The organism is Acidobacteriota bacterium (assembly GCA_021161905.1).
Lineage (GTDB): Bacteria > Acidobacteriota > B3-B38 > Guanabaribacteriales > JAGGZT01 > JAGGZT01.
Genome location: JAGGZT010000004.1, coordinates 56,762 through 113,938, shown reverse-complemented (window position 1 = coordinate 113,938; position 57,177 = coordinate 56,762). Strand labels below are relative to the sequence as shown.

Genomic DNA, 57,177 nt, shown 5'->3' with positions numbered 1-57,177 from the left:
CTATAACTTCGCTCGGAGATATCAGGGGCTCTTCGTCGAGGTCGATGAACGACTTACCAAGGCTACGGTGGCGAAGATAGAGGCGTTTATCAAATTTAATGTGAGATGAAAAGGATCCTTTTAGACGGCGGCACCGCTTACACCAAGGTCTACTTCCTCGATGAGGGAGGTTATCAGATCATCCCTACCCGTCGGTTCAAGGAGTTGAGGGATGATTTTGAGGTCGAGCTTGCCACTGGATATAATGTCTCCTCTTATCCCAGGCGGGTGAACGAGCTGGTTGCTTTAGCGGAGGGAGGGCTTGCCCTCATCGATGAGCCAGATTTCACCCTTCTCGACTGTGGGGCGAGGGATGTAAAGTATGTACGGGTTGAGGGGGGGAAGATAGTCGAGATGGACTGGAATACCGAATGCGGTGCCTTCACTGGGCAGATAATCGAGCTTCTCACCAATTATTTTCACATCTCCCTTGATAAGGTGCCCCGGGAGGCGAAGAGGATTCCGGTGACCTGCGGTGTCCTTGGGATGACCAAGATGTTCGACCTGATAGCGGGAGGGGTGCCTTACGAGGAGGCGTTTTCCGGCTTTCTTAAGGGGATAGCCCATAACTGTTTTCTTCTGGTTAACCGTCCGAGAAAGCTCTATCTTTCCGGGGGGCTCTGTGAGAATAAAGCGTTTATAGAGAGCTTTGAGTGTTCTGTTATTCCTCTTGGCAGGTTTGTTCTCCTTGAGGGGTTGAAGCGATGCTATTTTAGAAAGGGCGGAGATTGACCATCTTTTGCCAAAGGTAGTATAATCAGTAGCCCCTTTTGAGCGAGGATGATATGCTTGGTATAAATGAGATAATAAAGGATGCTATTCGGTCCGCTATTTTAGATCGATACGGTATTGAACCACCTTCGGTCATCCTCGAGCATCCACCCTCCATTGAGATGGGCGATCTCGCCACCCCGATTGCCTTCTCTTTGGCAAAGAGCCTTAAAAAACCTCCCCGGAAGATCGCCGAGGAGCTCCTCTCCTTCTTTTCCTCGATCTCCGGTATATCGAAGGTGGAGGTAGCCGGTTCCGGTTATATCAACTTCTTCTTGGATCGAGCTGATTTTTTGAGGAAGCTCATCTCCTCGCTCGGCGAGAAGAGGAAGGGGAAGCTGGGGGTAAAGGTTATCGTAGAGCATTCGAGCATCAATCCAAACAAGGCAGCTCATATAGGCCATTTGAGGAACGCCTGCCTCGGTGATACCCTTGCCCGCCTGCTCCGCTTCCTTGGTGAGGAGGTTGAGGTTCAAAATTACATCGACGATACCGGGGTTCAGGTGGCGGATGTCGTTTTCGGCTTCAAGTATCTGGAAGGGAAATCCTTAGAGGAGGTAGAGAAGATTTCGGAAAGGTTCGACTATTACTGCTGGGACCTTTATTCTAAGGTAACGAGCTATTTAGCGGAAAATAAAGAGGAGGCGGAAAGGAGAGCAGAGGTGCTTAAGGAGATAGAGGAGGGGGAGGGGGAGATAGCTGAGATGGCGAGCTACATCGCCAAAAGGATCGTCCTCGCTCACCTTAAAACAATGGAACGGATAAACATTCACTACGATCTTCTGCCCTGGGAGGGGGATATTATCCGTCTCAAATTCTGGGAGCAGGCGTTTGAGCTATTAAAAGAAAGAGGTGCGGTTTATCTCGCCACCTCAGGAAAGAATAAGGGCTGCTTCGTAATGGATCTGAGCGGAAGCGATGAGTTCGCCCACCTCGAGGATAAGGAGAAGGTCCTCGTCCGTTCGAACGGTACGGTGACCTATGTGGGGAAGGATATTGCCTATCATATGTGGAAGTTCGGTCTCCTTGGACGGGATTTCTTCTATCGCAAGTTCTATACCTATCCCGATGGTAAGGTGGTCTTTAGGTCATCATCTCAGGATGGTGAAGAAAGACATCCCTCCTTTGGCAAGGGAGAGCGGGTCTACAATGTGATCGATGTCCGTCAATCATATCCCCAGATGGTGGTAAAGGAGGGGTTGAGATCAGCAGGTTATAAGAAGGAGGCGGAGGGGCTAATCCACTTCTCCTATGAGATGGTGGCACTCACCCCTTCCTGTGCCCGCGAGCTGGGACTTCCCATCTCGCCTGAAGAGGAGGAAAAGCCCTATATCGAGATGTCGGGGAGGAAGGGGCTTGGCGTTAAGGCGGACGATTTGATCGATAAGCTGGAGGAAAAGGCAAGGCTTGAGGTTCGTTCCCGGAATCCGGAACTTTCCCCTGATGAATTGGCTGAGACAGCGCGGGATATAGCGGTGGGGGCGCTCCGTTATTTTATGATCAAGTATGGGAGGAATAGGGTTATCTCCTTTGATTTTGATGAGGCACTCAACTTCGAGGGGGAATCCGGTCCCTACATCCAGTACGCTGCGGTTAGGGCGAAGAACATTTTGAGGAAGCTTGAGGAGAGGTTCGGGGTTAAGGAGGATGATTTAAGATCGGCGATTAGCTCTTTATCCTTCAGATCACTCGAAGAGAAGGAGGAAGGGAAAGAAAGCTGGCGCATCATCCTCGATATCGCCCGCCTGCCTGAGGTAGTTTCTCTTTCCGTTTCCTCGCTTGAGCCCTCACAGCTCGCCAAATATGCCTTCAATCTGGCGCAAGAGTTCAACAGCTATTATCATAAGTACCCGGTTATAAACGAAAAGGACGAAGAAAGACGCTTAGAGCGGGCGGTGCTTGTTTTTATCTTTAAGGAACAGCTTATCCGTACCCTTTCCCTTATGGGGATTTCGGTGCCTAAGAGGATGTGAACATATCATCAGAGGAGAGCGATGAGGAAGATAACGCTTTTTTTCTTAGCTGTTGCCATTTCCCTTCTCTCTTACGCGGAGGAGCCAATCCTCCCCCTATCTCAGGTAAAGGTGGGGATGAAAGGGGTAGGGAAAACCGTCTTTCAGGGAGAGAAGATAGAGGAGTTCAATGTGGAGATCCTCGGTGTGTTGAGAAATGCTCTTGGACCCAAGATGGACCTCATCTTAGCTCGCCTTTCCGGAGATAAGGTGAAGGCTGCGGGGGTTATGGCTGGGATGAGCGGGTCCCCGGTTTATATAGATGGGAAATTGGTGGGTGCCGTTTCCCTCCGCATTGGAACCTTTATTAAGGAACCGATAGTGGGGATCACCCCCATAGAATATATGTTGAAGATAGATGAGAAGGATAAAGAGGAAATAAAGGGTGGATTTCTTCAAAGTGATTTTTTAGGCTTTGTGAAACCGCTCCCCTTGCCTCTTAAGCCTGAGAAGAAGACGGTTCTTCCTTCCTTTAATTTCCTCCCCTTGAAGGGAGAGCTTGCTTCGGGGTTAAGTTTCAAGCCGATCGAGACACCCCTTGTTTTCTCTGGGTTCTCGCCAGCACTTATCCGTCGATATCAATCGGTATTTGCAAAATACGGTTTTATTGCCACTCAGTTCGGAGGCGGGCTGAGCGGGGAAGATGATGGGAGTGAGCTTGCCCCTGGCTCTGCGATTGGCGTCCAGCTCGTGTCCGGGGATGTAAACCTTACCGCTACCGGTACCCTCACCTATCGTCGAGGTGATAGGGTACTCGCCTTCGGACATCCATTTTTCCTCCTTGGAGCTACCTCGCTTCCTCTCACCAAGGCAAAAGTGGTTACCATTCTTCCTTCCCTCGCTGAATCCTCCAAGCTTGCTGTGCCTACTAAAGAGGTGGGAGCAGTGGTTCAGGATAGGAGCGCCGGTACTTTGGGCATACTCGGAAGGAAACCTCTCCTTCTCCCCATTGAGGTCAAACTCCGTTCAAAGAAGGGAGAGGAGGTTTTCCATTACAATGTTGCCCTTCATTCGGTCTTCGCTCCCTTCTTGGTCCAGCTTACCCTGGCGAACATCATCCAATCGGTGGAGAAGGGATCCGGTGATATGAGTATCCATCTATCGGGGAGGATCGAGCTTGGCGACCTTCCTTCGGTGAGGATAGATAACCTTTTTTCCGGAACTTCGGCATCTGAGGAGGCGAGCACCATCGTTGGAGCTATAGTCCATTATCTCTATAACAACGAGTTCAGAAAGGTAGATATAAGGGGGATAAGGCTCACCATCGATTACTCCGATGAGCTTAGGGAGGCGAGCCTCATCGATGCCTGGCTCGATAAGGCGAGGGCAAAACCGGGTGAGCCGTTAACCCTGTCGGTGAGGTTGAAGCCGAGGAGGGGGAAGCCTGTGGTGAGAAGGTTTCATCTGAGGGTTCCCCTGAAGATGAGCCCGGGCAAGGTCAAGATAGTGGTGGGCGATGCTTCCTCTGTCTCTGCCTTCGAGCGGGAGAAGTTGAAGGGAGGTATAAAGCCGCGGAGTGTCGAGGACCTGATCCGCTTGCTTAGCAATATGCGGCGGAATAACATCGTCTACGCCCTCTTTTCCCGCAAGGGGGAGAGCGGTTTGCTTAAGGGCAAGTATCTACCTGCTCTTCCCCCATCGATCCTCGCGGTGATGGGTGATGCCGGTGGGGAAGGCGGGTTCAAGAAGATCGATGCTGTCTTCCTCGACGAGGAGAGGTTGAAGACAGAATATAAGATCATAGGAAAAAGGGAATTGACCCTTAGAATAACGGAGTAGAGTGTCAAGGGAGGGGATATGAGACGGAGAATCTTATCGCTTGCTTTTTTCTTATTTCTGATTGTCCCTTTTCTTCTTTCTTCCACGGTCAAGGTGTGGCAGGTGAAGGGAAAGGGCTTTCTCTCTGGCGAGCCGAAGACGAGCTCGATAACCGGTGAGGGGGAGATAGTTATCGCCCCCCTTTCTTCCTCTTTGTTCAAGCCGGATGCCCCTCGTATCTGGGCGCTTGCTGTAGGCGCTGGTGGCGAGCTTTATTTGGGGACGGGTAGCGAAGGGAAGGTATTTCGGGTCTCTCCCCAGGGCAAGGGCTCCCTTTTCTTCAAGGCTCCTGAGATGGAGATCTATGCTCTCGCTTTTTCTAAATCGGGAAGCCTTTTCGTCGCTTCCTCCCCCAGGGGGAAGATATATCGGGTGAGCCCTTCGGGAAGTGCTGTTTCCTTCTTCAATCCGAGGAAGCGGTATATCTGGTCTCTTGCCTTTGATCCAGCGGGAAACCTATATGCGGGAACCGGTGATAGCGGTAGCATTTTCAAGGTAGACCCTGCGGGTAAAGGCGATCTCCATTATGAGACCAAGGAGGACCACATCACCGCTCTCTTCTGGCATCCTGCCGGCTTTCTCCTTGCTGGTACTGCGGGTAGCGGGCTGGTACTGAAGGTGGAGGGGAAGAATAAAGCCTCGGTTCTGTGGGATACCCCGTTTTATGAGGTGAAGGCTTTCGCCGTCGATGATAAAGGGATGATATATGCTGCCGCGGTAAAGGGAGGGAAAAAGGCTTCCCCGAGTTCCAGCGAAGGAGAGGAGAAGGGAACAAAGCAGGAGGTGAAGGACGAGTTTGCCTCGGTTGTTTACCGCATCTCACCAGATGGGAAAAAGGTGGAGGAGGTGTTGAAGCTCAAGAAGGAGCGGGTATTTTCCCTCGCCTATATAAAGGGGAGGGGGGTTTTTGTAGGAACGGGGAGTAAAGGGACTCTTCTTCTCATTGATGAGGAGGGGAAGAGCTCTCTTATAATGAAGGTTTCCCAGAAGGATATAACCGCGCTCGCTCCGACGGGGAACACCCTTTTTATAGGTACGAGCAATTCCTCTGAACTATTGAAGCTTGAGCCCAAGTTCCGGGCTAAGGGGATCTATCTTTCCCCTGTCAAGGATACGAAAACCATCTCCCGCTTCGGCAGGATATCCTTTTCCGGGAGGACTCCGACCGGTACCTATATCAGGCTCTTTACCAGGAGTGGAAATTCAGAGAAACCGGACGCTACCTGGAGCCCCTGGTCTCCGCCCTATTTGAATCCAGAAGGTTCAGAGGTGAAAAGTCCGCCCGCCCGGTTCATCCAGTTTCGGGCGGAGCTGGTTAGTGAAAACCCAAAGCTCACCCCGAGGTTGCATTCGGTGTCCCTCTTCTATCTCCCCCAGAACCTTCCCCCGAAAGTAAACAAGATAGTGGTTTATCCACCGGGTATCTATTTCAAGCGGGAAGCCCAGTACACCAATGAGCTCCTCGCTCTTCTTCCTCCGGGATACCAATCCCATCTGGAAAAACCGTTGAAACTTGGGAGGAAGCCATCAGCTGGGGAGGATTTAGGAAAGATGCTATATCGCAAGGGGATGCTCACCTTCCTCTTCAAGGGAGTGGATCCGAATGGTGATGAGCTTCGCTACAGTCTTTTCGTTCGAGGTGAAGGAGAGAGAAATTGGATGCCCCTAATAAAGGATCTTTCCCGGCCTTTTTATTCTTGGGATACGGAATCGGTTCCCGATGGAAGATACCAGCTAAAGGTGGTAGTTTCAGATGTGGTGACGAATCCGGCTCACCCCCTTTCTACGGAGAAGATATCCGATTTCTTCGTGGTCGATAATACCCCACCCAAGTTGTCTGTGCTTCAGGTGATCAGGGGAAAGGGGCGGGCAGTGGTGTCCTTTTCCGCCTCCGATGAGTTGAGCTTCATCAAGGACGCTTGGTATTCCATCGACGCGGGGAAATGGGAAAGATTATCCTCGGTGGATGGTATGCTTGATTCCAGAAAGGAGTCGTTCAAACTTCGGCTTCCCTCCCTTGCTCCAGGGGAGCATATAATAGTGGTTAAGGTGGAGGATTCCTCCTATAATATTGGTGTCAGGAAGGCAGTGATCAAATAAGTAAAGTTTGTGGGAGGTGTTCTAATATGCCTATAAAAAGTATAAAGGTCGATGAGGAGCGCTGTTGTGGGTGTCTCCTCTGTCAGACGGTTTGTTCCATATTTCATTTTAAGGAGACGAATCCCAAGAAGTCGGCGATCTGGGTGAAGGGTGAATTCCCTGCTCCGGGAAAGTACAAGATAGCCATCTGCATCCAGTGCGGGAAGTGCGCTGAAGCCTGCCCTGTCGATGCCATCTACAACGATAATGGAATCTATAAGGTCGATCCGGAAAAATGCATCCTCTGCTGGGCTTGTGCCGATGCCTGTCCTACGGGAGTGATCGTTCCCCATCAGGAGTATGAGTATATGTTCAAGTGCGACTACTGCGGCGAGTGCGTTGCCATCTGCCCCACTAAGGCGTTAACCGAAAGAAAATGAGGAGGAGAAAGATGAACGGATACGGTGGGACTATTTTAAGGATAAACCTCACCACGGGTAAGATAGAAAAAACCCCTACTGACCCTGAGGTGGCGAGGAGTTATCTTGGGGGGAGGGGTTTTGCTGCTTACTATCTCTTCCGGGAGGTGCCTAAGGGGGCAGATCCCCTTGGTCCGGAGAATAAACTCCTTATGGTCTCAGGGATCCTCTCCGGGATGTTTGCCCCCGGCGGTGGTAAGACCACCTTTGCTGCCAAATCGCCTGCTACCGGGAGTTATGGCGATTCCAATGTGGGCGGACATCTCTCTGCGGAGATGAAGTTCGCCGGTTACGATATGGTGATCCTCGAGGGGGTGGCGGATAAGCCGACCGTTGTGGTCATAACCGATGATGAGGTTGAGCTGATAGATGGAAGCAAGTATTGGGGTAAAGGGGCGATCACCGCGGAGAAGATGCTGAAGGACGATTTAGGGGAGGACTATCAGATAGCGGTGATCGGACCTGCCGGTGAGAACCTTATTCCCATCTCCTGTATCTCCCATGATTTCGGACGTCAGGCAGGAAGAACCGGTGTTGGTGCGGTGATGGGCTCGAAGAAGGTGAAGGCGATCGCGGTGAAGGGGACAAAGGGTGTTCCGGTTCACGATTTCGAAGGGTATGTCCGCCAGGCGAAGGAGATGTTCCGTATTATAGCGGAATCCCCTGCCACCGAGACCTGGATTAAATACGGCACCCCCGGTGTGGTGGAGTGGGTGAACGAGATCGGGGCGTTCCCGGTGCGGAACTTCTCAAGTGGTTGGCTTGCTGAGTATAAAAACCTCTCTGGTCCCGTTATGCGGGAGGAGATAGTGAAGATAGATAAGGGTTGTCATAGCTGTCCTTCTCCCTGTGGTAAGTATTCTCATTTTACTTATAAGGGTAAGGAATTTTATGTGGAGGGACCGGAGTACGAGACGATCGCCCTCATCGGGGGAAATGTCGGTTTCACCAATATAAAGGATGTGGCTTATGCTAACTACTTGGTTGATGAGCTTGGTCTGGACAGCATCTCAGCAGGGAATATCTGCGCCTTTGCCATCGAGTGCTTTGAGCGAGGGATAATCACCGAGAAGGATACCGATGGGATCAAACTTTCCTTTGGCGATCCAGAGGGAGTTTACGCCCTGATCGAGAAGATAGCGAAGAAGGAGGGTATCGGCGCCATTCTCGCTAAAGGGGTGAGGGAGGCGGCGAAGGAGTTCGGTGGTGGAAGTGAGAAGTTCGCTATCCAGGTGAAGGGGCTTGAGGTGTCGGGTTATGAGTTCCACCATGCGCCAGCGATGGCTCTTGCCTATATGACCACCGATATCGGTGCCCATCATAATCGTGCCTGGGCGATAACCTATGACATCGAGGTGGGAAGGGATAAGGTTGAAGGTAAGGCAGCTAAGGTTATCGAATTGCAGCACATCCGCCCCCTCTTTGATATGCTCGGTGCCTGCCGTCTCCAATGGGTGGAGGTGAATCTTCCGCTTGAGACCTATCCTCCACTCATAAACGCCATCACCGGTTTCGACTACGACCTTGAGGGCTACCTCAAGACCTCGGAGCGGGTGTGGAACCTTACCCGCTGCTTCTGGGTGCGGGAGTATCCTGACTTCGGGAGGAGCTGGGATTATCCTCCGGCGAGATTCATCGAGGATCCGATACCCGATGGTCCCACCAAGGGAGCCAAGTTGACCAAAGAGATGGTTGAGGCTCTTCTCGACGATTATTATAAACTCCGCGGCTGGGATAAGAACGGGATACCCACTGAAGCAAAGCTCTCCGAGTTGGGGCTCGATTTCGCCATCGAGGAGCTGAAAAAGGCGGGTAGGCTGTAGGGTTCGAGGTGAACGGATTAACGCCCCGAGGGCTTTCGCCCTCGGGGCGTTTTATCGTAGTTGGGCTAAATCCGAGGAAAAGCTTTTATCCTCCCGAGAATATGTTCATCAGGAAGACCTCATCGCCTTCCTTTGGCTTATAATCCTTTCCCACCACCCTTCCGTTTACTGTGACCATCGCCACCAGTTGTGGGTTCAGGTTTAGTTTTTTTATTAAGTCCAATATACTTGCCTCAGGAGGAAGGTTCACATAAGGGGTCTTTCTTCCCTCAATATACTTTTTGACTGCGCCTACCCCTTTTACCTTTACTCTCATCTCCTATCTCCCTTTACCAGATCCACCGTTTCGAATGTCCCGCTCTCCGTGTCTATTATGAGGAGCTTTTTCCGAAGAGGCTTTCCCCTTCCCGTAATGATCTTTATCACCTCTTGCACCTGGAAGGAGGCAACAGCGGCTACCGTTGCTGGCAGATTCCCCACCAGCTCTTCCTCTCCTCTATCTATGTCTTCTTCACCGTAGATGAGCTCGATCCCAGGATCCTCGGGGAAGATGGTGGTGACCTCTCCGATAAACCCTGCCACTGCTCCGTGAACGAGGGGAACGCCGAGACGGCGGGAAAGCCTCCCCAAGATGCGTCGGGAGGAAATGTTGTCTAAAGCATCGCAGATAACGGTGGCTGAGGAGAGGATCTCCCTTCCTTTCTCCTCGGTGAGAAAACCGAAGATCGCTTCCACCTCGACCGCCGAATTGATGGTAGCTATCCTCTCTTTGGCTGATTGAACCTTTTCTTTGCCGATGTTTTTTTCGATCGCAAGGAGCTGGCGATTGAGGTTGTTCTCCTCAAACAGGTCTCCGTCGATTACGGTGATCCTTCCCACCCCTGCCCGGGCGAGTAGTTCGATGATGAAACCACCGAGCCCTCCAGCACCGACCACCGCTACCAGAGAGGAAAGGAGTTTCTTCTGACCATCAATACCGATAGTTCCAATGTTTCTTAGGTATCTTTTGGGGATGATGTTCATCTCGAGGGCGGTCAGTTCAACCTCCCTTAGAGGGACCGAGAAAGCGGTACTGATCTTCTTTTCTTCACTCAAGGGGATAACCCCCCACTCCTCACCTTGGGGTAATTTCAGCGATAGGCTTCGAGCCTTTATCTCGTCAACAAGGCTGTTCTTTTTCATCGTCTCTTATTCTACTAACATCGTTCTGAATCCGCAAGAAAGGGAGGAGATGTCTTCTAAAATGGTATTGACAAGGGAAGAAGAGGGAATTATCATTTTAATCGGGTGGCAAGGAGCGGGTATAGCTCAGTTGGTAGAGCGCAAGCTTCCCAAGCTTGAGGTCGCGGGTTCGAGACCCGTTGCCCGCTCCATTTTTTTGTAATGGAGTAGGTTGGTTTTCCTAAATTCAAGGGGGAGTTAAAGTGGGAATCTTTGATAAGAAAAAGAAAGAGGGGTTTTCATCCGGAGCTACCAATCCCCTCACAACAGGAAGGAGCGAAACGATGTCCGATGAAACAGGATTTGGGGTTACCACGGTTATAGGCAAGATGATAAAGGTGGTGGGCGACCTCTCCGGCTCCGAGGATGTGAGGATAGAAGGTAACTTTGACGGAAAGATAAATATAGAGAAAAACCTTACCATAGGGAAGAACGCGTTTGTAAAGGCAGAGCTGTTCGCTAATCAAGTGAAGGTTGAGGGAAAGGTGGTAGGGAATATAACCGCTAAGTCTCGAGTGGAGATACTTTCTTCTGGTTCGGTAGAGGGGGATATTAAATCCCCCAAGGTGATGATCTCTGAAGGTGCCTTCTTCAGAGGAAAGGTGGATATGGGTAAGGTCGAGGAAACTCTGCCTCCTAAGGCAGCTTCTTCTTCCTTTAAGCTGTCTCCTGAAAGTAGTTCTCCATCTTCTAAGGAAACTAAGAAATAAAAGATACAGCCATCACCCGATGACTCGCTCCAAGTTTCGGCTCATTGTGGATGACGCCCTCGATAGTTATCTTAATATGGGGATCGATGAAGCCCTCCTTCTCTCTTGCGAGAGGAGGGAGGGCTTGTTTCCTTCCATCCGGTTTTACCGCTGGGAGATTCCGACTTTATCTTTCGGGTATAATCAACGATACTCCTCGGCAGTTGATGAGAATTATTGTCGAGAGAATGGGATCAACATCGTTCGTCGACCCACCGGAGGAAGGGCGGTTCTTCACGATATCGAGGTGACTTATTCGGTGGTGGGGAGAACCGATGATCCTCAGCTTGGAGATTCGGTGCTTGAGACCTATCGTTTGATCTCCCTTGCCTTGGCTAAAGGTTTCACCAAGTTGGGGATAGAGGCGGAATTGATTACCCCCCATAAGGCTTCTCCGGGAAGGAGAGGGAGAATCGGGACCAATCCTTGTTTCTTTTCTCCCTCGCGTTACGAATTAGCTGTTTCAGGGAACAAGATAGTTGGTTCGGCTCAGAAGAGGGGGCGGGGTGCTTTTCTTCAGCATGGCTCAATCCCTCTGGATATAGACATACCGAAGCTTCTCGGTGCTACAGGCCATTCCTCTCTTCCCTCGGGTTATTCCCTCACCTCGGTTAATGAAGCAGCGGGGAGAGATGTGTCGCCTGATGAGCTTATTGAGGCGCTTTCCGCTGGTTTTTCCGAGGCTTTCAATGCGGATCTCATTAGAGAGGAACTTACTGAAAAGGAAGCGGAAGAGGCAGGTCTTCTTCGAGAAAAGTATATAAGCCCTGAGTGGAATAGGAGGATTTAACCCGTCGTTTTTTCAGTTTAGGTTGTATCCCCATTTACAAAGGAAGTATAATTTAAATAAATGGATGATAAAGGGCGTCAAAGTAATTAGGGGGTATGATTGGCAGCGAGAAAGATATCTTTTAAATTAGAGAGGCCCTTTTCATTTCGAGAGGCGTTTCTACTTGCTCTTCTTCTCCATCTTATCCTCTTCGCAACCCTCTACTATCGCCCGTTTAAATTTCTCCGTCCAATAAGGATCGCAGCGAAATCACCGTCTAAGACCAAGGCAGAGAGAGAGCCGATCAAGTTCACCTTCGTTGATGTTCCCAATGACCGAGAGGCGAAAGTTCGCCCTAATACCCCGTATTTTTCCGACAAAAACAGGTTGGCGGGAGGTCCTGCTCCACCGAAGCCTGATCTTTCTGCCGAGAAGAAGCCCTATTTAAAAGGGAATAGTCCTGATTTTGTATTGAGACGGGGTGGAACTCAGAGCTTTTCGAAGGGGGTTCCTAAACCAGAATTACCCACAAAACAGGTGGAAAGGGGGAAGGGTTTGAAGGCAAGCGATTTAAAAGGAACGGTTCCCTTGGAGAAAGGGAGTTCTATTTCTCCTTCCCCCACCAAGCCTAAGGTTAAGATGGGTGTTCCCTCCTCTCGCTCCCTCAAGGAGAGTTTGAATAACCTGGATAAGTATATAGAAACGGAGGTCTTTGATAACCGCCGTTCCTCACTTAAGACGAATAGTGCCATTTCATTTGACACCCAGGATTTCGATTTCGGTCCCTATGCGGCGATACTCTACAGGATAGTGAAAAGCAATTGGTTTATCCCTTATGCAGCAAGGGAACTTGGTTTAAGAGGGGTGACGGTACTTCGATTTCGTATCACCAAGGATGGTCGGGTAGTGGGGCTTCATCTTGTACATTCTTCTGGAATTGATCCTTTTGATGCTGCTGCTTTGAACGCTATTCAGCTTTCCAATCCTCTCCCTGCCCTTCCCAAGGAATATCCAAAAGATTCGGTTGGAGTTACCTTCGCTTTTTACTATAATATGAGACCCCCTGATAGATGAGAAAGGAGGATTAAATGACAGTTGTCGAGTGGTTGAAGAGCGGTGGTCCGGTAATGATTCCGCTCATTTTTTGTTCTCTGCTTTCCCTCGCCATAATAATTGAGAAACTCATAAACCTGAGAACCAAAAAGATAATAAATGAAGATGACCTACGGACTATAAGGGCTTTTCTAAGTGAGGGGCTTTTTGAAAAGGCAGAGGAATTTTTGAGGAGAAAACCAGGGGCATTGAGCAACATAATTCTCACTGCCCTTGAGAACAGGGATCTCCCCCGGGAGGAGATCAGAGAGGCGGTTGCCGATGTTGGGCGTCATGAGGCAGCAAAGCTGGAAAAATATCTTGGTACATTGGGCACTATAGCTTCTATTTCTCCGCTTTTAGGGCTTTTGGGAACGGTTACCGGGATGATAAAGACCTTCCGCATCATCTCGGTGACCGGGGTAGGGCAAGCAGGAGCTCTTTCCGCAGGCATAGCCGAGGCGCTTATTACTACCGTTACCGGGCTGTCCATCGCTATCCCCACCTTGGTGATGTATAACTTCTTTCTTGACAGGGCAGAGCGCATAATCCGAGAGATAGAAAAGCATTCAATGGGCTTTTTAAAGATAATGATGAGTGTTAAGCTGAGGAAGAAGGAGTTTGAGAAAGCTGCGGGAAGCGAGTAGAGGAGGGGGTATGGAATTCAGGAAGAAGAAGCCTCGAGAGATAAAGATCGATATTCATCCTTTGATCGATGTTGTTTTTCTTCTCCTCATCTTTTTTATGGTGACCACCACCTTTGTGGAAAGACCTGGTTTGAAGCTCGAGCTCCCCAAGGCAAAAAGCGCTACCCAAGAGCGGATGAAGGAGTTGATAATTACCGTAAGCCGAAATAAGCGAGTGTTCTTTCAGGGACGTGAAGTGGCGGTCTCCAATCTCGAATCTTTACTTAAAAAAGCCCTTGCCCAAAGTGAGACCAAGCAGGTTATAATCAGAGCGGATAGAAAGGTGGAGTACGGATTTATTGTGGAGATTATGGATTTCGCCCGCCGTTCAGGAGCGCGGGGACTTACTATCGCTACCGAAGAGATAAAATAAATATATGAAAGATAGATTCCACCTCGTTTCCAAGCTCCTTTTAATCTTTTTTCTATTTTCCATCCTTTTTGCCTGTAAAGGACCTCCAACGCCTTATCCTCCTCCTAAGGGGAAGACCAACCTCGTAATCTATCGCCTTTTTGGTAAATCTCTTCGTGAGCCAACGATCCGGGTTTCCCTCTCCCAAGGGGCGAGGGAGGTTGATATTTCATCTGAGGGGATGTTCTATTTGGTGGATAAAGATGAGGGTGATTTTCTTTTGGGAAAAGCCCTCTTTCGAGAAGCGGAGGTGAAACTTCTTGGTGAAGGGGGAAGAAGAATATATCAGATCCAAGTTGGCTCTTTCTCGAAGAAAGAGAATGGAAGGAGAATAGTGGAGAGGTTAAGGGAAGATATCTCTCTTCCTGTTTCCCTTAACTATGATGAAAAAAAAGCGGTTTATCAGGTGAGGGTGGGGAGGTTTAAGGATCGTAAGGAAGCAACTAAGCTCCTTTCTGAACTCTCCCGGCTTGGTTTTTACGGGGCTTTCATCGTTTCGAACGAGTACCCCTCTCGAGCGAGTGAACTCCTCCTTACCCTCTTCCCTCAGGGTGAAGTAAAGCGAGTTAGGAAGAAGCTTCTTTTTGTACCCCGCGATTTTTCCCATCCCTTGAAGGTAAATGGTCATCCCTATCGAGGAGTGGTGGAGGTCTATATTTCCCCGAGCGGCGGTTTATTGGCGGTGAATGAGCTCTGGCTCGAGGATTATCTAAAGGGGGTGGTTCCTTGTGAGATGAGTCCCGATGTCTTCCCGGAGCTCGAAGCCCTCAAAGCCCAAGCGGTGGCGGCGAGGACCTATGCGGTGAGGAATCTCGGTAAATTCGCCTCATTGGGCTTTGATATCTGCTCCACCCCAAGCTGTCAGGTTTATCGCGGGTTATCTGCGGAGCGGGAACTTACCACTAAAGCCGTTCTTGCGACTATGGGCGAGGTAATTACTTACGAAGGAGAACCAATAAATGCCTTATATACCTCCACTTGCGGTGGGCATACCGAGAATGTGGAGAACATCTTTCCTGGTGAAAAGGAGCCCTATCTTCGGGGAGTAGAGTGTTATCCTGAGATGGACGGGGAGGAGTTGATCGAAGGAGGTATCTCCCCCCCCTCGATCCATTCCGAAGATGGAGAGGAGATAACGGAGAAGGTTGTCCTCTTGTTCCTTACTGGGGTGATCTCAGGGGAGAAGCTCTCATCTGCCTATCTTTCTCAGCCAATTGATGGAAAAGAGGTGGAGGATTTCTTCTCAAGGGCTCTCCGGATAATAGGGAAAAAGGGAGGAGAAGTAAGCATCCCCGATTATCCCTCTTTGCTCGATGTCCTCTCCTTTTTGGTTGATGGGCTGGGTTGGCGTCGTCGTGCCCAGCTGATGATAGAAGAGAAGGATGTCTCTTATCTCATACCTGACGCCCGGAAGATTCCTTTTTCTATAGAGAGTTTGAAGAAAGTCGCTCTATTGGTAAAAGAAGGGGTGATCAACCCTTTTCCCGACGGGAACTACCATCTCTCTTCTCCTCCTTCCCGGGGGTTGGTTTTGAAGCTCATCTACAACCTTCTCTCTCGTTTTGGCTACCCCTGGCTCGATAAGGGAACCTTCTTCAAGAAGGAAGGGGAGAAACTGGTTATCAAGTTGAAGAGCGAGGAAGTTTCCTATTCCTTATCCTCCAAGCTTTATCTTTTCTCCGCAGTTGGTGGTAAAGCGATCCGGATGAACCGATTACGGGTTTTCGTCGGTGATGAACTACTGTTCCATCATAATAACGGGAGCATAGATTTTATTAAGGTGGTCCCAAGCAAAGAAGGGATTGCTGATGATCGTCGTTCTCCTTATCATAGCTGGGAGGTTTCTTACAGTCGGGAAGAGCTTACCGAGAGGGTTCACCGTTATATCGATCTCGGGGAAGTTGTCGATCTCGTCCCGGAGAAGTTCGGTGTATCAGGAAGGGTTATTAGACTGAGGGTAATAGGGGAAAAGGGTGAGAAGGTTTTCTCTGGTCTTTCTATACGGAGTCTCCTTGGTTTGCGCGATACATTATTCGTGATTGAGCGTAATTACGATGCTCAAGGAAGGATCCAGAGGTTCACTTTCGTAGGCAAGGGATGGGGTCATGGAGTAGGACTTTGTCAGGTAGGAGCATTTGGTATGGCGCTTAGGGGGGCGAGCTATAGAGATATCTTGACTCACTACTATACCGGCGTTTCGATAAGCAGGATTTATTGATGGGGAAGTATATATTCTTCGAAATAACTTGATATCAGGCGGTGTTTTTCATACAATTAATTAGGTTCTTTGGTATCTCTTGCAAGGTGAAAGAGTGGGAGGTTCGATTCCTAAGTCTCAGCAGGTGGGGTTTCTCATTATCGCTTTTTTTGTCCTTCTCTTCGTGTTAGCGAGGTTTTTCCGTCTATGGTGATAGTTCCGTGCGGATGAGACCAAGGTTGGTGATAATCGTGGGTCCCACCGCGGTGGGGAAAAGTAGATTGGGGGTTCATCTCGCCAAGAAGTTCAAGGGAGAGGTGATAAGTGCGGATTCGATGCAGGTTTACCGGGGGTTGGATGTGGGGACAGGAAAGTTGAGCGAGGAAGAAAAAAGGGGGATACCTCACCATCTTATCGATATCGCCTCGCCTGAGGAGAGGTTTTCGGCGGGGAGGTTTGCTGGGCTTGCCGAGAGGAAGATAGCGGAGGTATGGGAGCGAGGGTGTCTTCCGATAATAGTAGGAGGGACGGGACTTTATTTAAGGGCGCTACTTCGTGGTCTATTCAATAGTCCTCCCCGAAACCAAGCTCTGGTAGCTCGGCTTAAGGATATTGAGAGGAAGAAGGGGTTGTCTTATCTCGCTCGAGTGTTAAGATGGGTAGATGAGGCTACCTACAGTCGGGTAGGACCTAACGATAGTCAGAGGATAATTCGGGCATTGGAGGTTTATTTTGCCACGGGGATGGCGATGTCGGAGCATATAAAGAGAGCTCCTTTTGGGGAGGAGCGATATCCCAATTTGAAGATAGGGCTTATCCTACCACGAAAACTACTTTATCAGCGAATAGAGGAACGAGTGGAGAAGATGTTCGAAAACGGCTGGGTAGATGAGGTAAGGAGACTAATCGAGAGAGGTATTCCTGAGGATGCCCACGCCTTTAATGCTTTAGGATATCGTGAAGTCGTCGCTCATATCAAAGGAGAGCTCTCACTTGAGGAGGCAAAAGAGAGGATAAAGAGGGAAACGCGTCATTATGCGAAAAGGCAACTTACCTGGTTTAGAAAGGAGGAGGGGATAAATTGGTTTGAGGTAACAAAGGAGGAGGAAGTTTATCCTAAAATAGAGATTTTGGTTAAGCAATTTTTAACCGAGAAAGGGAGAGAAGATGGCAGATTCTCCTAATAACATTCAGGATGAGTTCTTCAATCGCCTTCGGCGGGAGCGGGTTCCCGTTGTTCTTCATTTGATGAACGGATTTAAGATCAAGGGCAGGATCAAAGGTTTTGACAAGTTTGCTCTGGTGATCGAAGCTAATGGGCAGGAGCAGATTGTGTTTAAACATGCCATATCCACGGTGAGCTCGCCTAAGACATTTCGCAATAAGCTAAACCTTGAACCTTTGCTTGAAGAGCGGAATAAGGGGGAGAGTGATACCCGCGATAAGTAATTTAGGCGTATAAGGTGAAGGTGGCCGATACTAACGAGAGAGAACGGACATTAATAATAGGTGTTTATCTCGATTATCGAGAGAAGGGGGAGGCTGAAGATTCTCTTTGTGAGCTTGTCCATCTTGCTCGAGCAGCAGGGGCGGAGGTGGTTGGGTCTTATCTTCAGCATAGAAAGAGACTAGATCCTCGGTATTTAGTGGGAAAGGGGAAGATAGAGTATTTAGCAAGGGAGGCAGAGGAAAAAAAGGCAACTTTAATCGTTTTTGATGGAGAACTAACTCCGGCGCAGCAGAGGAATATTGAGCGGGCTACTTCCCTGAAGATAATCGATCGCACTGGTCTCATCCTTGATATATTCGCTAAAAGAGCCCACACGAAGGAAGGGCGTCTTCAGGTAGAGTTGGCACAGCTTACCTATCTTCTCCCCCGTTTGGTGGGGAGAGGGCAGTACCTTTCCCAATTGGGTGCTGGGATTGGCACCAGAGGACCTGGGGAGACAAAGCTGGAGATAGATAGGCGGAAGATAGAGAGAAGGATAACCCGGATAAGACGGGAGATAGAGAGGATCGCCCGGAGAAGAGAGGAACAGAGGAAGAGGAGGAAGAAGCGGGTAGGAATACCTCTGGTCGCCTTGGTCGGTTACACCAATGCGGGGAAGTCTCTCCTTTTCAATCGGCTCACTCGTGCCTCCGCTTCGGTGAGCTCTCGAGTTTTTGAGACCTTAGACCCCTTGATCAGGCGGGTTGTCCTTCCAAATAGAGATGTTTTCCTCCTTGCCGATACAGTGGGTTTTATCAGAAAGCTTCCCCATCAGTTGGTTGCCGCTTTTAAGGCCACTCTGGAAGAGGTGGCGCAGGCGGATCTTATATTGGATGTAGTTGATATCTCCAATCCGGAATATCTTAAACACAAGAGGACAGTAGAGCAGGTACTCTCCGAAATCCTAACCGAAGAGAAGCCTATAATAACGGTATTGAACAAGATAGACAAACTGGACGAAAGGGAACTGCTCAACCTGAGGCGTAGATGGGGCGAGGAGGCGATCTTTATTTCTGCTTTGACTGGAGAAGGGATAGCTCAGCTTTTAGATCGTATCTCCTTCGTGATATTGCCACCACGGGAGGTGGTAAGGTTTTCCTTCCCTCTTGCCGAAGGAGAGGCATTGGCGAGGCTTAGATCAGAGGGGAAAATAATTTCCCTTAAGGTATCAAAAGGGCGTATAATAGTGGAGGCAGAAGTTTCAGATTTTGTTTTCCATCGATTGAAAAGGTTTTCTTTAAGGGGTTTGAAGAAGGCAGAAAAGGCGGTTTAAATAGAATAGGAGGATCAGTTAATGTTAAGGAGAAGTATTATTCCTTTGATCCTTATCCTGATTATTTCTTCTCTCCTTTTTGCCCAGGGGAAGGCTAAGGTGAGGATTGCGGTGGTGAATTTTGAAAACAAGAGCCATTGGTATTGGTGGGGAGATAGGTTAGGCGAAGCGGCAGCTGATGTTTTTGTGACCGATTTGTTAGATACAGGTAAGTTCTCGGTTATCGAGCGGGAGAAGTTGGAGACGGTACTTAAGGAGCAGAACCTTGGCGCCTCTGGCTTGGTTACCCCGGAGACAGCGGCGAAGGTGGGAAGGCTCCTTGGAGTGCAATACATCCTTACCGGTTCCATTACCGAGTTCGCCATAAGCAGAACCGGTGGTGGCTTCAGGGGGTTTGGGGTAGGAGTAACCACGGGCAAGGTGGTGCTCAATGCTCGCCTAATCAATACGACCACCGGCGAGATCGAGCTTGCCGCCGAAGCTGCAAATAAGAAAAGATTGGTAGGAGCAAGGGTAAAAAGCGCCAGTTTCTATCAGAGTTATAATTATGGTCTTGCTAATGAGGTGATGCATCCGGCAGTTGAGAAGATAGTGGCGAAGATCGTGGAGAAAGTGGGAAATCTATCCCAATTGAGCGTGAAGGGGAAGGTGATAAAGGTCAGTGGCGCCAATCTATATATCAATATCGGAAGCAATTGGGGGGTCGAGGTGGGCGATGTCTTCGAGGTCTTCCGGAAAGGGGAGGAGTTGATTGACCCCGATACGGGACTTCCTCTTGGTGCAGAGGAGGAAAAGGTGGGAGAAATCGAAGTGGTGAAGGTGAAGGAGAAGTATGCTGTTTGCAGGGTTCTTTCTGGTAGCCCACAGGCTAAAGATACGATAAAGAAGAAAAAACAGTAGGAATTTGGGAGGCTTGGAGATGGCTATGGGGAAAGGAAGGGTGGTATTTGCTTGTTTTTTCGCCTGGCTTTTTCCCGGTGGAGGGCACCTCTTTCTCAAGAGATGGAGGAGGGGGGTAATCTTCTTCCTTCTCATCATCGGGATGTTCCTTCTCGGTATATTTCTCAAGGGGAAACTATACTCTATCTCTGAGGGTTCCTTCCTTTCCCTATTAGCTGCCTTGGGGGATCTCGGTGTTGGCCTTCCTTATTTCATTGCCAAGTATGGAGGGCTTACCTCTCCCGACATAACCAGTTTTGCCTTTAATTATGGGACTACATTTCTTATCGTGGCTGGTCTTTTGAATCTCCTCCTCATTCTCGATGCTTATGATATCGCCGTTGGCAGGAAGGAGTGATGATGATGTTGAGTCATTTCCTTTTGATGGTGGTCTATGCCGGGGTTGTCTCCACCGTTTTCTCTCTCATTATGAAGAATGAGAAGAAAGAGAGGTTGAGGTTTGGGATCATCTTTTTCCTTTCGTTTCTCGCCTTCGCTTTGGCCGTTGGTTGGATAATGTATCCCTTTCCGTGATAGTGAAGAAGATAAGCTCATTTTTATATTTCTGGTTCCCGGTTTTGGGATATATGGGAGTGATCTTCTACTTCTCTTCACTTTCTCAACCAGGTATTCCCTCCATATTCCCCGATTACCTTCTTCATATGGGGGAATATTCTTTGCTCTCGTTTCTTATCGTTAGAGCAGTAAGGAAGGGCTTGATGCAACGGAAAGTTTCTCTCGAGTGGCTTTGGGGGATCGGTATATCCCTCGTCTATGGTATTTCCGACGAATTTCACCAATCTTTTGTGCCCGGAAGGTCCCCTGAGCTTAGAGATATTTTATTCGACTTTATTGGAACTATTCTTGGTTATATTTTTCTTCTTGTCGTCCATCACTTGCTCTTCAAATTTAAGGGAAGGGTTCGTGTTTTGGCGAATAAATGATCTTTCTTTTGCATAATTATAATGAAGATTCTTTCCACAAAAATTGTGGAACAATTTGTGGAAAAGCGAGTGGATTTCAGATGTATCTCTCGGAAGAAAGGAGGATAAAAGCAAATTGCACAAGGCTTTGTTCAGTTTGCTAACATTCTGAAAAATAAAGGAATATCTAAGGAGGGGTAAATGAATAAAAACTTTAAGGATGTGGTGGACCTGAGGCGTCCCTTGGGTTCCGCCTTTTGGCGGAAAGGGTGGCTGTGGATTTTTTGGGTGATATTGGGGCTCTACATCGTTTTCTCCACCCTTTACGCGGTTAGGCCAGATGAAGTGGGGGTCATTCTTCGTTTTGGGAGGTATGTCCGCACCACTCAGCCTGGGCTTCATGTCAAGTTACCTTTCTCTATCGAGAAGTTATACCGAGTTAAGGTGAAGCACATCTTCAAGGAGGAGTTTGGTTTTCGCACCTTGGCACCCGGTGTTAAGACGCGATATGCGGAGAAGAAATTCCTTGATGAGTCCTTGATGTTGACCGGTGACCTGAACGCTGCCGAGGTGGAATGGATTGTCCAGTACAAGGTGAAGGATGCCCGCGCCTATCTCTTCAATGTGCGGAATGTGAGAAATACCATTAGGAATGTATCCGAAGCTGCTATGCGTCAGGTGGTGGGGGATAGGAGTATAAGCGATGTTTTGACCGTAGGTAGGGTGGAGATAGGCAATGAGGTTGAAAGGATAATGCAGCGCCTCCTCGATAAGTACAAAGTCGGAGTGAAAATAGTTACCGTGAAGCTCCAGGGGGTAGATCCTCCGGATCCGGTGAAACCGGCGTTTAACGAGGTGAACGAGGCGAGGCAGGAGATGGAGCGGATGATAAACCAAGCTTGGGCGGAGTACAACAGGGTGATCCCCAGGGCAAAGGGTGAGGCCGAAAAGACGATTCGCGCAGCAGAAGGGTATGCCATAAACCGAGTCAACCGAGCGAAGGGTGATGCAAATCGGTTTATTGCCTTATGGCAGGAGTACCAGAAAGCAAAGGATGTTACCAAGAGAAGGCTCTATATCGAGATGATGCGCGATGTTCTCCCCACTATTCAGAGAAAGTATATAATCGATGTTGATCAGAAGGGGCTCCTTCCCTTCCTCAACCTTAAGGAGGAGAAGAAATGAAAGGGCGTCACATCGCGTTGATCATTTTCGCCCTCTTGGGGCTGATTGTTCTCAGTTCCTCCATTTACACCGTAAATGAGATGGAGCAAGTAGTGATCACTCAATTTGGCCGTCCAGTAGGAGGGGCGATCACCGAACCGGGGCTCCACTTCAAGATCCCCTTTATCCAGCGGGCGAACTACTTTGAGAAAAGGCTACTCGAGTGGGATGGGGAGGCTAATCAGATCCCGACCAAGGATAAGAAGTATATCTGGGTCGATACCTTCGCCAGGTGGAAGATAGTGGATCCCCTTCGCTTTCTCCAGTCAGTGGGGGACGAGGATGGGGCTCAGGCGAGGCTCGACGATATAATCGATGCCGCGGTGCGGGATGCGGTGACCTCTCATCTCCTTATCGAGGTGGTGAGGAATAGCAATCGCCCCTTAATCACCGAGGAGGGAGAACTAAGAGAAGAAGTTGCGGTTAAGATCTTCGAGGGAAGAGAGAAGATCTGCGAAACTATACTTAAGAACGCCTCTCAGATTATGCCCCAGTATGGGATTAAGTTGGTCGATGTTCGTATCAAGCGGATAAACTACATCGAGGATGTACGGCGGAAGGTGTATGAGCGGATGATATCTGAAAGGAAGCGGATCGCCGAGCGGTATCGTTCTGAGGGGCAGGGGAAGGTTGCGGAGATCCAGGGTGAAAAGGAGAAGGAACTGAAGCGGATTACCTCTGAGGCTTACCGTAAAGCTCAGGAGATAATGGGTAAAGCGGATGCCGAGGCGACCAAGATATATGCCCAAGCCTACAATCGGGATCCTGAGTTCTACTCATTCTTGAGGACATTAGAGAGCTATCGGAAAACCTTGAAGGGAAAGACCATGATCATCCTCACCACCAAGAGCGATTACCTCAAGTACTTGAAGAACATTAAGAGGTAGATGAAGGAGAAGGTTGCACTTTCTCGGGTCTCCTCTTATGGAGAGGTAGAGGAAGGGATAGAAAAAGCCCTTTCCTTGATTGGAGGGATCGAGCGATTCATCCCCCGAGGAAGCAGGGTTCTTCTCAAACCGAACCTCCTTTCTCCAAATCCTAAGGAGAAGGCGATCACCACTCATCCTGCGGTGGTAGAAGCGGTAGCGCGAATGGTAATTCGAGCTGGAGGGGAGCCCTTGATAGGCGACAGTCCGGCGCTGAGCGATTTAGCGAAGGTAGCCGAGGTGGCAGGGATTACCGAAGTAGCGGATAAGACGGGGGCGGAGCTTGTTCCCTTTTCTCAATCGGTTTCCATTACTCCGCCCCCTTCCGCTACCTTCAAGAGGATAGAAATAGCAAAGGAGGTGGTAGAAGCCGATGTGATAATAAACCTTCCCAAGGTGAAGACCCACAACCTGATGGGTCTTACTTTGGCGGTGAAGAACCTCTTTGGCTGTATAGTGGGTAGGAGGAAGGCGCAGTGGCATCTGAGGGCAGGAAATAACCCCCATTTTTTCGCCTTGATGCTACTTGATCTCTACTTGGCGATAAAGCCTGCGCTTACTATTGTTGATGGCGTTGTTGGTTTAGAGGGGGATGGTCCAGGAAGTGGGGGAACTCCCCGGAAACTTGGCTTCGTGATGGTGGGGAAGGATCCGTTGGCAATAGATTTTGCCATCACCTCTCTCTTAGGGGTCTCCCCTGATACTCTACCTCACCTATTTGAAGCCAAGAGGAGGCATCTATTTGACCCAAAAGATTTGGAGCTTGTAGGGGATGATCCTTCTGGTTTCCTTCTCTCCGACTTTAAGATGCCTCGGGTCTCATCTGTAAGAAGCGGGCTCCTTTCGCTTTTTACCCGCCTTTTTAGAAAAAACCTCTCTCCTCGACCAGTAGTGAACGAGGAACAATGTGTGCTTTGCAGTCAGTGTGTCTCTGTTTGCCCCCCGAAGGCGGCACGAGAGGAGGAGGGAAGGATAGTCATTGATTACCGTAAATGCATCAGCTGTTTTTGCTGTCAGGAGGTATGCCCTGAAGGGGCGATAGAGGTGGTCGAGGGTTGGTTTGCTAAAAAACTCCTTAAGAATTAGCGAAGTTTAATCGGCACCGGGGTAAAGGTGAGGACAAAGATGGCGAGGGCGATAAAGCCAAGGATTAATCTGTTCCTTCCCAGTTCTATATCGTCATCCAGGGTTGGTGGATGGCGAAATCCGAGAATGAGGATGAGAACCGCCCAAAAGAACCAGCCGTAAAAACGATATACTATCCCCAAACTGAGAATAGCCAAGAAAACGAGACCGGATATCTTTGAATAAGCCTTGCGAAAGATGGAGTAGGCGATATGTCCTCCATCGAGCTGGCTCACCGGAAAAAGATTGTAAGCGGTAACCAAACACCCAAACCAGCCGGCAAAAGCCATCGGATGGAGTAGAAGGTCGAAACCGTCAGGAATAGGGGGAAGGAATAGATGTTCCATTATCTTGAAGAGCAATGGTTCACCGATCTCGAAGTACAGTCCCTGATGGGTAACAGCTATGGGGATCACTCGGGAGAGCCGAAGGCCATAGTATAGGGTAGGAAGGGCGAGGAGGAAGCCAGACAGGGGACCAGCTATCCCAATATCAAAAAGCGCTCGTCTGTTTACGATGGGGGATCGGATCTTTATAAAGGCGCCGAAGGTCCCGACGATAGTAGGAGCGGGGATGAAGTAGGGAAGGGTGGCATCTATCCCGTAATAACGACAGGCTAAGTAGTGTCCCGATTCATGGGCGAGGAGAATCGCCATAATAGTTCCCGCAAAATAAAGACCTTTAAGGATAACTTCTGGATGGCTGAGGAGGTTTCCTATCAACCCACTCCTTCCTAAGTCCACCTCCTCGAAGGCGAGATAGTTTAGTATTCCCACGAAGAGGGTTGTCCCCAAGGTGAGAAGAAATAGAAGGAGGTTCAACCATATCTTTTTTCTCCTTTTTCTGAGGAGTATTTTTTCCCCTTCTTCGGTTAGTTCGTGATAGAAATAAGGTTTTTCCTCCATCTTTTTCCTCTTCGGTTTAAGATATCCTCATTTTCCCTTGAGGTCAAGGAGGTTTCCTTGAATCCGTTTCTGGTATGTGGTATAAGGTAGGGGCAATTTCCGAGGAGGAAGATGTATCCGCAGGTAGTGATACTGGGAAGGCCCAATGTGGGTAAATCAACCCTATTTAACCGGATTACCCGGAGCAGGCGGGCTATTGTAGATCCCACCCCGGGTATCACCCGGGATTGTCTTATCTCGGAGGTGGAGTGGGAGGGTAAGAGGTTCAATCTCATCGATACCGGAGGCCTTGATCTTTTCACTGATGATTCTCTTTTCGAGAAGGTGCGGGAGCGGGTACTCTCAGTTGTAGAGGAGGCGGATGTCCTCCTTTTTGTGGTTGACGCCAAGACCGGGGTTTCCCCACTGGATGAGGAGTTGATCCAGCTTATTCGTCGCTACGATAAGCCCTTTATATTGGTGGTGAACAAGATCGATGAAGAAAAACATCTCGTCAATCTGTACCAGTTCTATGAACTTGGACTCTCCGAGGTAATCCCTATCTCCGCGGAGCATAATCGGGGAATAGGGAGGTTGCTCGATCGGGTGGTCTCTTTGATCCCCTCGGTTTCGAAAGAGGAGGAACCGGAGGAAGAGACGAAGCTGGTGGTGGTGGGAAGGCCCAATGTGGGCAAGTCAACCTTGGTCAACCGACTTATTGGAGAGGAGAAGGTACTCGTTCATGAAAAGCCGGGAACTACACGCGATGCGGTTGATTTGGTTTTCTCCTATAAGGGAAAGAGATATCGGATAATCGATACGGCGGGGATAAGGAGAAAAAGCAGGATCAAGGAGCGTTTCGAAGTGGTGAGTGTTCTTAAAGCACGAGGGAGTCTCGAGCGAGCGGAGGTGGCTATTCTTCTTCTTGATGCTGAGGAAGGAATCACCAGCCAAGATGTCGCTATCGCTCATTTCACTCATAGTGCTGGAGTGGGACTGGTGATAGCGATGAATAAGTGGGATCTCCTTCCGAAAAGGAAGGGGCTGGAAGAGGCATATCGGGCGAGGATCAAGGAAAGGCTTAAACCGATTGACTATTCGCCCATCCTCTTCATTTCAGCGAAAGAGGGAAGGGGCGTTTACCGAGCGGTTGAGGCAGCGGAGAAGGTGGCAGAAAATAGGAGAAGAAGGATACCCACCGGTGTTTTGAATCAGTTCTTAAGAGGGATTATTTCTCGATATCGTCCTCCGGCGTCCAGGAAGGGGTTTCCTAAGATCTATTATGGTACCCAGGTTTCGGTTAGCCCGCCTACTTTTGTCCTCTTCGTTAACGATCCGGATCGGATCTCCAAGAATTATCTTCGTTATCTGAAGAACAGGTTCCGCGAGGCGTTTGATTTCACCGGGACGCCGCTGGTGATAAAGCTTAGAAAGAGCGAGTAGGAAGCTAATTTGATTGACGCCTCCTCCTCTCTTGTGGTAAACTTTTAAAAAATACGGTAGTTTTAAGAGGAGAGAAAGAGTTGGTATTCTTCAATTATGCTACCAAGGAGATAACCGCTAAGATAGTCTATTATGGACCGGGCCTTAGTGGTAAGACTACCAATCTCCAGTACATCTACAACAGCCTTCCCCAGGGGAACAAGGGGAAGATGATATCCCTGACTACTGCCGATGATAGGACCCTCTTTTTTGACTTCCTTCCCATCGAGCTTGGAACAATAAAAGGGATGCACATCAGAATCCAGCTTTACACCGTTCCGGGGCAGGTCTTTTATAACAGCACCAGGAAGTTGGTACTTCAAGGTGTCGATGGATTGGTTTTCGTTGCCGATTCTCAGAAGGAGATGCTTGAGGCGAATCTGGAGAGCTGGGACAATTTGGAGAAGAACTTGAAGGAGCAGGGAAGGAGGCTCAGAGACATTCCCCATGTGGTTCAGTATAATAAACGGGACCTGCCGAACATTATGCCTGTCTCCGATATCAATACGATGTTGAACAAATACGGTGCCCCTTATTTCGAGGGGATAGCGATAAGGGGGGTGGGGGTTTATGAATCTCTTAGAGAGGTAGCGAGGTTGGTTCTCACCAGGATATCGCAGGAGTACGGAGGGGAGGAGATAGATACTTCTGCAATTAAGGAGTCGCACGAGGTGTTGGCTACCTCCCCACCGGAGGCTATTGCTACTACTCCTCCGAAGACACTTGAGGAAAGGGAGGGAGATCTTTCGGAGATTATTCAGGAGGTGAGTGTAAAAAGAGTAAAGGTTAGCGCGAATAAGGTCGATGAGGTGGAGGATTTTTACGAAATTCAGGCAGGAGATCTTGATATAGGTGATGAGATAATCACCGAGAGTGATTTTGTTTCTTCTGAAAGGAAGGCTTCCTCCATCGTTGCTGATAAGACTGAGAAGAGGGGGACACCGTCCCTGAAGAAGCCGAAAGCTGCCAAAATTGAAGAGAAGGAAATCTCCCTTCCCGTTTCTATCACCGTTGATAAGGATGTTGAACTCGTTCGCCTTAAATTGAACCTCGAGATAAAGATCACAAAAAAATAATAACCTGAGAAATAAAGGTGAAAGGTAAGACTTTCGCAATCTTCTTCCTTTTTCTTGGCTTTGAGTGTTTCCTCTTTGGGTTTCAGGGGCTTTCCAAGAAGGATCTGGAAAGGTTGAAGCCATCTGAGCAAATGGACCTCATTCCCGCCAAGAAGCTCAAGGGTATTTCCCTTATAGCCCATATCGATTGGTCTCCCGATGGCAAGTCGGTCGCCTTTGATAATGGGAAGGATATATTCATCTATGAACTGAAGGGTGATACCCTTCGCCGGCTTACCAACTCAAATGAGGAGAAGGTGGTCCTTTTCCGGAGAAGGAGAAAGGTAGAGGTTCCGGTCAGATATAGCTTCCCCAGGTTCTCGCCTGATGGTAAGTTTATCGTTTGCGTTCGTTTCTTAAATGAGGATAGCGATTTGGTTATCTTTTCCCTGCCTGATGGAGAGAGGTTTCCTCTTCCTAACACTAAAGGAGGAACCGAGCCAGCCTGGACCCCAGAAGGGAGGCGATTGGTATTTGTTAAGGATCGGCAGATTTTTATAGTGAACCGGGATGGAAGCGAGCTTAACCAGCTTACGGATTTAGTCTATGCCTCCTCACCGAGTTGTCCCAGGAGATTGGGTAGAATAGCTTTTATCTCTGGTCTTTACAACGACCTTGGGATCTACCAGATGAATTTTAACGGTAGTGACATCAGGCTGGTGAGAAAGATCCCGGGTCTTATCTCCTTCTCCTATTCTCCCGATGGTAATCTTATAGCCTATTGTGCCAAGAAGGAATGGGCGTTAGTGAGTTTATATGTTATGGATGCTGAGGGCAACATTGTGCGGGAGATATCGGAGGTAAGCAATACCAATCCGGGCTCTCCCTGTTGGGATGAGACGGGAAGGAAGATAGCTCTACCTGAGGAGGCGCTTAATGGGGGGTTCAAGGTAGTTGTCTTCGAGCTTAGGGTTAAGTCTCTGATATTTGGCAAGCTAATGGGTATCCTCTTAATCATAGGGTTGGCTGGTGCTGCTGGTCTTGCCACTTACTGGGTCTTAAGGTTTTACTCCGCAAGGAGAAAGCCGTTAGCGGTGCCTCAACCTATCGATTCTACTTCTTTAGAGGAAGCGGAAGAGGAAGAAGCCCTCTTAGGAGATGAAACTCCTACGGTAAAGCTTTCGCCGAGGTCTTCTGGTTCAAAGGGGAGAGGGGATATTACTGCTGAAACTGAGATAAAGGCTCCGGGTAAGGTCAAAGGAAGGGTTTTATCGGATTTTGGTGAGCCTCTTCCCGAGGTGCGAGTTGACATCCTCGATGGTGTGGGTTATGTGATAAAGGAGGTAAGGAGTACTCCTGATGGCTCTTTTTCTTTCGATGAGGTTCGCCCAGGGACATACACTATAGCCGCTCGCGCCTCAGGCTATCTTTCGGGAAGCGAGTCGAAGAAAATCCTGGCTATTAGTCCGGGAGAGGAAGTTTCGGTGGAGCTCATCCTGGAGAAGCCGGTATTTAAAGTGGTTGGGGAACTTTACGATACCACTAATCAATTCCCCCTTCCCGATGCCACCATCGAACTAATAGATGAGAGCACCAAGGAAGTGAGGACCACCAAGACGGGTGCTAACGGAGAATTTGAGTTTTCCGATTTGAAGCGGGGAAGAAATTATATACTTCAGGCGTCAAAAGAGGGCTATAAGCGGGTTTTCCGTTCGCGGGCGGTCTTCACTCCTGGTGCTTCCAAAATTATTTCGAAACAGCTCGAGCTCGCTCCCGGCTATGGGGTTTTGCGAGGAGCGGTTTTGGACGATGAGACCAAGGAAGGAGTGGGCGAGGTGATTGTGATACTGAAAGGTAGAGGGGACCTTTCCTATGAGGACGCTACCTTCACCGACAATGAGGGGAAATTCCAATTCCTGAAGCTTCCCGAAGGGGGATTCTCCCTTTCCTTTTTAAAGGATGGATATACTGAGGAGACGAGGGAGGTGGAAGTTTTTGCTGGGATGGATAAATTTATCGAGGTTCCCTTTAAAAGATTTGGTTCAGCAGGTGGTATAGTAAGAGGAAAGGTGTTGACTATCAGGGGCACCTTTGTTTCTGGGGCTACCGTGAAGCTGGTCGATCGGGAGGGGAAGCTCGTTGCTACCACCCTCTCCTCAGAGGAGGGAGATTACCTTATAAAAGGGGTCTCTCCAGGAGCTTATCAGCTTAGCGCGGTTAAGGAGGGGGTGGGGAGGAGGGACGAGGTGATATTGTTAAAGTCAGGTGACGAGATAACCCTTCCTCTGGTGCTTAAGGAGAGGGATGTGGAGTTGTTCCGATGACAAAGAAGGATTTGGCTGAGGTGATATATCACAGGCATGGGGGGCTTTTAAAAAAAGAGGCGCTTAATCTGGTGGACCTTATTTTCTCCCTAATCGCTATGAGGTTGAAACGGGGGGAGAAGGTTAAGATATCCAGTTTTGGGGTTTTTTTTATAAGAAGGAAGAACGAAAGGGAGGTGGTGAATCCACAAACAGGGGAAAGACAGTCGATTCCCTCACACTACTCGGTTGTGTTTAAGCCATCCCAGCTTTTTGTGAAGCGTCTCAATTTGAACTCCACCCGGATGACCCGTTATGACAAGTGATAAGCTTAAGAACAGGATGTTGGGCGAAAAGCTCTACTTTAAGATAGGAGAAGTGGCGGAAATCGTTGGTGTTCCCCCTTATGTCCTTAGGTATTGGGAGACGGAGTTTAAACCCCTTTCCCCAGAGAAGAATTCTTCGGGACAGCGGATTTATTCCCGCCGTGATGTCGAGATTGTTCTTAAGATAAAGAAACTCCTTTACGAAGAGAGGTACACCATCGCTGGTGCGAGGAAGAAACTCGTTGAAGAGCTGGCTGGAAGGAGAAAGGAGGGAGCTCCCCCCATTTCTGCCTCTGGCGGGGATGAGGCAAGGGATATATTGAGGAGGGTGAAAAAAGAGCTTAGCGATCTCTTGACAATCTTGGAGCGAGATGTTAATAAATGAATCGGGTCGGGACGTGGCGCAGGCTGGTTTAGCGCGCTGGACTGGGGGTCCAGAGGTCGGAGGTTCAAATCCTCTCGTCCCGACCATTTTTTGTTATCTTTCACGAGGGAATTATGGCGATCATATTGGTGACCAATGATGACGGTATCCTTTCATCCGGGATAAAGATGTTGGCTGAGGAGCTTGAGGCGGTAGGCGAGGTATGGGTGGTGGCTCCTGAGCGAGAGGTGAGCTCGGTAAGCCATGCCATTACCCTTAATCAACCGCTCCGAGCGGAGAAGATCGCCCCTCAGAGATATGCGGTATGTGGCACCCCTACCGACTGCGTTCTCCTTGGGGTGCTTAAATTGCTTCCAGCAAAGCCTGCCCTTGTTGTCTCCGGGATAAACAGAGGGGTGAACCTTGCTGACGATATCACCTATTCGGGCACCGTTGCAGGAGCTATGGAGGGGGCGTTGCTCGGTGTTTCATCCTTTGCCATCTCTTTTGAGGATTCCGATGGTGATTTCAAAAAGCCAGCTTTGTTCGCCAAGGTTTTATCCTCTAAACTTATTAAATCCCCCCTTCCCCCAGGGAGATTTCTCAATGTCAATGTGCCCTCTTCCGAGATCAAAGGGGTCAGAATCACGCGACAAGGAAGGAGAAGCGGAGGGGAATCGGTTCTGGAGCGGGTTGACCCCCGAGGGAAGCTCTATTACTGGATTGGTCCCCAACATTATCCCGAGGGAGAGCCGGAGGATACTGACATTGGCGCTTTGAAAAGAGGCTATATCTCAATCACCCCCCTTAAGCTCGATTTGACGGATTACCAACTACTTCCCCAGTTGAAAGAGGATTGGGAAAAGGAATTTGCCTCGTTTCTTGAAGGATGAATAATGGGTAAAAGCAGTTCAGAGAAGCGTCCTCATATCATCCGGAGGTTGTACGATTGGGTTCTTCATTGGGCAGAGACCCCGTATGGGAGCCCTGCTTTATTCGGGCTCGCTTTTGCCGAATCCTCCTTTTTCCCTGTTCCCCCTGATGTTCTCCTCATCGCCCTTTCGATCAGCAAGCCCAAGCGGTCTTTTTTCTACGCCGCGATATGTTCTGTAGGATCAGTGATCGGTGGAATGTTCGGTTACTATATCGGGCTTCAGCTTTTCAACCTTGTTGGCGAGCGGATACTTACCTTCTATGGGGTAATGAATGAGTACTATCGGATAAAGCATCTTTATGAGACATATAACGCCTGGGCAGTGGGGATCGCCGGATTTACCCCTATACCGTACAAGGTGTTCACCATAGCGGCGGGAGCGTTCAAGATAAACTTTGTGGTGTTTCTTGTTGCCTCTACAATTAGTCGTTCTGCCCGTTTTTTCTTGGTTGGAGGTTTGATCTATAAATTTGGCGCCAAAATAAAGGAGTTCATTGAACGCTATTTCAACCTCCTTACCATCATATTTGTGGTCGCTCTGGTCCTCGGGTTCCTCCTTGTTAAGCATTTGCTCAAATAAAAAGGGGCTTGTCAGGGGAGGGGTTTTAATTTATATTTTTAGCAGAGTGGTCGGGGCGTAGCGCAGACTGGTTAGCGCGCCTGCTTCGGGAGTAGGAGGTCGGAGGTTCAAATCCTCTCGCCCCGACCATTGTTGCTCTTAACTTTTTCTTAAGTAAGGTCTTCTTTATGATTGCCCGAAGGTTTTTCATCTCGGGAAGGGTGCAGGGGGTTGGTTTTCGTTACTTCGCCATTGCTCAGGCGAGTGAGCTCGACATTACCGGTTGGGTTCGTAATCTTCCTGATGGCCGAGTAGAGGTTTATGCCGAGGGGGAGAAGGAGAGGATCAAGGAGTTTTATCACCGGCTCTCCAAAGGTCCTCCGGCGGCTATTGTCGTTTCCGTAGAGGTAAAGGAGGAGACGCCGAAGGGTTCATATCAGTCGTTTATGGTCAAATATTAACCATCCCAAAGGAGGATAACCAGTGACAAATTTAGCCGAGAAGATTCGGGATATACCAGATTTTCCCAAGAAAGGTATTATTTTTAAAGATATCACCACTCTTTTGAAGGATAAAGAGGCATTTCGGGAAGCGGTTGACCGCCTGGCTGAGCCCTTTGAGGGGAAACCGGTCGATTTGGTGTTGGGGATTGAATCTCGAGGTTTTATCTTCGCCGCTGCAGTTGCTTATAAGCTGGGGGTGGGTTTCATTCCGGCACGGAAACCGGGGAAGCTCCCCGCAGAGACGATTTCCGCCACCTATGAGCTCGAATATGGCACCGATTCCATCGAGCTCCATCGCGATGCAATAAAATCGGGGCAGAATGTTCTCATCGTGGATGACCTAATCGCCACTGGGGGAACGGCGAAAGCAGCCTGTGAGTTGGTGGAGAAGCTGGGCGGTAAGGTTTTAGGGGTGGCTTTTCTTATTGAGCTCACTTTCTTGAAGGGAAGGAATAAGCTTAGGGATTACGATGTTTTCTCACTTATAGAATTTTAATAAGCGACCCCCCCTTCTTTTGCTCGGCAGAGTAAGAAGGGGGGTCTTTTATTAAAACCTCACGCCTCCCAAGATAACATAGGTAAAGCTCGCGCCGGTAGCGAATGAACGGAGTGCCTGTAGCTCTACAGTAAAAGCGGGTCCATGACTCATTCCGAATTCAAGTCCTCCGATGAGATGCATCCCTGTGTTTTTGGAGAAGGTTAGGTCAACATTATCTCCCCAAAGGAGATTGCTCATCAGGCCAAATCCTACTCCTACCACCGGCTTTACCCCAGAAAGGTTGGGTCTTACCTTCAGGTTGATGAACCCATTTAGGGGTACGGAGCTGATGTTATTCGAACTATGGTAGGCGGTTTGGATCTCAAGTCCCAAAGCCACCATATCTCCGATGTAATAGTCACTTCCTGTGGAGATGAGCCATCGTTCGGAGATTCCCCCCACATCGGGATGAACGATTATCCCACCTTTCAAAAAACCGCCACCATAAGCAAGTGAAGCTACCAATAAGATACTCACCCCTATTGCTATTTTCTTCATAAGGAACCCCCTTCTCCCACCTAATTATCAGATTTCACAATAATTATATCAGATTATAGCGGAGATAAAAAGGAAAAAATTTTTAAATTTTGTCTTTCCCCTGGGTTATTGTGGTATAATAAGTTCTAAATTGGAAGGAGGAAGAGTTTTTTTCTCAAAAAAGAAGAGAGCATATTCTAAAAAGATTTTCAAGGGGGTGTGAAGATGGGGATACTTTCTAACTTGAGGAAAACGCTGAGGAATGGTGGGACAGCGGTAGAGGAGAAAAGGGAGATACGCCAGACTCGTACCGGCGCCCCTATAAAACCGATCACCCGTGGTTTGCCAAAAACGGTGGAATCGCTATGCCCTGAATGCTTGAAGGTGATTCCGGCGCGTATGTTCGAAGAAAACGGTAGAGTGATGATGGAGAAGACCTGCCCCGAGCATGGATACTTCAAGGACCTCTACTGGTCGGATGTGGACCTGTATCTTAAGGCAGAGCGGTGGCACTTTATGGATGGGGAAGGGTTTGAAAATCCCCTTACCGAGAATACCAAAGGTTGCCCTTATTCCTGTGGTCTTTGTAATCTTCATACCAGTACCAGCTGTTTGATCAACATCGATCTCACTAATCGGTGTAATCTCAGTTGTCCCATCTGCTTTGCCAATGCTAATGCTGCTGGTTTCGTGGTGGAGCCCACCTTCGATCAGGTGTTGGAGATGCTTAGACGTCCTCGCGAGGAGAAGCCAGATCCCGCCACTGCGGTTCAGTTCGCCGGGGGCGAGCCAACGCTTCACCCCCAGTTTGTGGAGATAATAGCCGCAGCAAGAGAGTTGGGTTATACTCATATCCAGGTGGCCTCCAATGGTTTGAAGTTCGCTGATTTTGATTTTACCCTTCGGTGCAAGGAAGCAGGCCTTCATACCATTTACCTCCAGTTTGATGGGGTGGATGACACAGTTTATGAGAAAACGCGGGGGAGAAAGCTTTTCGCCATCAAGGATAAGGTGGTGGATAACTTCCGCAAAGCGGGGATGAAGGTAGTTCTTGTTCCCACCATAGTAAATACGATTAACGATCATCAGGTTGGTCCTATCCTCCTTTATGCCATCGAGAACCGAGATGTGATCTCCGGGATCAGTGCCCAGCCGGTTACCTTCACCGGGAGGATAGATGCTACTGAGCGGATGAAAATGCGGTTTACCCTTCCCGATATGGCGCGCTGTATTGAGGAGCAAACAGGTCTTATCTCTACCAAGGACGACTGGTATCCAGTGAGTTGCGTCTCTCCTTTTCCCAAATTCATAAAGGCACTTACCGGGACTAAAATGGTGAATGTTACCTGCCATCCTCACTGTGGATTGGGAACATTTATCTACATTGACAAAGATGGTAATGTTTATCCAGTTACCAGGTTCGTTGATGTCGAGGGGTTCCTTACCGAGCTCTATGAACGGGCGGAGAGGCTGGAACATTCTTGGCTTAAACTTCCTGCAAAACTTCTCTTTTACCATAACTTTAAGAAATATTATCGGGAGAAGTATGCTCCACCTGGTCTCTCCTACTTCGACTTTATCGAATCTCTCTACGGGTTGATCGATAAAAAGATAGGAAGAAGCGGTAAATGGGGGAAAGATAGGATAAGCTATATGTTCGTTGCTGGGATGCACTTTATGGACGCTTACAATTACCAGACGGAGAGGGTTCGTCGTTGTGTTATCCATTACTCCACACTTGACGGCAAGATATACCCCTTCTGCAGCTACAACTCAGGTCCTACCAATCGAGAACGAGTAGAACGGGAATTCGCCATCCCACTCGAGGAGTGGAGAAAGAGGCAGGAAAGGTAGTGTTTATTGGGGGGAAAATTAAGGGCGGGAAAACCCGCCCTTTTTATTTTCTCTAAGCAAGGTTGTTAGGACCGATTAGCCCTTTTTCTTTATGTCATAGAGCTCCTTTGCCTTTACTGCGATGTGTTCAGCGGAGAGGCCAAATTCCTTTATTAGCTCCCAGGGATAGCCAGATTCGCCAAAGCGATCGTCAACTCCAACCATATCCATCAAGATCGGCTTCTTATAGAGCTCCCGGGCACGAACCACTACCGCTGCCACCCGGTTTCCCAATCCTCCTACTTGATGTTCCTCAGCGGTGAGGATGACCCCGGTATCACGGGCAGCACGGATAATCGCCTCTTCATCGATCGGTTTCAGAGTGTGGAGGTTTATTATCCTTGTCTCTATCCCGTGCTCCTTCTTCAGGATGTAAGCAGCGCGCATCGCCTCGGGTACCATTGGTCCGCAAGCGATGATGGTTATGTCTTCGTTTTCTGAGGTGTACTCCGATTCCAGCTTCGTCTCGAAGGCATCGATGAATCGAGGTTTCTCCTCTCGAAACCTTATAACATTTGCTTTACCGAAGACGAAGGGGGTCTCTTCAGTGGTGACTATCGGAGTGGCCTCTCGGGCAAATCGGACATATGCAGGTCCCACCAGATCGAGGATGATATATTTGGTTGCCTTTTTCGTCTCGATGGAATCACAGGGGACGACTACCCGCATATTTGGGAGGCCGGTCATCTGGAAGAGGTCCTCCAATGCCTGGTGGGTAGCCCCATCAGGACCAACGGAAACCCCGCCGTGGGCTCCAGCGATCTTCACATTGAAATCGCCGTAACAAACGGTCGTACGCACCTGGTCGAGGTTCCTTCCCGCAGAAAAGACGGCATAGGTTCCGAATACGGCGATTTTTCCTTCTTTAGCCAGCCCCGCAGCTACTCCGGTAGCGCTCTGTTCTGCGATCCCCATTGAGAGGAAACGGTTCTTCCTCTCCGGATGGTTGGCGTAAAAATCGCTTATCTTGATCGAACCGGAAATATCACAACCGAGGGCAATGATCCGTTCGTCATCACCGATTTCATCGAGCGCTTTGCCGAAGCCCATTCTGGTGGGCTCCATATCCACCTTCATATTGTTCGCTTCGTTCCACCAGTAGTTCCGGCTGAACTTGGGCATCTTGGCGTTGAGTTTCTCCTCCACCTTCTTCTGGTATTCTTCAGCCTTGGCGAGGAGTTTGTCCACCGGCAGATCCACCTTGAGTTGAGCGAGTGCCTCCTTCATCTGTTCTACAGTAGGTGCTTTGCCATGCCAACCCGCCCGGTCTTCCATAAAGTCGACCCCTTTACCCTTTATCGTATGAGCGATGATCACGGTGGGTTTACCCTTTATCCCCTCTGCCTTATCCAGCGCCTCCAGTATCTCCTCAATGTTGTGGCCATCGATCTCGATTACCTCCCAGCCGAAGGAGCGATATTTGTCCGCTAAGGGGTCGATATCCATTACTTCGCGTACCCAGCCATCTATCTGGAGCCGGTTTTTGTCCACTATGGCGGTTAGGTTGTCCAGCTTGTAATGTCCCGCCTCCATTATCGCTTCCCATATCTGCCCTTCCTGTTGCTCGCCGTCTCCCATAATGCAGTAGACCCGATAGTCTTTATTATCCAACTTACCCCTCAGGGCGATACCAATGGCAATGCTCAACCCCTGTCCCAGGGAGCCGGTTGAAGCCTCCATTCCGGGAAGCTTCTTCCAATGGGGATGACCCTGGAAGGGGCTCCCCAGCTTCCTTAGGGTCATAACCTCTTCCGGATCGAAATATCCGGCAAACGCCATCGCCATATAGATGGCTGGCGCCTTATGGCCCGTAGAGAGGATGAGTCTGTCGCGATCTTCCCAATAGGGGTTTTTGGGATCGATCCGCATCTTGTTGAGATAGAGAGCAGCCATAATGTCCATAACCGAAAGACTTCCTCCGGAATGGCCCGAACGAGCGGCGGCAAGCGCTACCAAGGTGTAAGCGCGCATAAGATTGGCTGCCTCTTTGAGCTCAGCTGGAGATAGTTTTTTTACCACCTTTCCTGTTTTGGAATCGATTATTGGCATCTTCTCCCTCCTTGAGATGAGATTCGGTTAAAGTGCTCGGATGGCTTTATCTATCCGAGAGAGTGCTTCTTTGATATTCTCTAAGGAATTAGCATAGGAAAGCCGGAGATAACCTTCGCCATATTTCCCGAAAGCGGTCCCCGAGAGAACCGCTACCCCCGCTTCCTCCAAGAGATAGCTTTCCAAAAACTTGCTGTCCTTTCCCGTTCCCGTTATATTGGGGAAGACATAGAAAGCACCCTTCGGCTTGCGACAGCTTATACCGGGTATCTTATTCAATCCCTCGACTATGACATCGCGCCTCCTGGTAAATTCCGCCACCATACCCCTTACATCATCCCAGGGACCGGTAAGTGCTTCCACCCCTGCCTTTTGGGTGAAACCGGCATTGCAGGAATTTGAATTTATCATCAACTTGGTGATCTGTTCCGCAAGCTCGACGGGCATTACCCCATAGCCCAGACGCCAACCGGTCATAGCAAAGGTCTTGGAGAAACTGTCGAGGATGATCGTCCGTTCCTTCATCCCCGGCACCTTGGATATCGAATGATGCTTCTCCCCATCATAGAGGATCTCGCTATAGATCTCATCTGAAAGAACATATATGTCATGTTTCTTCACGAGCTCAGCTATCTGGGAGAGATCGTCTTCGGTGAGTACTCCACCAGTTGGGTTCTGAGGGGAGTTTATGATGATGAGCTTCGTCCTGTCAGTGATCAGCCCCGCGAGTTCTGAGATATCGAGCCTGAAATCCTTCTCCTCCTTTAGGGGAATGGGAACCGCCTTTGCTCCTACGAAGTTGATCACCGATTCGTAGATGGGATAGCCAGGATTGGGATAGATGACCTCGTCCCCCTCATCCACCAGAGCGAGGATGGTGAAGAAGATTATTGATTTACCACCGGGAACGGCGACCACTTCTTTAGGGTCAATCTCGATCCCCCGCGTCTTGCTTATGTATTCGGCGATCGCCTTTCTCAGTTCAGGTATACCAGCAGCTGGGGTATAGTGAGTCCACCCCTTCTCTATCGCCTCAACACCCGCCTTGCGGATGTTTTTCGGAGTGTCGAAATCTGGTTCACCTATTTCGAGGTGAATTATACTTTTTCCCTGTGCCTCGAGTTCTTTGGCTTTCGCCAATACTTCGAAGGCGGTCTCAGTACCTAATCTGCTCATTCTCTTGGCTAATTTCATTATTCCTCTCCTATAAGTAAAAAATATAAAGACCTTTTTACTATACCAGAAGTCAAAGGAGAGTTTCAACCCTAATTGCTTCTTGGTTGACTTTTCGAAGAAAGGACTGATATATTTGAAATCCAGAGGGTTCTACCTATAACACTTCTCTTAAAGGAGACCTCCAATGCGTAAATATTTGGTCATTTTCGTTTCCATCGTCATTATTTTGCCTGGGTTGCTCCTTTCAGCACCTGCTACCGCAAAGGATAAGGATACTCCTCCGGTTTATGTCGTTTTCTGGTTCGATTATGAGGATTATATCTCGGGGAATCCCAGCAACGAGGCAGCGATAAGGATTGCGGAGATTATGAGGAAGAATGGGGTGAAAGCGGTATTTAAGGTGGTAGGGATGAAGGCTGAGGAGATAGAGAAAAAGGGGTTGTCCGAAGTCATCTCCGCCCTCGCTTTCCATGAAGTTGGCTTCCATAGCTACAATCATTCGATACATCCCACTATAGGAGAGTATCTGAAGGGAAAGGGGTTTGCTGAAGGCGTCGCTGAGTTTAAACGGCGCGAGGAGAAGGGGGAGCTGGCGGTAAGGAGGGTATTTGGACGAGTCCCCATCTGTTATGGACAACCTGGCTCCGCTTGGGCACCGCAGGTTTACCCTGTCCTCAGGGAGTGGGGGATAAAGCTTTACCTCGATGAGGGGGATCACATAGGGATAGATAATCAGCCCTTCTGGTATTTAGGCGTACTCAATATCTACCGAATGAGGAGCACGGTGATAAAACTCCATGCCCTTGCTACTGAGGATGATTTAAAAAGGGCAGAAGAAAAGGCAAAACGGGCTTGGTCGCTTCTAAGGAAACGGGGTGGCGGAGTGATAAGCACCTATTCTCATCCTCTGGAGTTCGTTACCAAGACCTATTGGGATAGGCTTAACTTCAAGGAGGGGAAGAATACCCCACCTGGTAAATGGGTGAAACCGCCTCTCCGTTCAAAAGAGGAGATAGAGCTAAGCTTTAGGCATCTCGATGAATATACCAAATTTCTCCTTTCCCTTCCCGGGGTAAGATCGGTTTCAGGCAGTGAACTCCTTCATCTCTATCGCGATCTTGCTCCTGAAGCCTCCTATCCCCCCTCTTCAGTACTTCTTCTTGCCCGTTCCGTGGTGGATAACATCTCTTTTGTTGTTATGGATGGCTATTCCCTTTCTCCCGGCGAGGTGTTTTCCGTTCTGGTTAACTTCTTCGCCTCTTATGAAAAGGAGGGGAAAATACCCAACAGGGTAAAATTAACCCCCATATTTGAGGGACCAACTGCTCGCATTACTACCACTGGGGAGAGGGTTTTGCGCTCCGATTTCTGCTCTGCGGTAAACCGGCTTCAGAAGGTGTTCTCCAAGGAGCATCGGATACCCAATTTTATCGAGGTAGGAAAGGTGAAGCTCGCTCCGGCCGATTTTCTCGCCACCTTGGGCTGGGTGACCGAGCGGGTTCTCTCGGGAGAGGAGGTGGGAAAGGAGTTTCCTATTGTGAAGGGGCATCCTTCTTTTGAGCGTTATGTCTTTGGAAGAGATATTTGGCAATGGTCGGTTTTCCCTAAAGGCTTTTCCGCCCCCGATCTCATAGAGCTTGCCCGGCTCCAGGCGTGGACGCTTAAGCCGGCGATTCTTCATCCTGAAGGGGGCTGGTGAACCCCAAGTCATAAGGAGGTGTGGGATGGGTTTAACGAGGAGGGATTTTATAAAAAATGCGGGCTTAGGGGTTGCTGCTTTAGGCTTTGGTAGAGGACTTCCCCTTCCCGAGGTCAAATTTGGTAATAAGGGGTCAGAGGCTTTACTCGTAAAGAGCAAGGAGCATCCCCCGGTGGCTGACTTCGATCGCCTTCCCCTTTCCTGGTACAAGAGGACGGTTAGAAGACTGAAGGAGAAGGCGGGAGCGCGGGGCGTGGATGCTATCCTTCTTCAGAACAGATGGAATATAATCTATTTCACCGGTCTTTTCCACACCACTACTGAAAGGCCGTTCAATGTCCTTATTCCGGTTCGGGAGGATGCCATATTCTGGTATCATCCGGGGCTCGATCGGGACCTCGTTACCTCCTGGTGGTGCACCGATAGTGAGTATTACTTCGACTACCTTCATGCAAAGGGTGGATTCCCTAATCTCGGCAAAGTGGTTCAGGGCAAAACTGTCGATCTTTTCCTTTGGCTCCTTTCCGGGATCAAGAAGCGCGGTTTTGGGGATAAGATGATAGGGATCGATAGGGAGCTTACCCCGTTAGAGCTCAAGAAGATCAAGAAGGTTCTTCCCAAGGCGAGGTTCGTCAACATAAGCGATATCTGCATCAAGATGCGAATGGTGAAAACACCGGAGGAGATAGCGCTCATCCAGCGGGCGATGGACTATTTCAGTAAGATCCATGCCTTTGCCCGGGACTATATCCTGGAACACGGAACCGACGCCACCGACTTCGAGGTGGCTAATGCTACTCGGGAGTACGGGGTTGACCTAATAATGAAGGATATAAAGCACGATGGAAGACCACATAATGCAGTAGGGATCACCATCGGCATAGCCTGTCGTACTGGTGTGGCTACCGCTTATCCCCATCCCAATCAATTCTTCTACAAGAAGATAGAGAAGGGAGACGCCCTTCAGGTAGCCGGTGTTGTCAGGATAGGGGGTTATGGTGGTGAGCTTTACCGTTGCTTCCAGATTTACCCCTGGGATGAATACCGAGAAAAGGTATGGGATGTGGTGACGGAGTGCGTCTATATCCAAGAGAGGGACTCCCGTGCCGGTGTCACCTGCTCTGATGTGGCAAAGAAGATCCACGATTATCAGGTGAAGATGGGGCTTCAAAAGCTCATCTACCATCGCCCTGCTCATGGACAGGGGATGGAGGGGCATCAGCCTCCTTACATCGCTTTAGGGGACTATACCGTTCTTGAGGAGGGGATGACCTTTAGCGTTGAGCCAGGCCTCTACGATCCAGAAAATGGCTTCGGCTACAATCCGAGCGATTGCTTACTCGTTACCAAGAAAAAAGGGGTGCTAATGGGCAGCGTCCCCTATAGTAAGGAGTGGTGCTTCCTCAAGCTGTAGTGCTTGGGTATTTTCTGGGGAGTAAGGCTGAGGTTTAGAAAAACCTCAGCCTTTTTTGGTTTTCCCGTAAAGAAGGGCGTAAGGAAGCCCCACGAATAAAGCACCCCCGATGATATTTCCAATAGTTACCGGGATCAGGTTGTTCAAGAACATAGATGTCCAATTCAAGGCGGTATAGATACCTTTAGTTCCGACTAAACTCTTGATGAATATCCCGGCAGGAATGAAGTACATATTGGCAATCGAGTGCTCGAAGCCGGAAGCGACGAACGCCATAATGGGGAAATATATTCCCCACACCTTGCCCGCTGTGGTTCTCGCTGAGGTGGCGAGGATTATGGCGAGGCACACCAGCCAATTACAGCCTATTCCGCGAAGGAGCGCTTCGTTGAAGGAGAGAGCGGTTGCCTTATAATAGGCTATATTGAGTGCATTCTCCCCTACTGCCCCTTTTAGGATCCCGCTTCTGGATATCATAAGGGCGAGAAGTACTGAGCCGGTGAAGTTCCCGAAGTAGACGATAGCCCAATTCCGGAAGACCTGGCGGAGTTTTACCCTTCCACTTATTACCCCAGCTGAGAGGAGAGAATTCCCGGTGAATAGCTCAGAGCCGGCGATGATGACCAGCATCAAGCCCACGCTGAATACACTTCCCCCCAAGAATTTGTTTAAGCCGAACCAAGATTTTCCCAGCTCGCCGGTGGTCACCACTGTATAGAGATGTGCTCCAAACCCAATGTAGACCCCTGCCAATATGGCTAAGACATATGTCCTCATAAAGGAGAAGGAAACCTTTTTCTGGCAGGCTTCATCAATTGAACGAGCTATCTCTTCCTGGGTAAGAAATAATTTTTCCATCTTTCCCTCCGTCAGAAGGTTTTGAGATTCGGCATAACTTGAAATTTTCCGAAATTTCTTTCCTCAATGCAACTAAATTTAGCAACGGATTTAAACTTTTTCTCACCAAGATGTGTCTTTATAATGCTGGAGTATGTTAAAATGTAATCCTCGGAGAGGAAAAATGAAGAAGAAAACCATAGGGATATTGATCGGGATCATCGGTTCTATTGCCATCATCGTTGTTGGTTATACCTTCATCCAGAAAGGAGAGAATAACAAACTCGAGTACCAGACGGCGAAGATAAAAAGGGGTGATTTGAAACAAGTGGTGATGGCTACCGGCAGTTTGAGCCCTATTACTCAAGTCGAGGTGGGGAGTCAGGTATCAGGTAGGATTGCCAAGCTCTATGCTGATTTTAATTCCCGGGTTAAGAAGGGACAGGTGGTAGCGGAGATCGAGCAATCGTTGTTCATCACTCGGGTGAAGCAGGCGGAGGCGAACTATAAGATGGCGGAGGCAGCTCTTCATAAGGCAAAGGTAAATCTTATGACTATGAAGAGGAAGTACAAGCGGGCGGTTGAGCTTTTCAAGAAGGGGATGTTGTCGGAGGAGGAGAGGGATGCCGCCGAGGATGCCTACCTTTCTGCGCAGGCGGATCTTCGCTCGGCTGAGGCGCGGTTGGCGGAAACTAAAGCGGCGCTCGATTCCGCCAAGGTGGATCTTGAACATACGGTGATTACCTCCCCGGTAGATGGGATAGTGATAGCGAGGAATGTGGATGTGGGGCAGACGGTAGCTGCCTCCTTTCAAGCGCCGGTCTTATTCCTCATCGCCAACGACCTTACCAAAATGCAGGTGGATTGCAATGTAGACGAGGCGGATATAGGTAAGGTAAAGGAGGGACAGCGGGCTACTTTTGTGGTCGATGCTTATCCTGAAGAGCTTTTTTCGGGAAGAGTGGTTCAGGTTCGATTCAACCCAGTTGAGGTTCAAAATGTAGTTACCTATGATACCATAATCGAGGTGGAGAACCCAGACCTCAAGCTAAGGCCAGGGATGACCGCTACCGTTTCCATAATTACTGCCGAGAGGAAGGATGTGCTTTTGGTGCCGAATAAGGCGCTTGAGTTCAAGCCTCCGAACTTGTCTCCGGAGAAATTGAGGGAGGAGCTCGCTAAAAGATTTAGAAGGGAGAGAGGGGAAAATATCAACTCTCCGCGAAGCCAGCAAGCCAATTTAAAAGGACGGCGAGCTGGAGGAAGGAGACGGTTTAAGGTGATCTGGCTGTTAAAGGAGGGTGAACTCGTCCCCACACCGGTAGTTATTGGTGTTTCAAACGATAACTATACCGAAATTGTGCGGGGAAGGGTTGAGGAAGGGGATGTGGTAGTAGTTGGCGTGAGAGGATCTTATAGCTCCAACAGGAGCTCTTCCGCACGTTTTAGGTTTGGTCCTTTCGGTCCTCCGCGGAGAAGGCGGTAGGTTCAAACTTATCCCGAGGAGAAAAATGAGCAGTCTTATTCCAATCTTAGAGACGGCGTTTGGCGCCCTTTCCGCAAATAAGATGCGTTCTTTCCTTACTATGCTTGGGGTGATCGTTGGGGTGAGTGCAGTGATCGCTATGGTGAGCATCGGGCAAGGGGCGAGCGCCAGTGTGAAGGAGAATTTTGTCCGTTTGGGGACCAACCTCCTCTATGTTTCGGCAGGAAGTACCTTTAGAGGCGGTGTTCGTGGAGGGTTAGAATCCGCAGTGAGCCTCAAGGCAGAGGATGCGGAGGCGATAGTGAAGGAGTGTCCTTCGGTGGCGATGGCTTCTCCCTATGTTACTTTGGGAGCACAGGTCGTATATCGGAATAAGAACTGGTTTACCTCAATAGCGGGAACAGGAAAGGATTTCCCTGCGATAAGAAAGTGGCCCGTTGAAGAAGGAAGGTTTTTCGGTAAATCGGAGATCCGGGCAGTAGCCAAGGTTTGCGTATTGGGGAAGACGGTTGTTGCTAACTTGTTTGAGGAAGAAGACCCGATCGGCAAGGTGATAAGGATAAGAAAGATCCCCTTCATCGTTATCGGTGTTCTCTCGGAGCGAGGACAGTCATTTGGAGGTCATGATCAGGACGACACTATCATCGTCCCTTACACCACTGCCCAGAAAAGGCTCCTCGGCATCGACCATATCAGACGAATCCTCGTCTCCGCAGTATCCGAGGATAAGACCGATGAGGCAGAGGAGGAGATAAGAGCCCTTCTCAGAAAGAAGCATAATCTCTCTCCTTCTGAGGAGGATGATTTTTGGATAAGGAACCTCTCCGACATATCCCAGGCAGCGGGAGAAGCCACCAAGACGATGACATTACTTTTAGCAGGTATCGCTTCCGTTTCCCTCATCGTAGGTGGTATCGGGATTATGAACATAATGCTTGTTTCAGTGACTGAGAGAACACGGGAGATCGGAATAAGGAGGGCGGTTGGGGCTAAAAGGCGTGATATCTTGCTCCAATTCATAGTGGAGGCACTTACCTTGAGCATCACCGGGGGAATTATTGGTATACTTTGTGGAACAATAGGTTCCAAGTTGCTCTCCTCTTTTGCCGGTTGGCCCAGTCTGATCTCCTTGAATTCCATCGGGCTTGCCTTTCTCTTCTCTGCCGGGGTGGGGATATTCTTCGGCTATTATCCGGCGCGCAAGGCGTCTCTTCTCGATCCTATAGATGCGCTTCGTTATGAGTAGCCCTACTCCCGATAGAAGGTGATCTCGTATATCGACCACCAATAGACCGGGTCCTTCCCCATCTGGAGAAGACGAAGGTATTTCGTCTCTACCGGAGGAAAGATGAACACCTGCCAGGGATGTTTTGGGTTTTCGAGTAGTTGGTTAAAGAGAAATGATGCGGGTGAGCGAACGGGAGAGATTATTTCCCAATTTTCTCCGTCATCCGATTTTTCTATAATTATCTTCCTTGGGAAATCGTGGGTATAGGCGCCTGGGGTAAGGGCGATCTTTGCTACCTTCTCCCTCTTATTGAATTCTACCTCGAATATCTCCCCTGGGCTTTGAGGTCGTCCCGGAGACCAGCGGGTTTTGTAATCTCGATCGTAAGCGTTTCTGACACATTCGTTGGAGAAATTAGCCTTCGCCCTCCATAAAGAGGGAGGAATTTCCTTGGTGGGGTCGAGCTTTATCTCGCGCAAACTTACCTTACGAGGGGAGAGGACAAAGAGAAGATCAGAGCCAAACCTCTTTTTAAGCTTAAGTTCTTCTCCAAAGTGGGCTAGGTTTCGCCGGAAGTATTTCCTTTTATGTTTGCCCATTTTATCTAAATGAACCACCACATATTTGACCCCTATATATTGAAGGATGTCTATTATATCCCGGTTAGGGAATTTTCTTCCGTAGTAGTGGAAGAAGTAGGTAGTGGGAGGAAAATATCCACTATATCCATTTACCAATTTCTTGAAATGATAACTGGAGAAATAGACATATATCGCCTCTTGGGGAATGGGTCTAAGGAAGGGGATCTCCACGATGGCAAAATCACCCTTCTCCTTAGCCAGAAACCGATAGACCTCAGGAACCTCCTTCCCTACCGGGACCTTTTCCATTGGAAGGGGAATGGATATATATTCCAGGGAGAGGAGGATGAGGATTATGGAGGCGATAATGATGGATTTTCTTCCTCCCCGAGCAAGAACCAATCGTTTAAAGCCAATGCTTGAGAGAACAACGAGGCTTATTCCCACTATAATGGCGAATCTCCCTGGTACCCTTATCCCTCTGAAACCGGGAACATAGTTGTGAAGGAGGTGGTAAGGACCCTTGCCCAGTTCTATGCCGAAGAGGGAGACCGTTTTCCCCATAGAGAAGAGGAGGGCGAAAAAACCAAGGAAGGAGTAGGTTACGATCGCTTTGCCCTCTTCGGATAAAGTGGGGAGTATCCTTCGATTGACTAAGGTTACTTTTATAAGGAAAAGGATGAAAAAGATATAAAACGAGTTTATCGGAGAGTGAGAGGATATCTTGAGCGCTCCCAGCTTTAATACATACCCTCCAAGAAGGAGAGTGAACAAGAAGTTAAATCCGCTTATCGCCATCAATATATCCAGGGTGATGAAGCCTCTCTTGGCCCATTTGCCGTTTCCCGCCCTTAAGGTCCATATGGAACGAAGCATTTTGAGGAGGGGTTTTTTAAGAAGAAAGAGGGTTAGAAGTATAGGGATAATCCCAAAGGAGAGCCTTAGTTCATGATTGCCCAAGGAGGCGGTAATCTTACCGTAGATTAAATTTATTGAGGAGGTGGCGAGATAGCTTGTCAGGTTCGCCCCCTCGAGGATGGGACGCTCGAAGCCGAGTTTAGAAAACGCCTGATGATAGGGTATGGCGATGGCGATGAGCAATAGGATCGGTGGTGAGGCGCCGATTATGAGTTTGGTGGCGGTGTTTAAGGTTATCTTTTCTCGTTCAACAAGGAGGAGGGGTATTGTAATGAGAAAGAGCGAGACCGCTAAAAACAGTCCATAATAAAGACAAGAAAGGGCTTGCAGGAAGAAGAAGAAGGATAAGAAGAACGAGTTCTTCACGGTGGGTTTCTCGATGAACTTGTGAAGGTAGAGTAGGGTAAAGGGGATGAACCCGCAACTCTGTATCTGTAAGTGGCTTAGGTGGTCCATCTTGAACGGGTTAAAAGCGAAGACGATGCCAGCGAAGATACCGGCGAGGTCGCTTTTCGTTATCCTTTTAACCAAAAGATAAGCGCCAACTCCGGCGATAATGTAAGAGAGCAGAAAGGCGAAATTGTAAGCTAAGATGGGATTTCCGCTGATAAGGTAAATCGGAGCAGCCATTATGGCGGTTGGAAGCAGGTTTTCTGAATAGGTTAGGGTTTTGGAAAGGGGATAGAAGATGTTGGCGTTGAAGAGATTTAAGGGGTCTGTGGTAAGGGCATGGATATCCCAGGCGATGATCCAGCTGTTGAGCAAAGGATCGCCCAAATCATGTACCCAGCTTCCCATTCTGAAGATTAGAGGATAGGTGAAGAATGAGGTAAGCAGGAAGAAAATGAAGATTATAAAAAGAATTTTTGTTTTTTTGCTATTCATTTTTCCTTGTTCATATGATCCCTAAAAATTATGACATTATTTTTCATAGCTTGATTTTTGGTATTTGTCAACGAGAATCTTGGAGGATATTGGTTCTTTTGTAAACGAGTTAGGCAATTAGTCGATTTAAGAACATATTATGGTTTGACTTTTTCCTCTCTTGATTTTTCCGTTGTTTCTTTTTATAGTGAATAAGGCAGAGGATAAGCAAAGATTCTCTAAAAGGGGTGATGTTATGAAGAAGATAGGCGTCCTTACCTCAGGTGGCGATTCGCCAGGGATGAATGCAGCAATTAGGGCGGTGGTTAGATCTGCTTTGGCTAAAGGGGTTTCGGTGGTGGGGATTTGCCGGGGATACGCTGGTCTTATCGAGCGGGATTTCACTATGCTCGATTCCTTAGCAGTAGGCAACATCATCCAACGCGGAGGCACTATCCTGAAAACATCCCGCTCAGAGAAATTCAAAACGCCTGAGGGGAGAGAGAGGGCAGCAGATAATCTTCGGCGGGAGAAGGTAGAAGGGCTGGTAGTGATCGGTGGTGATGGTAGTTTCCGGGGAGCCTGGGAGCTCGCTAAGGAGCACGATATACCTATCGTGGGTATCCCCGCTACCATAGATAATGATATTTACGGCACCGACTATACCATCGGTTTCGACACCGCGGTCAATACCGCCCTCGATGCCATTGACCGGATTCGGGATACCGCTCTTTCCTTTGAGCGGATATTCTTCATCGAGGTGATGGGGCGCCTTTCTGGTTTTATTGCCCTTGAGGTAGGGATCTCCTCGGGTGCTGAGGAGGTGTTGCTACCTGAGCTCAAGACCGATATCGATGAGATCTGCCGGGATATTCGAGAGGGGCTGAGGCGGGGCAAGAGGAGCTATATCATCATCGTGGCAGAAGGAGATGAACAAGGTGGAGCTTTCACCGTAGCAGAGAAGGTGAAGAAGAAGATAGATATCGACTACCGGGTTTGCATATTAGGCCATGTTCAGCGAGGAGGTGCTCCCACCGCCATTGATCGGATCTTAGCTTCCAAGCTCGGTTCTAAAGCGGTGGAGACACTGCTTGAGGGGGTAAGGGGGGTTATGGTTGGCGAGGTTAATAGGGAGCTTGTAACCACCCCTTTTCCTGATACCTGGAAAAAGAAAAAACCGATCGACGAGGAACTCGTCCGGTTGATAAAGGTTCTCAGTTAGAAGGGAGCACCCTCATTTAAACTTTCGAATGAGCGTTATTTTCGCCCGATAGCTTCCCTTATTGTCGTTGTAGATGGAATCGTTTATCCCAAGATAGAACCTTCCCCTACCCCTTACCTTTCCTTCTCGCTTTTCCCCGATGTAGAAGGGTCTCCCATTTTCTCCTATCTTTCCGATTAGAGCGCCCAAACCCTTATTCCCTAAGGGGGCAAAGAAGCTTCTCTTGTCTCCTCCATTGGGGGTAGAGGTATATTTTCCCAAGTTTATTTCTCCTTCCGCTTCGATGATGATATAGTCGTTATTCCAGAGTGTTATCCCTGTATCGGTCCAGGCTTTATCCGCTGGTATGTCGATCTCAAAGGTCTTTTTCAATCTTCCCTGTTCTTCCGGAGGAGGAGGAAGTTTTTTGAGCTCCTCCTTCATTTGGGAGAAGTCGGGAGAGATGGTAAAAGGACGCCCCTTATAGTCGAGGTTGGCTAACTCTTTTTTGGTATAGGCGATCCTCTCCGAAGGAGGGGGATGGGTGGAGAATATCTTCTCTATTTTGGAAGGCTCTCTTTTGTGCAGTTGAGCAAATTTCCTAAACAGGAGAACCATACCCTCAGGGTTGAAGCCAGCGTGATATATGTTCATTAATCCCAGGTGATCCGCCTGTCGCTCATCATCGCGAGAGTACTTCATCATCCCCACGAACATCCCAAGAGAGCCGGCTATTTCGGTGATTTTTCCCCATTTTCGACTCTTTTTCCCTACCAGCAGACTGGTTCCAATAACTATTCCAGCGAAGAGAAGCCTTTTTGATAACTGCTTCACTCCGTGGCGAGCAGCGATATGACCTATCTCATGGCCTATTACTGCAGCCAATTCACTTTCGTTCTCCACCATCTCGAGTAATCCCCGGTTGATATAAACATATCCTCCTGGAAGGGCAAAGGCGTTTACTTTTTTGCTGTCTATTACCTTGAAATGATAGAGGATGTTATTCCGCTCGCTTACCGCAGCTAAGCTCTGTCCTAAATGTTCGATGTACGAAGTGATGATAGGATCCTCAAGGATCGGCGATTCCGCTTCCACCTTTTTAGCGAACTCCTTACCCATCTCGAGCTCTTGCCTCTCCGAGAACAGGGAAAATCCACTTCCCACCTTTTTCTGCTGGAGGGTAGGTAGGAGGAACAAAAAGGGGATCAAGATGAATGAGAGTAATTTACTTGGTTTTTCCTTCATCGGTTTGAGATGTTAGAAAATATTTCTCAATTATCTTCTCCGCTATCTTCTCTGCGGAGATGAAATATTTGTTCTCCTTAACCGCTCTTTTTATCTTCTTTATAGCTTTTCTTCTCCTCGCCGGTCCCCTGGGAGAAGAACCATTATCCGTAGGAGGGGTGGAATTTTTCCCTCTTTCCATCCTTCATCCGTTTATTTTCCACCTCCTCCCCTCAACTAACCCATATCATTAGATCGGCTAATTATTAATGTTGTATTATAACCTAATTTCACCTTTATGTTCAAAAAGCCATAGAAAAAGGTGCAAAATATCAGCTCATCGAAGGGAAGGCAGCAAAATCTCTCTTTTTTAATGAACGGTTTTTTAAGGGGCAACCGTCTTATTCAAAATCTTCCTAAGACCTTTTCTCAATTTGGAGATAGCTTTTGCATGGAGCTGGGAGGTCCTCGATTCCGATAGCCCGAGGATATGTGCTATCTCTCTAATACTGAGCTCATCATAATAATGGAGAGAGATTATCATCCTCTCTCGAGATGGCAACTCATCGATCAGTTTAGCTAAGGTATTCTTCAGTTCCTTCTTCTCGTAGATTGAGAAAGGGTCTTTTACCTTATTATCAGGCAGAGTGGCGAGGAGGGTTTTTCCCTCCTCTTCGTTTAAGCAATATTCTTCTAAACTCCCGATAAAGGTGTTTTGCGCTTCTAAGTAGGAGTTTCTGTATTTGTCGCTATCTATCCCTAAGTATCTACATATCTCATCTATAGGAACTCTTCCCTTATGCTGAGCCCTGAGCTTAGAGAGGGCTCGCCATATCGTCTTTTTCTTCTTCCGTATAGAACGAGGTAGCCAATCGGCTGCTCTCATTCCATCAAGGATAGCTCCCCTTATCCTAAGCCTGGCGTAGGTTTCAAAACTGGCTCCCCTTCTCCGGTCGAACTTCTTGCAGGCATCGATCAGCCCAATTACTCCATAACTTAAGAGTTCCTTTACGGTGTAAGGGAGGCGGTGAGAGATTAATACCTGCCGCGCAACCTTTTTTACCAAAGGAAGGTATTTTACTACCTTTTCTCTTTCCTTGAGAGAAAGCGGAAAGGAAAAAACTCCCCTCTTCATTTCTCCCCTAAAGAAGCACTTTCCCCCGGGGAGCTGCTCAGAGGAGACTTAGTTGTTTCTTATTATACTAAATGAAGAGAAAATGTCAACAACTAATGCAGATTTACCTGTAGTAGGCTGGTTGGGTGTAGCTGAGAAGGGGGCAGTTAAGGGGAGGGAGAGATTGTTGCCCAACCAGCCAGTGAGGTTCTCTCTCATTTGATATTATCGGCAGTTAGGTCCAAAAAATTTAGTTTTTATGTAAAAAGAGGGGAAATTGCTATAAGAAAAGCTCTCCGGATATTCCAAGACTTTCCTCGAGCTCATCGATGCTTACCGTGGCAGTACCCAACTTTCCCACTACCACTCCAGCTGCCGAATTAGCGATTATCGCTGCCTCCTGCCAGGAGGCGGAAGAGGCTTTGCTCAGGGTAAAGCTGGCGATGACGGTATCGCCAGCTCCGGTAACATCGTATACCTCGCGAGCCTCAGCAGGGATATGAACGGCACTATCCTTATCCCGGAGGAAGAGGCTGATGCCCCTCTCTCCCCTGGTGATGACCAACGCTCGGAGGCGGAATTGGCGAAGGATCCTTCTCCCGGCTCTAATGAGCTCCTCCTCGTTCCCTATCTCAATATCACTTAATGCGGACGCCTCATTTACATTTGGGGTGATGATATCCGCGCCTCGATACAGCTCTTTATTTTTTATTTTGGGGTCCACGGCGACGAAGAGATCACGCTTCCTCCCCTCAGTTAAAATGTAACTCATAATTTTTGGGGTTATCATCCCCTTGGCATAGTCTGAAACGATAACTGCATCCACATTATTCAAAACATCGCTTAAGAGGGAGACGATCGCCTTTTCCATTGTAGGGGAAAGTGGGGTTTTCTTTTCCCAATCGGTCCGCACTACTTGCTGGTTGTGAGCTATGATCCGCGTTTTCACCGTAGTTATTCTTTCCTTGTCAACCAGGAGCCCATCATCCGGTAGTTTTAAGGAGCGAAGCAACTCCCTCACCCGGCTCCCCTCGAGGTCGTTTCCCACTACCCCCACTATGAGAGGAGTACCTCCCAGAGACGAGATATTGGCAGCTACATTTCCCGCTCCCCCGAGGTGGACCTTTTCCTGGTCGATCGTCACTACGGGAACCGGCGCCTCGGGAGAGATCCGTTCCGCCTTTCCGAAGAGGAACCTGTCGAGCATCACATCGCCAATGACGAGGATCTTTCTCCTCTGAAAATTTCTCAATATCTCCTCTGCTCGCTTTTTTGGGATAATTTCTCTTTCTTTCACTTACTCCTCCTCGCTATTTATCTGGGATAACACCTCTTTAAAGACTTCGTCCACTTCGATACTATTTATACAGGAAAGAGGGGGATCTTCGCTACACCTTTTACCGGGGCAAGGTGAGCAAGGCAGGGGATGGCGGATAAGGGAGTATTTTACTCCCCAGGGGTGCCATCGCCGATGATCGGAGGAGCCGAATATTACTACTATCTTCTTCCCAAGAGCAGCAGCGATATGGGTGGGACCGGCATCATTCCCTATGAATAGATGGCAATGATTTATCAATGCCACAAGCTCATCAAGGGTATGAGTGATGAGATAAGGTAGCTCAGGGGATAAGGAGATGATTTTTTCCTTCAGTTCTTTCTCTCTTCTCGGCTCCGAGACGAAGATTAGGGGGAGGTGGAGTTCGTTTTTTATCCTTCTTCCGAGATCAGCGAATTTCTCTCCTGGCCACTCTTTACTTTTTAAGGTGGCAAAAGGATGAATGAGGATGAAGGAGTTTTTAACCCCTAATCTATTAAGCCTCTTTTTCGTTCTTCTTTCAATTTCCTTGGAGAGGAACAAGGATAGCCTGGGCCTCTCTTCAACGGGAATACCAAGCCAGAGGAGCGATGAGAGGTTATTCTCCACGGTATGGAGTATTCTATCGGTTCTATAGCACTTTTGAGGATGGGGTATAAGATGGGTATAGACGAAGGGGTAATGGAAGTGCTCGAAGCCGAGTTTGGTCTTTCCTTTAGCAAGGAGGGTGAGAAGGGCACTTCTGTTTCCTCCGTGGAGGTTTATCACGAGATCGAAGCCGATCTTTCTTATCTTCCATGCTGTAGCGAGAGTCCCAAAAGGGCTTCGTTTAACCGGGATGAGAAGATCTATCCGGGGATCAGAGGAGAAAAGGGGGGAGAAGGCTTTCTCTACCACAAAGGCGATGAATAAATTCTTTCTCCATTTACGGAGGGCGGAAAGAAAAGGGGTGGTTAATACCAGATCTCCTATTGATTTTATCCTTATTATCAGGACCCGGGAGATCGAGGAGATATCCGGGGGCTCAATCTTCGATCGTCTCCTTTCCCTCATCAATTACTGCTTCATCGATTAGCATCACCGGAATGTCATCCTTAATGGGATAGACCCGGTTGCATTTGGTACACTTGAGCCCCTTTTTATCCTTGGTGAGTTTTACCTTAACCTTGCACAGAGGGCAGACAAGGATGTCGAGAAGCTCTTTGTCTATCATTTCTCACCCTTCTCTTTTGGGTCGTCGAGACTTATCTTTAATGCTCTAAGGAAATCTCGATCGGATTTGGTCATCTCAAGCCGGTAGCGGTTTACTTTGTTATTATTGTTTGTATTTCGTTTGCCCCCGTTTCCCTTTGGGGTTAGGGGAAGTTTTTTCCCTCCCATGGTAGCTTCGAGGATAAGGAATATGTTATATCCTTTCCGTCTCAATCGTCTTAATGCAGATCGCAATGAGGGAGAGGTTTCGATCGCTTCGTTGATTACCTCACTTAATTCGTTGATCAGCTTTCTTAAGTCGTCATCCAATTTCACTCCCAACCTCCCTTTCTAAATTTTAGCTGATTAATGATACCATCCGAAAGCCTCAAAAGCAAGGACGAAGTTATTGGTTGGTTACCCGCTATTTTTATGTTAAGATTGTTGTGGTAATAAAGATGAAGAGCGAAGAGATTTATAAGGTCGACTTCGTAGTGGTAGGGAGTGGTATCGCTGGACTTCGTGGTGCGATAGAGCTCGCCAAGGGTGGCGAGGTTTTTGTTTTGTGTAAGGATGAGCCATCGGAATCAAACACCGAATACGCCCAAGGGGGGATAGCTGTTGCCCTCTCTGACGAGGATGAGGTGAGGCTTCATTTTGAGGATACGATAAAAGCGGGCGATGGGTTGTGTAATGAAGAGGCGGTACGAATACTTGTTTCCGAGGGACCCCGCTACATCACCGAACTCATCGCCTGGGGAACGGAGTTCGATAGGGAAGGGACGAAACTTGCCTTCACCAAAGAGGCAGCTCATTCTCGCCGTCGCATCCTCCATGCTCATGGTGATTCTACAGGGAAGGAGATCGTCCGTGCTCTATTGAAGAAGGCGAAGACCATTAAAAATATAAAGTTTCTTCCCCGGAGCTATACCATCGAGTTGATAACCGTGGATGGAAGATGTTTGGGGGTGAGTTATATTGATGAAAAGAGTGGGAAGCGATATCTTCTTTGTTCTCGGGCGGTGCTTCTGGCTACCGGCGGTTGTGGCAGGGTCTATTCTGAGACTACCAATCCTTCCTTTGCCACTGGCGATGGGATGGCGATCGCCTTTCGCGCCGGTGCCGAGATGATGGATATGGAGTTCGTTCAGTTTCATCCCACTTCCCTTTTCGTTCCCGGTGCCCCGCGGTTTCTCCTCTCCGAGGCATTGAGAGGGGAAGGGGGACTCCTGCGGAACATAGAGGGGAAGCTGTTTATGGAGCGATATCATCCTCAGGCAGAGCTTGCCCCGCGGGATGTAGTGAGCAGGGCGATAATCACCGAAATGAGGAGGACGGGAGCATCCCATGTATTTCTTGATCTCACTCATCTCGACCGGAAGTTCCTTCGTCATCGCTTTCCCAAGATATACGAGACTTGCCTCTTCTATAATATAGACATTACTAAAGATCCCATTCCAGTCCGTCCGGCAGCCCATTATATGATGGGGGGGGTGAGAACTGATACCTTTGGAAGAACAAGCATCGAGAACCTATATGCTGCAGGAGAGGTAGCCTGTACTGGTGTCCATGGGGCGAACCGTCTCGCCTCCAATTCACTTCTTGAAGGTTTGGTCTATGGTGCCCGGGCAGGGGAAACGATAATAGAAGATCCGCCCCCCTGCCTGATAAGGTTGAGGTAGCGCTTCCATTTATTAAAGGTTCATCTTCCACAATTGATTTCACCTCCATCCGGGAGGAGATAACCAAACTTATGTGGGAGAAGGTGGGGATAATCCGCGATGGCGAGAAGCTCTCTTCCGCTCTTTCTCACATTTCCTCAATCGAGCTTCCCTCTCCTTTGTCCCTTTCTTCCCGTGAAGCACTGGAGACAGTAAACATCATTACCGTAGCTCGACTTATTACTCGAGCGGCGCTTGCCCGGGAGGAATCGCGGGGAGGACATTATCGCTCCGACTTCCCGGAACATGACGATGTGAATTTCCTCAAACACTCGATCCAAAAGGATGATACTCTTAGTTTTCGTTAGTTTGATATATGGTTTTTCTTGACATTACTCTATACATTACGGCGATATGAGAGTATACTACCTCTTAAAAAATCCTGCGAAAAAGGGGTTGACAAGGCGGTTTTTCATTCTATAAATTTATAAGTGGCGGGTGCCTCTGTAGCTCAGGTGGTAGAGCGAGGGACTGAAAATCCCTGCGTCGGTGGTTCGACTCCACCCGGAGGCACCATTTATTTTTCTTTCTTAAATTTAACCTAAGAAAGAAGGAGTAGTTTTTATGTCTGTGCAACCAGTAGCAAGGGTGGACCTTCCCGGTGTTCCTCTCTTTCGTAGGGGTAAGGTTCGCGAAGTCTTTGATCTCGGCGAACATCTGCTTATCGTAGCTACTGATCGTATTTCTGCCTTTGATTACATCCTTCCTACCCCCATCCCCGATAAAGGAAAGATCCTCACCCAGCTTTCCCTATTTTGGTTCGATTTCACCTCAGGTATAGTGGAAAACCACCTTATAACCGGGGATGTAGATCAGTTTCCAAGGGAGCTTAGAGGATTTCGGGAGGTGCTTGAGAAGCGATCTATGCTTGTTAAGAAGGCGGAAAGGATCGATGTAGAATGTGTTGTTCGGGGGTATCTTGCGGGTGGTGGTTTCAAGGAGTATCGGGAGAAAGGATCGGTAAGTGGAGTTCCTCTTCCTAAAGGGCTTCCTGAGGGAGCGAGGCTTCCCCAGCCGATATTTACTCCAGCGACCAAGGCGAGCTCAGGACATGATGTCAATATATCCTATGAGGAGATGGTGCGATTGGTGGGCAAGGAGCTTTCACAGAAGATAAGGGATATAAGCCTCGAGATATATAAGACCGCTTCCTCTTATGGAGAATCCCGAGGTATCATCATCGCTGATACCAAGTTTGAGTTCGGCATTATTGATGGAGAGTTGATCCTGATCGATGAGATACTCACCCCCGATTCTTCCCGCTTCTGGCCTCGAGCGAGCTATCAGCCGGGTGGTTCTCAGGTGAGTTTTGATAAGCAGTTTGTGCGCGACTATCTCGAGAGCATCGGTTGGGATAAGAAACCTCCTGTTCCCGAGCTTCCTCCTGATATCGTTGAGAAGACGCGGGAGAAATATCTTGAAGCTTACCGCCGACTTACGGGTAGGGAGGAGTTATAAGAAGAATTTTGGGAAAATGGGGTTGACACTTCAAATTTACTCGTGATATAAAATTAACATCAATTTATATCTTTCTATCCTGGCAGGCTAAAGGTGGGGGAAACGAGGGAGGGCAGAGTATCTGCGGAGGGAGAGATGCAGAGTAAGCTTGATGAATTGATCTCAGAGATGATAGATCGAGGTATCACCCTTAGGGAGGCGATGAGTGAGTTTGAAAAGAGGTTCATCCTCAAGGTTCTTGAGAGGAATGGTAAAAGGATGATCCATGCGGCTAAGGTACTTGGTATCCATCGAAATACTTTGAGGAATAAGCTCAAAGCTCTCCATTTCAAAAAGA

55 protein-coding genes, 4 tRNA genes and 1 pseudogene (2 of these 60 only partly in view) are annotated in these 57,177 nt (G+C 48.7%); 45 read left to right on the top strand and 15 right to left on the bottom strand.

What is annotated here, in order from left to right; all coding sequences use genetic code 11:
- The 7 genes in view from J7L64_00870 to J7L64_00840 are tightly spaced (at most 53 nt apart) and all read left to right on the top strand, a layout consistent with a single transcriptional unit that may run on beyond the window.
- On the top strand, positions 1-109 hold the 3' portion of the coding sequence (locus J7L64_00870) for a hypothetical protein (GenBank protein ID MCD6450906.1). 629 nt of this gene lie to the left of the window's left edge; only the last 109 of its 738 coding nucleotides appear in the window; the start codon falls outside the window, past its left edge; the stop codon is at positions 107-109.
- On the top strand, positions 106-771 hold the full coding sequence (locus J7L64_00865) for an ATPase (GenBank protein ID MCD6450905.1): 666 nt from the start codon (positions 106-108) through the stop codon (positions 769-771). Before J7L64_00870 ends, J7L64_00865 begins: the two co-directional genes overlap by 4 nt.
- 53 nt (positions 772-824) lie before the next feature.
- Complete coding sequence (locus J7L64_00860) at positions 825-2,783, top strand: arginine--tRNA ligase (protein ID MCD6450904.1); 1,959 nt, start codon at positions 825-827, stop codon at positions 2,781-2,783.
- A gap of 21 nt (positions 2,784-2,804) precedes the next feature.
- Positions 2,805-4,601 (top strand): hypothetical protein, encoded by a 1,797-nt coding sequence (locus J7L64_00855; GenBank protein MCD6450903.1) that lies wholly within the window; start codon positions 2,805-2,807, stop codon positions 4,599-4,601.
- Between the two features lie 18 nt (positions 4,602-4,619).
- The gene (locus J7L64_00850) at positions 4,620-6,740 is read left to right on the top strand and encodes a hypothetical protein (protein ID MCD6450902.1); all 2,121 of its coding nucleotides are present in this window, start codon (positions 4,620-4,622) and stop codon (positions 6,738-6,740) included.
- Between the two features lie 26 nt (positions 6,741-6,766).
- Positions 6,767-7,159 (top strand): 4Fe-4S dicluster domain-containing protein, encoded by a 393-nt coding sequence (locus tag J7L64_00845; protein MCD6450901.1) that lies wholly within the window; start codon positions 6,767-6,769, stop codon positions 7,157-7,159.
- Between the two features lie 11 nt (positions 7,160-7,170).
- A complete protein-coding gene (locus J7L64_00840) occupies positions 7,171-9,021 on the top strand; it encodes an aldehyde ferredoxin oxidoreductase family protein (protein ID MCD6450900.1) in 1,851 nt (616 codons plus the stop codon).
- An 85-nt stretch (positions 9,022-9,106) separates the two neighbouring features.
- On the opposite strand, the gene J7L64_00835 is transcribed toward J7L64_00840, so the two are convergent.
- Complete coding sequence (locus J7L64_00835; protein ID MCD6450899.1) at positions 9,107-9,337, bottom strand: MoaD/ThiS family protein; 231 nt, start codon at positions 9,335-9,337, stop codon at positions 9,107-9,109.
- Positions 9,334-10,044, bottom strand: coding sequence for a HesA/MoeB/ThiF family protein (locus J7L64_00830; GenBank protein MCD6450898.1), 711 nt, complete (start codon positions 10,042-10,044; stop codon positions 9,334-9,336). Before J7L64_00830 ends, J7L64_00835 begins: the two co-directional genes overlap by 4 nt.
- A gap of 274 nt (positions 10,045-10,318) precedes the next feature.
- On the opposite strand from J7L64_00830, the gene J7L64_00825 reads away from it, so the two are divergent.
- From J7L64_00825 to J7L64_00745, 17 genes are all read left to right on the top strand, one after another.
- Positions 10,319-10,394, top strand: a tRNA-Gly gene (locus tag J7L64_00825).
- 51 nt (positions 10,395-10,445) lie between these two features.
- Positions 10,446-10,952: a polymer-forming cytoskeletal protein gene (locus J7L64_00820; GenBank protein MCD6450897.1), complete on the top strand. Its 507-nt coding sequence runs from the start codon at positions 10,446-10,448 to the stop codon at positions 10,950-10,952.
- 19 nt (positions 10,953-10,971) lie between these two features.
- Positions 10,972-11,781 (top strand): lipoate--protein ligase family protein, encoded by an 810-nt coding sequence (locus J7L64_00815; protein MCD6450896.1) that lies wholly within the window; start codon positions 10,972-10,974, stop codon positions 11,779-11,781.
- 99 nt (positions 11,782-11,880) lie between these two features.
- Entirely contained in the window at positions 11,881-12,834 is a 954-nt protein-coding gene (locus tag J7L64_00810) for a TonB C-terminal domain-containing protein (protein MCD6450895.1), read from the top strand.
- 14 nt (positions 12,835-12,848) lie between these two features.
- Positions 12,849-13,499 carry a MotA/TolQ/ExbB proton channel family protein gene (locus J7L64_00805; GenBank protein MCD6450894.1) on the top strand — a complete coding sequence of 217 codons (651 nt, stop codon included), beginning with the start codon at positions 12,849-12,851 and terminating at the stop codon, positions 13,497-13,499.
- Between the two features lie 10 nt (positions 13,500-13,509).
- Positions 13,510-13,911 carry a biopolymer transporter ExbD gene (locus tag J7L64_00800; GenBank protein ID MCD6450893.1) on the top strand — a complete coding sequence of 134 codons (402 nt, stop codon included), beginning with the start codon at positions 13,510-13,512 and terminating at the stop codon, positions 13,909-13,911.
- A 4-nt stretch (positions 13,912-13,915) separates the two neighbouring features.
- Positions 13,916-16,168, top strand: a complete 2,253-nt coding sequence (locus tag J7L64_00795) for a SpoIID/LytB domain-containing protein (protein MCD6450892.1) — start codon at positions 13,916-13,918, stop codon at positions 16,166-16,168.
- Between the two features lie 206 nt (positions 16,169-16,374).
- Positions 16,375-17,331 carry a tRNA (adenosine(37)-N6)-dimethylallyltransferase MiaA gene (gene miaA / locus J7L64_00790; protein MCD6450891.1) on the top strand — a complete coding sequence of 319 codons (957 nt, stop codon included), beginning with the start codon at positions 16,375-16,377 and terminating at the stop codon, positions 17,329-17,331.
- Entirely contained in the window at positions 17,315-17,596 is a 282-nt protein-coding gene (gene hfq / locus J7L64_00785; GenBank protein ID MCD6450890.1) for an RNA chaperone Hfq, read from the top strand. The genes miaA and hfq overlap by 17 nt, the downstream gene beginning before the upstream one ends.
- Positions 17,597-17,610: 14 nt before the next feature.
- Positions 17,611-18,909: a GTPase HflX gene (gene hflX / locus J7L64_00780; GenBank protein MCD6450889.1), complete on the top strand. Its 1,299-nt coding sequence runs from the start codon at positions 17,611-17,613 to the stop codon at positions 18,907-18,909.
- A 21-nt stretch (positions 18,910-18,930) separates the two neighbouring features.
- Positions 18,931-19,809: a hypothetical protein gene (locus J7L64_00775; GenBank protein ID MCD6450888.1), complete on the top strand. Its 879-nt coding sequence runs from the start codon at positions 18,931-18,933 to the stop codon at positions 19,807-19,809.
- A gap of 19 nt (positions 19,810-19,828) precedes the next feature.
- Complete coding sequence (locus J7L64_00770; GenBank protein ID MCD6450887.1) at positions 19,829-20,206, top strand: hypothetical protein; 378 nt, start codon at positions 19,829-19,831, stop codon at positions 20,204-20,206.
- Positions 20,206-20,382, top strand: coding sequence for a hypothetical protein (locus J7L64_00765; GenBank protein MCD6450886.1), 177 nt, complete (start codon positions 20,206-20,208; stop codon positions 20,380-20,382). The genes J7L64_00770 and J7L64_00765 overlap by 1 nt, the downstream gene beginning before the upstream one ends.
- A gap of 53 nt (positions 20,383-20,435) precedes the next feature.
- On the top strand, positions 20,436-20,792 hold the full coding sequence (locus tag J7L64_00760) for a VanZ family protein (GenBank protein ID MCD6450885.1): 357 nt from the start codon (positions 20,436-20,438) through the stop codon (positions 20,790-20,792).
- A gap of 180 nt (positions 20,793-20,972) precedes the next feature.
- On the top strand, positions 20,973-21,956 hold the full coding sequence (gene hflK / locus J7L64_00755; protein ID MCD6450884.1) for an FtsH protease activity modulator HflK: 984 nt from the start codon (positions 20,973-20,975) through the stop codon (positions 21,954-21,956).
- Positions 21,953-22,882, top strand: a complete 930-nt coding sequence (gene hflC, locus J7L64_00750) for a protease modulator HflC (protein ID MCD6450883.1) — start codon at positions 21,953-21,955, stop codon at positions 22,880-22,882. Before hflK ends, hflC begins: the two co-directional genes overlap by 4 nt.
- Positions 22,883-24,007 (top strand): DUF362 domain-containing protein, encoded by a 1,125-nt coding sequence (locus J7L64_00745; protein MCD6450882.1) that lies wholly within the window; start codon positions 22,883-22,885, stop codon positions 24,005-24,007.
- On the opposite strand, the gene J7L64_00740 is transcribed toward J7L64_00745, so the two are convergent.
- The gene (locus J7L64_00740) at positions 24,004-24,900 is read right to left on the bottom strand and encodes a site-2 protease family protein (GenBank protein MCD6450881.1); all 897 of its coding nucleotides are present in this window, start codon (positions 24,898-24,900) and stop codon (positions 24,004-24,006) included. The two genes, J7L64_00745 and J7L64_00740, sit on opposite strands and share 4 nt — an antisense overlap.
- Positions 24,901-25,062: 162 nt before the next feature.
- On the opposite strand from J7L64_00740, the gene der reads away from it, so the two are divergent.
- From der to J7L64_00685, 11 genes are all read left to right on the top strand, one after another.
- The gene (der, locus tag J7L64_00735) at positions 25,063-26,373 is read left to right on the top strand and encodes a ribosome biogenesis GTPase Der (protein MCD6450880.1); all 1,311 of its coding nucleotides are present in this window, start codon (positions 25,063-25,065) and stop codon (positions 26,371-26,373) included.
- Between the two features lie 80 nt (positions 26,374-26,453).
- Positions 26,454-27,488 (top strand): hypothetical protein, encoded by a 1,035-nt coding sequence (locus J7L64_00730; protein ID MCD6450879.1) that lies wholly within the window; start codon positions 26,454-26,456, stop codon positions 27,486-27,488.
- 17 nt (positions 27,489-27,505) lie between these two features.
- Complete coding sequence (locus J7L64_00725; GenBank protein ID MCD6450878.1) at positions 27,506-29,791, top strand: carboxypeptidase regulatory-like domain-containing protein; 2,286 nt, start codon at positions 27,506-27,508, stop codon at positions 29,789-29,791.
- The gene (locus J7L64_00720) at positions 29,788-30,096 is read left to right on the top strand and encodes an HU family DNA-binding protein (GenBank protein ID MCD6450877.1); all 309 of its coding nucleotides are present in this window, start codon (positions 29,788-29,790) and stop codon (positions 30,094-30,096) included. Before J7L64_00725 ends, J7L64_00720 begins: the two co-directional genes overlap by 4 nt.
- Positions 30,086-30,481 carry a MerR family transcriptional regulator gene (locus J7L64_00715; GenBank protein ID MCD6450876.1) on the top strand — a complete coding sequence of 132 codons (396 nt, stop codon included), beginning with the start codon at positions 30,086-30,088 and terminating at the stop codon, positions 30,479-30,481. Before J7L64_00720 ends, J7L64_00715 begins: the two co-directional genes overlap by 11 nt.
- A gap of 7 nt (positions 30,482-30,488) precedes the next feature.
- Positions 30,489-30,567, top strand: a tRNA-Pro gene (locus tag J7L64_00710).
- 27 nt (positions 30,568-30,594) lie between these two features.
- On the top strand, positions 30,595-31,353 hold the full coding sequence (surE, locus tag J7L64_00705) for a 5'/3'-nucleotidase SurE (GenBank protein ID MCD6450875.1): 759 nt from the start codon (positions 30,595-30,597) through the stop codon (positions 31,351-31,353).
- Between the two features lie 3 nt (positions 31,354-31,356).
- Positions 31,357-31,974, top strand: a complete 618-nt coding sequence (locus J7L64_00700; GenBank protein ID MCD6450874.1) for a DedA family protein — start codon at positions 31,357-31,359, stop codon at positions 31,972-31,974.
- Between the two features lie 51 nt (positions 31,975-32,025).
- Positions 32,026-32,103: transfer RNA gene (locus J7L64_00695), tRNA-Pro, on the top strand.
- Positions 32,104-32,141: 38 nt separating this feature from the next.
- Positions 32,142-32,414 carry an acylphosphatase gene (locus J7L64_00690; GenBank protein ID MCD6450873.1) on the top strand — a complete coding sequence of 91 codons (273 nt, stop codon included), beginning with the start codon at positions 32,142-32,144 and terminating at the stop codon, positions 32,412-32,414.
- 22 nt (positions 32,415-32,436) lie between these two features.
- Complete coding sequence (locus J7L64_00685) at positions 32,437-32,952, top strand: adenine phosphoribosyltransferase (GenBank protein ID MCD6450872.1); 516 nt, start codon at positions 32,437-32,439, stop codon at positions 32,950-32,952.
- Positions 32,953-33,003: 51 nt separating this feature from the next.
- On the opposite strand, the gene J7L64_00680 is transcribed toward J7L64_00685, so the two are convergent.
- Complete coding sequence (locus tag J7L64_00680; protein ID MCD6450871.1) at positions 33,004-33,492, bottom strand: hypothetical protein; 489 nt, start codon at positions 33,490-33,492, stop codon at positions 33,004-33,006.
- A gap of 321 nt (positions 33,493-33,813) precedes the next feature.
- Between J7L64_00680 and J7L64_00675 the strand changes: the two genes are divergently transcribed.
- Positions 33,814-35,325, top strand: coding sequence for a radical SAM protein (locus tag J7L64_00675; GenBank protein MCD6450870.1), 1,512 nt, complete (start codon positions 33,814-33,816; stop codon positions 35,323-35,325).
- 75 nt (positions 35,326-35,400) lie between these two features.
- On the opposite strand, the gene J7L64_00670 is transcribed toward J7L64_00675, so the two are convergent.
- Entirely contained in the window at positions 35,401-37,413 is a 2,013-nt protein-coding gene (locus J7L64_00670) for a transketolase (protein MCD6450869.1), read from the bottom strand.
- Positions 37,414-37,440: 27 nt separating this feature from the next.
- Complete coding sequence (locus J7L64_00665) at positions 37,441-38,607, bottom strand: pyridoxal phosphate-dependent aminotransferase (GenBank protein MCD6450868.1); 1,167 nt, start codon at positions 38,605-38,607, stop codon at positions 37,441-37,443.
- 166 nt (positions 38,608-38,773) lie between these two features.
- Between J7L64_00665 and J7L64_00660 the strand changes: the two genes are divergently transcribed.
- Both J7L64_00660 and J7L64_00655 read left to right on the top strand, forming a co-directional pair.
- Entirely contained in the window at positions 38,774-40,288 is a 1,515-nt protein-coding gene (locus J7L64_00660; GenBank protein ID MCD6450867.1) for a polysaccharide deacetylase family protein, read from the top strand.
- Positions 40,289-40,313: 25 nt separating this feature from the next.
- A complete protein-coding gene (locus tag J7L64_00655; GenBank protein MCD6450866.1) occupies positions 40,314-41,702 on the top strand; it encodes a M24 family metallopeptidase in 1,389 nt (462 codons plus the stop codon).
- A gap of 45 nt (positions 41,703-41,747) precedes the next feature.
- On the opposite strand, the gene J7L64_00650 is transcribed toward J7L64_00655, so the two are convergent.
- Positions 41,748-42,560, bottom strand: a complete 813-nt coding sequence (locus J7L64_00650) for a formate/nitrite transporter family protein (protein MCD6450865.1) — start codon at positions 42,558-42,560, stop codon at positions 41,748-41,750.
- Between the two features lie 163 nt (positions 42,561-42,723).
- Between J7L64_00650 and J7L64_00645 the strand changes: the two genes are divergently transcribed.
- Entirely contained in the window at positions 42,724-44,025 is a 1,302-nt protein-coding gene (locus J7L64_00645) for an efflux RND transporter periplasmic adaptor subunit (protein ID MCD6450864.1), read from the top strand.
- A 25-nt stretch (positions 44,026-44,050) separates the two neighbouring features.
- Entirely contained in the window at positions 44,051-45,271 is a 1,221-nt protein-coding gene (locus J7L64_00640) for an ABC transporter permease (protein MCD6450863.1), read from the top strand.
- A gap of 2 nt (positions 45,272-45,273) precedes the next feature.
- On the opposite strand, the gene J7L64_00635 is transcribed toward J7L64_00640, so the two are convergent.
- Complete coding sequence (locus J7L64_00635) at positions 45,274-47,637, bottom strand: discoidin domain-containing protein (GenBank protein ID MCD6450862.1); 2,364 nt, start codon at positions 47,635-47,637, stop codon at positions 45,274-45,276.
- Positions 47,638-47,872: 235 nt separating this feature from the next.
- On the opposite strand from J7L64_00635, the gene pfkA reads away from it, so the two are divergent.
- Complete coding sequence (gene pfkA, locus J7L64_00630) at positions 47,873-48,838, top strand: 6-phosphofructokinase (protein MCD6450861.1); 966 nt, start codon at positions 47,873-47,875, stop codon at positions 48,836-48,838.
- A 12-nt stretch (positions 48,839-48,850) separates the two neighbouring features.
- Here pfkA and J7L64_00625 read toward each other — a convergent pair whose 3' ends face one another.
- From J7L64_00625 to J7L64_00595, 7 genes are all read right to left on the bottom strand, one after another.
- Complete coding sequence (locus J7L64_00625; protein MCD6450860.1) at positions 48,851-49,981, bottom strand: M48 family metalloprotease; 1,131 nt, start codon at positions 49,979-49,981, stop codon at positions 48,851-48,853.
- Positions 49,982-50,042: 61 nt separating this feature from the next.
- Positions 50,043-50,243, bottom strand: a complete 201-nt coding sequence (locus J7L64_00620) for a flagellar biosynthesis anti-sigma factor FlgM (GenBank protein ID MCD6450859.1) — start codon at positions 50,241-50,243, stop codon at positions 50,043-50,045.
- Between the two features lie 183 nt (positions 50,244-50,426).
- The gene (locus J7L64_00615; GenBank protein ID MCD6450858.1) at positions 50,427-51,176 is read right to left on the bottom strand and encodes a FliA/WhiG family RNA polymerase sigma factor; all 750 of its coding nucleotides are present in this window, start codon (positions 51,174-51,176) and stop codon (positions 50,427-50,429) included.
- A gap of 259 nt (positions 51,177-51,435) precedes the next feature.
- A complete protein-coding gene (gene rfaE1 / locus J7L64_00610) occupies positions 51,436-52,452 on the bottom strand; it encodes a D-glycero-beta-D-manno-heptose-7-phosphate kinase (protein ID MCD6450857.1) in 1,017 nt (338 codons plus the stop codon).
- On the bottom strand, positions 52,453-53,523 hold the full coding sequence (locus J7L64_00605) for a glycosyltransferase family 9 protein (protein MCD6450856.1): 1,071 nt from the start codon (positions 53,521-53,523) through the stop codon (positions 52,453-52,455).
- Complete coding sequence (locus J7L64_00600) at positions 53,495-53,683, bottom strand: Trm112 family protein (GenBank protein MCD6450855.1); 189 nt, start codon at positions 53,681-53,683, stop codon at positions 53,495-53,497. Before J7L64_00600 ends, J7L64_00605 begins: the two co-directional genes overlap by 29 nt.
- Positions 53,680-53,997 carry a hypothetical protein gene (locus J7L64_00595; protein ID MCD6450854.1) on the bottom strand — a complete coding sequence of 106 codons (318 nt, stop codon included), beginning with the start codon at positions 53,995-53,997 and terminating at the stop codon, positions 53,680-53,682. Before J7L64_00595 ends, J7L64_00600 begins: the two co-directional genes overlap by 4 nt.
- Positions 53,998-54,119: 122 nt before the next feature.
- Here J7L64_00595 and nadB point away from each other — a divergent pair.
- From nadB to J7L64_00575, 4 genes and pseudogenes are all read left to right on the top strand, one after another.
- Positions 54,120-55,690 (top strand): annotated as a pseudogene (gene nadB / locus J7L64_00590) (L-aspartate oxidase).
- Between the two features lie 132 nt (positions 55,691-55,822).
- Positions 55,823-55,898, top strand: a tRNA-Phe gene (locus J7L64_00585).
- Between the two features lie 48 nt (positions 55,899-55,946).
- Positions 55,947-56,840, top strand: coding sequence for a phosphoribosylaminoimidazolesuccinocarboxamide synthase (locus J7L64_00580; GenBank protein MCD6450853.1), 894 nt, complete (start codon positions 55,947-55,949; stop codon positions 56,838-56,840).
- A 135-nt stretch (positions 56,841-56,975) separates the two neighbouring features.
- Positions 56,976-57,177, top strand: the 5' portion of a protein-coding gene (locus J7L64_00575; protein MCD6450852.1) for a hypothetical protein. Its footprint extends 5 nt past the window's final position; 202 of the gene's 207 nt are visible here — the first part of the coding sequence; its start codon is at positions 56,976-56,978; its stop codon lies off the right edge, out of view.

Bases quoted from the DNA above. Each gene is read 5' to 3' on its own strand.
- J7L64_00865 (MCD6450905.1), top strand. From the start codon at position 106: ATGAAAAGGATCCTTTTAGACGGCGGCACCGCTTACACCAAGGTCTAC.
- J7L64_00860 (MCD6450904.1), top strand. From the start codon at position 825: ATGCTTGGTATAAATGAGATAATAAAGGATGCTATTCGGTCCGCTATT.
- J7L64_00855 (MCD6450903.1), top strand. From the start codon at position 2,805: ATGAGGAAGATAACGCTTTTTTTCTTAGCTGTTGCCATTTCCCTTCTC.
- J7L64_00850 (MCD6450902.1), top strand. From the start codon at position 4,620: ATGAGACGGAGAATCTTATCGCTTGCTTTTTTCTTATTTCTGATTGTC.
- J7L64_00845 (MCD6450901.1), top strand. From the start codon at position 6,767: ATGCCTATAAAAAGTATAAAGGTCGATGAGGAGCGCTGTTGTGGGTGT.
- J7L64_00840 (MCD6450900.1), top strand. From the start codon at position 7,171: ATGAACGGATACGGTGGGACTATTTTAAGGATAAACCTCACCACGGGT.
- J7L64_00835 (MCD6450899.1), bottom strand. From the start codon at position 9,337: ATGAGAGTAAAGGTAAAAGGGGTAGGCGCAGTCAAAAAGTATATTGAG.
- J7L64_00830 (MCD6450898.1), bottom strand. From the start codon at position 10,044: ATGAACATCATCCCCAAAAGATACCTAAGAAACATTGGAACTATCGGT.
- J7L64_00815 (MCD6450896.1), top strand. From the start codon at position 10,972: ATGACTCGCTCCAAGTTTCGGCTCATTGTGGATGACGCCCTCGATAGT.
- J7L64_00805 (MCD6450894.1), top strand. From the start codon at position 12,849: ATGACAGTTGTCGAGTGGTTGAAGAGCGGTGGTCCGGTAATGATTCCG.
- J7L64_00800 (MCD6450893.1), top strand. From the start codon at position 13,510: ATGGAATTCAGGAAGAAGAAGCCTCGAGAGATAAAGATCGATATTCAT.
- J7L64_00795 (MCD6450892.1), top strand. From the start codon at position 13,916: ATGAAAGATAGATTCCACCTCGTTTCCAAGCTCCTTTTAATCTTTTTT.
- miaA (MCD6450891.1), top strand. From the start codon at position 16,375: ATGAGACCAAGGTTGGTGATAATCGTGGGTCCCACCGCGGTGGGGAAA.
- hfq (MCD6450890.1), top strand. From the start codon at position 17,315: ATGGCAGATTCTCCTAATAACATTCAGGATGAGTTCTTCAATCGCCTT.
- J7L64_00775 (MCD6450888.1), top strand. From the start codon at position 18,931: ATGTTAAGGAGAAGTATTATTCCTTTGATCCTTATCCTGATTATTTCT.
- J7L64_00770 (MCD6450887.1), top strand. From the start codon at position 19,829: ATGGCTATGGGGAAAGGAAGGGTGGTATTTGCTTGTTTTTTCGCCTGG.
- J7L64_00765 (MCD6450886.1), top strand. From the start codon at position 20,206: ATGATGATGTTGAGTCATTTCCTTTTGATGGTGGTCTATGCCGGGGTT.
- J7L64_00760 (MCD6450885.1), top strand. From the start codon at position 20,436: ATGGGAGTGATCTTCTACTTCTCTTCACTTTCTCAACCAGGTATTCCC.
- hflK (MCD6450884.1), top strand. From the start codon at position 20,973: ATGAATAAAAACTTTAAGGATGTGGTGGACCTGAGGCGTCCCTTGGGT.
- hflC (MCD6450883.1), top strand. From the start codon at position 21,953: ATGAAAGGGCGTCACATCGCGTTGATCATTTTCGCCCTCTTGGGGCTG.
- J7L64_00745 (MCD6450882.1), top strand. From the start codon at position 22,883: ATGAAGGAGAAGGTTGCACTTTCTCGGGTCTCCTCTTATGGAGAGGTA.
- der (MCD6450880.1), top strand. From the start codon at position 25,063: ATGTATCCGCAGGTAGTGATACTGGGAAGGCCCAATGTGGGTAAATCA.
- J7L64_00720 (MCD6450877.1), top strand. From the start codon at position 29,788: ATGACAAAGAAGGATTTGGCTGAGGTGATATATCACAGGCATGGGGGG.
- J7L64_00715 (MCD6450876.1), top strand. From the start codon at position 30,086: ATGACAAGTGATAAGCTTAAGAACAGGATGTTGGGCGAAAAGCTCTAC.
- surE (MCD6450875.1), top strand. From the start codon at position 30,595: ATGGCGATCATATTGGTGACCAATGATGACGGTATCCTTTCATCCGGG.
- J7L64_00700 (MCD6450874.1), top strand. From the start codon at position 31,357: ATGGGTAAAAGCAGTTCAGAGAAGCGTCCTCATATCATCCGGAGGTTG.
- J7L64_00690 (MCD6450873.1), top strand. From the start codon at position 32,142: ATGATTGCCCGAAGGTTTTTCATCTCGGGAAGGGTGCAGGGGGTTGGT.
- J7L64_00680 (MCD6450871.1), bottom strand. From the start codon at position 33,492: ATGAAGAAAATAGCAATAGGGGTGAGTATCTTATTGGTAGCTTCACTT.
- J7L64_00670 (MCD6450869.1), bottom strand. From the start codon at position 37,413: ATGCCAATAATCGATTCCAAAACAGGAAAGGTGGTAAAAAAACTATCT.
- J7L64_00665 (MCD6450868.1), bottom strand. From the start codon at position 38,607: ATGAAATTAGCCAAGAGAATGAGCAGATTAGGTACTGAGACCGCCTTC.
- J7L64_00660 (MCD6450867.1), top strand. From the start codon at position 38,774: ATGCGTAAATATTTGGTCATTTTCGTTTCCATCGTCATTATTTTGCCT.
- J7L64_00655 (MCD6450866.1), top strand. From the start codon at position 40,314: ATGGGTTTAACGAGGAGGGATTTTATAAAAAATGCGGGCTTAGGGGTT.
- J7L64_00650 (MCD6450865.1), bottom strand. From the start codon at position 42,560: ATGGAAAAATTATTTCTTACCCAGGAAGAGATAGCTCGTTCAATTGAT.
- J7L64_00645 (MCD6450864.1), top strand. From the start codon at position 42,724: ATGAAGAAGAAAACCATAGGGATATTGATCGGGATCATCGGTTCTATT.
- J7L64_00640 (MCD6450863.1), top strand. From the start codon at position 44,051: ATGAGCAGTCTTATTCCAATCTTAGAGACGGCGTTTGGCGCCCTTTCC.
- J7L64_00635 (MCD6450862.1), bottom strand. From the start codon at position 47,637: ATGAATAGCAAAAAAACAAAAATTCTTTTTATAATCTTCATTTTCTTC.
- pfkA (MCD6450861.1), top strand. From the start codon at position 47,873: ATGAAGAAGATAGGCGTCCTTACCTCAGGTGGCGATTCGCCAGGGATG.
- J7L64_00620 (MCD6450859.1), bottom strand. From the start codon at position 50,243: ATGGAAAGAGGGAAAAATTCCACCCCTCCTACGGATAATGGTTCTTCT.
- J7L64_00615 (MCD6450858.1), bottom strand. From the start codon at position 51,176: ATGAAGAGGGGAGTTTTTTCCTTTCCGCTTTCTCTCAAGGAAAGAGAA.
- J7L64_00605 (MCD6450856.1), bottom strand. From the start codon at position 53,523: ATGAGGGAAAGGAGACGATCGAAGATTGAGCCCCCGGATATCTCCTCG.
- J7L64_00600 (MCD6450855.1), bottom strand. From the start codon at position 53,683: ATGATAGACAAAGAGCTTCTCGACATCCTTGTCTGCCCTCTGTGCAAG.
- J7L64_00580 (MCD6450853.1), top strand. From the start codon at position 55,947: ATGTCTGTGCAACCAGTAGCAAGGGTGGACCTTCCCGGTGTTCCTCTC.